The sequence below is a fragment of the Psychrobacter sp. JB385 genome, from assembly GCF_900163785.1.
Classification (GTDB): Bacteria; Pseudomonadota; Gammaproteobacteria; order Pseudomonadales; family Moraxellaceae; genus Psychrobacter.
Genome location: NZ_FUKN01000005.1, coordinates 1 through 57671, shown reverse-complemented (window position 1 = coordinate 57671; position 57671 = coordinate 1). Strand labels below are relative to the sequence as shown.

The window sequence follows — 57671 nt, the reverse complement described above, 5'->3', positions numbered from 1 at the left end:
TGCTGTTTTGCCATGGCCAAAGAGTCAGTCACTCGCACCCGCTCGGCAAAGTCATTGAGACCAACTTTGGCAAACTCCATATTTAAGAAGTTCATATCAAACGAGGCATTATGAGCGATGATTTCTGCCCCATCCATAAAGTCATATAGCGATTTTGCTACTTGATCAAAGGTTGGCTTATCCGCCAAAAATGCTTCAGAGATACCATGAATGCGAATGACTTCTTCATCCATGCCGCGCTGTGGATTGATATAGACATGCAGTTTTTCGCCAGTAAATTTACGACCAACCATCTCAACGATACCGACTTCGATGACACGATCGCCTTTTAGCGCATCAAGTCCTGTGGTCTCGGTATCCATAATCAATTGACGATCAAATTCATGACGGTGCTTTGGCTCAGGCAGTAGTGGCTTAAAGTGTGGATTGGCACGACTGGTATCACCATCGAATTTGACACCATCATCCGCTATCTCTGGCAGCTTGTCTTCATTCATTGTATCGGTCATTGGTACAGATGTTGTTACATTCATTGGTACATGGGCTTCTGGCATATCTATAGTACTCATTGGTTTGGTCGTATGAGACGGTGTATGAGTGTGTGCCTCATAACGATTTGTGTCTATTATAGCGTCTTTAGCCATCATGTTATTGTCATTGTTATGACTTTCTAGTGACTCATTATCAAGTTCGTCATCAAGCTCATCGTCGCTCATATCAAGACCTAGCGGGTCAAAACTTAGCCAATCGTGCCCAGAAGCCGTTGATGTCTCGTCAGTCGTTAAAGGCACTTTTTTTTTAGATAAATCTTGTGTGTGCAGGGCTGATGAATGGTCGCTACTGGAGGTAACGCCTAGGTTGGCTAACTCATCCGCTTTTTCGTTGCCAGCATGTCCAGCATGACCTTTCACCCAGTGCCAATCAACATCACGTTTTTGAGTCAACGCATCCAATTGTTGCCACAGGTCCTGATTGGCCACAGGCTTTTTGCCGGCTGTTTTCCAGCCTCTTTTTTTCCAGCCCTCAATCCATTCTGTAATCCCTTTTTGGACATAACTTGAGTCGGTCCAAATCTCAAGTCTGTGCTCAAGAGGACTGTGCATCAGTGCTTGTATGGCACCCATCAATTCCATACGATTATTGGTGGTCTCTTTATCACCACCGTATAGATCCTGCGTACGTCCATCACTAAAAATAAGATGGGCACCCCAGCCGCCAGCACCAGGGTTGCCTTTACAGGCGCCATCGGTATAGGCCACAGTGGTATTCGCTTTGGCAGCCAATGGGTTCATCGCGCTATGTGGGTTCAATGAAGGTGTGTTGCGATTGTCTGACATAAAAATATATTGACCTGATAAGTGCTGAATAAGGGAGAGAAAGAAAAGCGGTGCTACGGTGAGGATGACCATAACGACCCATCTAGATGCTGGGTTTGAGTATAACAAATCTATCGCTGATATGGGCAGTCGTCATGTACAAAATCGCGAACTCATAGATACCCTATTGTATGGCAATTTATCACCTAGCGCCGTAAAACCACGTCACGTCGATGGGCGTGGATATCAGGCGTCAGCAGCTGTCGCATAGCTGTTAATGGCTGTTGATTTTAATATAACACACAACCATACTTAGCTCATGAAAACACTCAAACTACGCATCAAAGACAAACACGCAGGTCAGCTAAATATATTGGCTGGTGCGGTTAATTTTGTCTGGAATTACGTCAATGAGTTGAGTTTTAAACACTTGCAGCGTACAGGTCACTTCTTCTCAGCCTACGATCTAGCTGCTTACATCAAAGGCGCAGGTGAATACCTGAACCTGCACAGCCAAACCTTACAAGCCATCACTGAAACCCACGCTAAGTCTCGTAAACAGTTTAAAAAAGACAAACTCAATTGGCGTACCAACAACCCAAAAGCCAAACGTAGAAACTTAGGGTGGATTCCTTTTAAAAAGACGGCTATCAAACACTTGGCAACCCGTCAATCAGGTAAGAAAAGCTTGAAAACCACCCTGCAACTCAGCTTAGCCAAAGGTCAAAAGCTGATCATTGATTTGTGGGACAGCTATAATCTAGCGCTCTACAGCATCAATACGTGTGAGCTAGTGCAAGATTCTCGTGGTAACTGGTACGCCTGTATCACCGTTAAAGAGTTTCCAAAAACCGTTTGTGGTACTGGTCAAGTTGGTATTGATTTGGGCTGTAAAGAGTCAGCAGTCACCAGTGATGGTGATGTTTTGACCACTAAGCTGACTCATAAGTACGCTGAAAAGCTAGCAATCGCCCAACGCGCTAAGCATAAAAAGCGAGTCAGAGCCATTCACGCCAAGATTAAAAACACCCGCCAAGACCTAATTCATAAATTTACCAATACATTAGTCAAAGCCAATAATTTAATCGTTGTTGGAAAGATAAAATCAAAATCATTCACGTCAACAAATCTAGCCAAATCCGTCTATGACGCTGGTTGGTTTGAAATTAAGCGGCAACTGGATTACAAATGCAAGAATGCAGGTTGTCACTATATTGAAGTAAATGAAGCGTACACAACCCAAACCTGCTCGTGTTGCGGCTCACGCCAAGACAGTCCGAAAGGTAGAGCAGATCTTGGTGTCAGAGTATGGTTTTGCAGTTCTTGTCAAACTGTCCATCAACGCGACGTTAATGGAGCTAAAAACATACTCGCGGTCGGGCTTGACCGTCTTTAGTAGGAATCCCCGTCCTTCGAGGGCGGGGAGGAAGTCAAAGGATAATAGTAACCTGCTGGTTTTCTGTTAAAATAGCGCCAGCTACTAAAATCTTCCTATGAAAATGGAAGTTTTGGACAAAAACAGTCACCATAAATGGCAGTATGTTTGTTTGTGCCACAATGCTTTAGTTACTGTACTGTTTAATAGCAATGCGCTTCAATAGTAATGCTCTCAACACACGCTCTTAACGCATGAATGCAGGATAATCCGATTATGTCCTTAGGCACAAACGTTGTTTCAAACAGATTGACGCACCTTATCGTTAGCTTGGCGGTGAGCAGCGCGTTATTTTTGACAGCTTGTAATGATAATAGTAAACAAACCGAGACACAGGTGGCTGAGGCAGTCGATTTGTCTATTTTTGAAGGCTGTTATACAGTAAGTAATGATGAGCCTGCCCAAATAAAAGTCAGCCAACAAGATGGGGCTTGGGTGATGCAAATGAAAGAGCCTGCCAGTGCCAAGCGTGTTTGGGACAATCCTGAGCCATTAGAAGTGATTGAAAACCGTGATGTCTCAAAATTCTTTTCTATTGACCCAAACAATGTCGATGCCGTGCTTGGGCGTCCTGATAGAGTACTGGTACTGGCTCATGTCAAATCTGCGTACGCCAACATCGACCCATTGTTAGACAGTGAGTATTTATCTTATATCTATCGCGGTGCCAATACGATCTATCGCGTTGAGTGTGATGAGGTTAATACCGATATTTTGGCCAATCCTCATGCCGATATTATCGTCGATAATGTGAATGAAAGTGTGTGAATAATTGGCAATTAAGCCTTGTTAAACATCAATCATCGTTTGTTATAAACCGTCATCAGAGTCAGGCAATATGAATTTTTTTAGTTATGTGGTGTTGGGCGGGTTTTCTTATGCAGCAGGTTGGGCAATAAGAACCTATGTTTTGGACAAAAAACCCAAACCCGACCAGCCTTACAATCTAAAACATCCGACGATTTTGGCGTGTTTGGGTCTGTTTTTTATCGTTATGCTGATTGTATCATGGCTCATCGGTCGCTATGCGCTGGGACACGCCACCATTGATCTGCCTTTCATTATTGTGAATAGTCTCGTTGCTACCTTTGTCTGCTCATTCGGTCTCAATCCCGAAAAAGCCAGTTATGATGTGCCTGATTGATATTTGTAGGCAGTTAATCGTAGGCAGTTAATAACGCACAATCAATTGAATATGATAAATAACCAATAAAAAGCCACGACCGATACTAGGTTATCGATCTTGGCTTTTTTGCTATTTAAGCGTTATGAAGTTTACGTCAAGAGCGGCCTTTTTTATGTTGGATATGACAATTCAAGCATCATTATCGGCACAGTAGCGAAAAAGTAAATACGGGCAAGGGTTGGGCAACCATATCTATGAGCAGGCACGTTATAATCTTGTCTTTTATAGCTGATGAAAATAACAACTCAGACAAAAGTAAGAAGGAAGTCGCAAGATATGGTCTCAAAGACACCGTGGACACAGGACGCTACCGCTGCCAATAGCCAAAAATCCGCTTCAGTGACGAATGCAAAAACTGGACTGAATCGCAGGCAGTTTTTGCGGCAATTGGGAGTAAGTGCGGGCACAGGATTGTTAGCCACTCAAAGCATCTCTCAAGTTCTGGCTGCCAATACAGCGGACAAAGATAACAGCACGTCACTGACCAAAGATGATCTGCCATTGGTGCAAAATGATGCGTCATCGCAGACATCTCTCACCATAAACTGTATTACGCCCACTATCGAAACGCAGCTTTTTGCCAGCTCCAATGTGGGCGGCAGTGATGAGCGCAATCAATTGGCGCTGGATCGTGTGGCTTGTGCGGGGTTTAAAATAAGTAATCCTACCATCACCAGTCGACAATATTTGCGCTTTGCAGGTACGGACGCGCAACGCGCCAGTGATCTTCAAAATATCGCGACTGGTGCCATAGCGGCCCCTAAATTGCTATTGGGCGTACGTGGTGGCTATGGCGCGATGCGTTTATTACCGATGGTTGATTGGTCAACGCTTGGGCGTATTATGAAAGAACGCGGCACGATACTCGCAGGGTTTAGTGATGTGACCGCTATTCAATGTGCACTATTGGCAAAAGGGGGGATGAGCTCACTTGCGGCTCCCATGCTTTATAGTGAGTTTGGCAAAATCAATACCGATCAAGTAACGTGCCAACAATTTGCCAATGCCTTGAGCAACCCTAATCTGACGATCAGCATCAAGGATGCGTCTTTAACCAGCCCGCAGTTACCCAGTATTCTGACAATAGGTGAACCGAAGGCAGTGCGCGGCACCATTTGGGGTGGCAACCTGAGTGTGGTCTCAGCGCTGGCTGGCAGTGAGTATTTGCCGCGCATTAAGGGCGGTATTGTGTTTTTGGAAGATGTGGGCGAGCAGGCTTATCGCATTGAGCGCATGTTATATGACTTGTACTTAGCGGGCATGTTTAAGGGTCAGCAAGCGATTGTATTTGGCGCATTGTCTGGTTCGGGCGAGGACAGCTACGATAAGCGTTATGATGTCGCTACTGTGGTCCGTCAGTTGCACAAATTGACAGGACTGCCCATTTATAGTGGGATGCGTTTTGGTCATATTGGCAAAAAACACAGCTTTCCGCTTGGAGCGACTTGTCAGCTGACTCCTAACACAGTGGGCGGCTATCAATTGTCATTTACTGATTATCCCACGATTGAAGCCGATACGATTCATGTCGAAGGGTTGTGGCAGAAGGCTTAAGAGCTAAACAATACTATAGTCGATTCAAAATAGAACAGAGACGCTACATTTCAACGCTGAACTGAAGTACATTTTGCTTGCTTGCTTGCTTGCTTGCTTGCTGTGCCTTCGCAGGCAGAGGCTAAGAAAAATTTGCTCCAGTCCCACTGACTCGTTTTTATACTACATTCACTATATTATTAAGTCATTAAATCGCTAACCGTGAAAACTTGTCTTGGTACTCCTTAGGCGTCAACTCGGTAGTACGTTTGAACAAGCGTGTGAATGACGAGATGTCCTCATAACCCACTTGATCCGCCAGCGATTTTATCGTCACATCGCCCGATTCTAATAAGCGCTTGGCTTGCTCAATTCTGACAGCCTGAATATATTCAACGGGTCGCATCGCCACGCTGGCTTGAAAGCGTCTGTTCAAGGTGCGTGGGGTAATATTGACCATAGCAGCCAAACTACTGACTTGTATTGGCTGCTGGAAGTTTTGTTCGATAAATTCTTGAACTTGTTTGACCAACTGATCGGAATGCGGCTTGTGCAAAGTCACGTTGGTATAGCTATTCTGATTACCTCGTTTGCTGTCAATAATCTGAGTTTTTGCTACTTGTGTCGAGATCTCCCGCCCGCAGTAGCGCTCTATTAATAACAATCCTAAGTCATAAAAAGCACTACCGCCTGCCGCACAAAATATATTGCCAGCATCGTTACTTGAATGAGTAACAAACTGGTTCTCTTGTAAGTCCACCAGTGGAAAGTCTGCCTTAAATTTATTGGCATAGCCCCAATGGGTGGTGGCGACTTTATGATCTAACAACCCTGCCTCCGCCAGAAAAAAAGCCCCGCTACAGTTGCTCGCAATATCAGCGTTGGTATTGGCCAGTCGCTTTAAATGCGGGAGCAGCTCACTGTTTTGCTTCAATACCTTATCAATAGAATCGCCAATGGTAGGTACTAGCAATAAGTCACACTCTGTCACGTCTTGAATATCACAATGGGCATGAACCATTAAGCGATTACTACATCTGATAGCACCGCCACCCAAGCTTGCGATCTGTACCTTAAATCGTGGCTCTACGTCCTCATCTAAAAATCGCTGCCAGCTGACCCCTGTAAATGAAAACAGATCTAAGGCGCCAGCGAGCACACTACCAAGCACACCATCGAAGCCAAGAATGATTACTTTAAACGGTTTGAAATAAGGCATAAGTCTTTCGTGTCTTTAGGTACGTTTGTCAAAAATAGGGTGTTTTTGATGAATTTTTCTTAAAATTTTGTCTCATTTGACCATGATTATGTCATAAATGACAATACGGCAAAGCGCTAAATTAGCTTAATATCAATTGATAAGCATTTATGCCCTTTATTTTGCCTTCTCAATGATGCAGTAAATAGAAGAGATAAAGCCATTACAGATGGCAGTAAGATAAACGGATTTTCATGATTGACGATATTTGAACTTTACTAAAAGAGACGACTATGGCAGCAGACACCCTTATCAACGACTTTGAATTACCGTTCCAGCTGTACGATGTATTGGGAACACAAACCCTCACTGAGCATTCGAAATTTTCAGAACACAGCCGTGAGACTTTCGATGCGGTATTAGATACGGCAAACAAGATCGCGACGGATTTATTTTTGCCGCACAATCACTTGGCAGATAAGAACGAACCGCAGTTCGATGGTAAAAAGGTCAGCATGATCAGCGATGTCAAAGTCGCTTTTGATGCGTTTCGCGAGTCGGGCTTTATTGCAGGTCGTTATAGTTTTGAAGATGGCGGCATGCAACTGCCCGAAACGGTTATGACAGCTGTGGCAGGCTATTTTATGGCTGCTAACCCATCAACGACGGCCTATCCATTTTTGACGACAGCAGCAATCAATGTCATCTCTCACTTTGCGAATGAGGATATCAAAGCGGCGTTTATGCCGCGCATGCTGACAGGTGGGTTTACTGGAACCATGGCGCTGACAGAGCCGCACGCTGGTTCATCACTTGCCGACATCAAAACCACCGCAGTTAAACAAGACGATGGCTCCTATCGTGTCAAAGGCAGCAAGATTTATATCTCAGCAGGGGATCATGAACTGTCTGACAATATTGTCCATCTGGTATTGGCCAAGATTCCCGGTGGCCCTAGTGGGGTAAAAGGCATCTCTTTATTTGCCGTACCTAAGTATCGCTTGAACGATGATATGTCTGTTGGCGAGCGTAACGATGTACATCTGACTGGTCTGATTCACAAACTTGGTTATAGAGGTGCGACTTCCACGGCATTGAGCTTCGGTGACGCGGGCGATTGTCATGGTTATTTGATCGGTGATGAGCATTTTGGTCTGCGTTATATGTTCAAAATGATGAATGAGGCACGCATTGCGGTTGGTTTTGGTGCGGCGATGATTGGCTATCGTGGCTATCAGTATTCGCTCGATTACGCAAAAGACAGAACACAAGGTCGCATTGCGCCAAACAACAAACCTGAAGATGATGCGACTGCCATTATTCAGCATGGTGACGTAAAGCGTATGCTATTGGCACAAAAAGCCTACTCTGAGGGCGGGATCTCCCTGTGCTTATACGGCTCAAACCTAATTGACCGTATCAATACCTGTGAAGACGAAACCCTAAAAAACGAGCTGACAGAGCTATTAGATTTGCTAACGCCAGTGCTAAAAGCATGGCCGTCTGAATATGGGCCAAAAGCCAATGATTTGGGTATTCAAGTATTGGGCGGTGCCGGTTATACGCGTGAATATCATGCTGAGCAGTTTTGGCGTGACAATCGTCTTAACCCCATTCATGAAGGCACAAATGGCGTACAGGCACTAGATTTGTCATTTCGTAAATTGTGGCAAAAGGGTGGTCTTGGTATTCAGATACTAAAACGTGAAATCACTCAAGATCTAGAAAATATTACTACGCCTGAGAGTGCGGCACTGGCGGGTAAATTAACACCTTATATGGGTCATTTGCATGAAGTATTGGTGCATCTAAGCAAAGTGTTGCAGAAAGAAGAAGCCATCACGCTCACGGGCAATGCGCAGGCGCTGATGAATATTTTTGCTTCAATTGTGCTGAGCTGGATTTGGATTCGCCAAGCAAGTAAAGCCGAACAACTACTAAGTACAACGCAAGATGTGGAACAGCAGAATTTCTATAAAGGCAAGATACAAGCGGCGAAGTACTTCATCGATTGGGAACTACCATTAATTAACCGTGATATTGCCATTTTAAACAATAACAATTCCGTTTGCACTGATATGCAAGCGGACTGGTTCTAAGAACAATTCTAAGGAAAGAATAATGACAACCATAAATAAGCAGTGGCGACTAAAAGCAAGACCAGTCGGCGAACCAAGTGCTGAAACTTGGGATTATACTGAGACAGAAATACCGACTATTACCGATGGTCAATTACTGATTAGAGTTGATTATATCTCTATCGATCCTGCGATGCGCGGCTGGCTAAACGATGCCAAATCTTATATCGCACCAGTAAAAATTGGTGACGTCATGCGCGCTGGTACGGTGGGTGAAGTGATTGAAAGTAAGCATGAGAAATTCGCCGTTGGGGATTATGTTGCAGGTCACGATGGCGTGCAATCACATGCGGTCAGTGATGGCACAGGATTGCATAAAGTTGATCCAAATCTTGCACCGCTACCTTACTATTTGGGCGTACTTGGGATGCCGGGCATGACAGGGTATTTTGGTCTGTTAAAAACAGGTCAGCCAAAAGCAGGCGAGACCGTCGTGGTATCAGGTGCTGCAGGTGCTGTTGGTAGCTTGGTCGGTCAGATTGCCAAAATCAAAGGCTGCCGCGTCGTTGGTATCGCAGGCGGTAGCGAGAAATGCAAATTCTTAGTCGATGAGCTTGGGTTTGATGCGACGATCGATTATAAAAACGAAGACGTGAAAAAAGCACTGAAGAAAACCTGTCCAAATGGCGTTGATGTCTATTTCGATAACGTTGGCGGTGATATTTTAAATGACGTGCTGACTCAAATTAATCTACGTGCACGCATCGTTATCTGCGGTGCTATTAGTCAGTATAACAACACGACAGCGGTAAAAGGCCCATCGAACTATTTATCGCTATTGGTCAATCGTGCTCGTATGGAAGGTATTGTGGTGTTCGATAATATTAAAGAATATCCAATCGCCATGAAAGAGATTGCTGGCTGGATTCAATCAGGTGACATCAAAGTAAAAGACCATATCGTTGAAGGTATTGAGACCTTTCCTGATACGCTTATGATGCTCTTTAAAGGTGAAAACTTCGGCAAACTGGTACTTAAGGTAGAGGAATAAATCATGACACTGAATACAAACGGAATTGCATCAGATGTAACGGGTAAACGTATTTTGATCACTGGCGGGGCATCAGGTATTGGTGCAGCAAGTGCATTACTACTAGCCAGTCGCGGCGCAAAAGTCGTCATTGGTGATATGGCCGAAGAAATAGGTGAAGCGGTTGCCAAACAAGGTCAAGATGCTGGCAATAGCATCACTTTTAGAAAGGTAAATGTGACCAGCGGTGATGAAGTGCGTGCATTGTTTGACTTCGCGATGGAGACATTAGGTGGCATAGATGTGGTGGTAAACAACGCAGGTATCGACCATAAACCTTCGCCTATGCATGAGCTAAGTGATGATGACTTTGACCGTAATATCGCTGTGAACCTAAAAGGGGTCTGGCACTGTATGCGTGCTGCTGTCAATTGTATGATACCGAATGGCGGTGGTCATGTGATTAACGTAGCGTCTATTGCCGGTCTGCGTTCTGCGCCCATGTTATCGGCTTACAGTGCCGCCAAACATGGCGTAATGGGATTGACCAAATCTGCGGCCCATGAATATGCACGTGCCAATATTCGTTTTAACGCGGTATGTCCAAGTTTTATTGATACACCAATGGTGCGTAATACCATGGCAACGATGAACGAACGCGCGCAGCAAGCAACCGTTAAGGCCAGCCCGTTACGCCGTTTGGGCGAGGTGGACGAGGTGTCTGCTGCGATTGCATGGTTGGCTAGTGATGAGAGCAGCTTTATGAATGGTCACGCATTTACCTTAGATGGTGGCATGTTGGCATAATATTGACTTTTACGCTTACGTATATAGTATTTAAAAACATAAGGAATAACGATGAAGGATTTATTTGATTTAACCGGTAAGGTTGCCCTAGTGACAGGTGCCAGTCGAGGTATTGGTGAGTCTATTGCCCGTTTATTGGCCTCAAGAGGGGCACACGTGATTGTCTCTAGCCGTAAAATTGATGCCTGCCAAGAAGTCGCAGATAGCATCAAAGCTGACGGTCATAAAGCCAGCGCCTTTGCTTGTCATGTGGGAGACATGGAGCAAATTGACGCGGTTTTTGAACACATCAAAAGTGAGTTTGGTCAAATTGATATCTTGGTCAATAATGCTGCAGCCAACCCATATTATGGCCATATTCTAGATACGGATTTAGCCGCTTTTGATAAAACGGTTGAGGTAAACATTCGTGGTTACTTCTTTATGTCGACAGCCGCTGGCAAAATGATGAAAGAACAAGGCGGCGGTGTGATTTTGAATACCGCATCGGTCAATGGATTAGTGGCAGGCGATAAGCAAGGTATTTACTCAATCACCAAAGCGGCGGTTATTAGCATGACTAAAGCCTTTGCCAAAGAATGTGGCCCACTCAATATCCGTGTGAATGCGTTATTGCCAGGTCTGACGGATACCAAGTTTGCCTCAGCTCTGACGACCAATGATAAAGTATTGAAAATGGCACTACACTCGATTCCGCTAGGGCGCGTAGCTGAGCCTGATGAAATGGCTGGTACGGTATTGTATCTCGTGTCGGATGCATCAAGCTATACCACAGGTGCGACTATCGTTGTCGACGGTGGTATGTTGGCTTGATCAGCCAAGAGACTGCGAGTTAAAAATAGCGTGATTATTAAGAACCGCATGAGAATCACTTTCATGCGGTTTTTTGGATTGTATTTTTAATGAAGTGCATAGCTATTCTGCGTACTTTGCCATTGAATTGGCTGCTAGTGGGAAGCAAGAACAGGCTGCACCGTGGCATAATAAGTCCAAATAATTAAAAGGAGTGAATCGTGGACTCATTGACTAATCATAAAATAAATAGCATTGCTCACAATAAGACATGGTTATTCGTGCCAGCGACTCGCATCGACAGAGTAGAGAAGGCCTTTGTTAGTGGCGCAGATGCCGTCATCGTAGATTTGGAAGATGCCGTTGCCAAGCAAGACAAAGCAGCGGCTCGAGACGCATTAAAAAACTACTACGATGAGCAAAATTCAAAGCAAACTTATCAGCCCATTTGGCTGCGTATCAATCAAGCAGGTAGCGAAGAGTTTTTTAAAGACACAGTGCTTTGTCAAGAAATGCCTAACTTGGCTGGAGTGCTATTGGCTAAGGCTGAGCGCGCCGAAGATATCGAAAGCGTATATCAGCTGACAGGTCTACCTGTAATTGCTTTGATAGAGAGTGCTGTTGGGTTATACCAAATCGATAGTATGGCAAAAGCAGTAGGCTTGGTCGCTTTTAGCTATGGGTTTTTGGATCTGTATAATGATCTGCAAGTACAAGTTGGCACGCCTTCAGCCGACCTTATTGCCAATCAAATTCGTTATCAGTTTATTGTAGTCTCAAAGGTACACAAGCTAGCGCCGCCTATCGATACCATTTATCCTGACTTTAATAATGAAGTAGGACTACGCGCCCGAGTACAATTGTGGTCACAAATGGGCATGTCAGGAATGTTATGTATCCATCCCAAGCAAGTGGCTAGTGTGCAGCAAGCCTTGCAGCCGACCGACAAGGCGCTTGAGTTTGCTAAGCGTGTGATTGAAGAATATGAGCGAAGCGGTCAGGCGGTATTTGAAATAGATGGCGAGATGGTCGATGCACCAGTCATTGAGCGCTGCCGTCAGTTATTGAACCAGTGGCAGATAAAAGAATAATGCTTTATCATCAGCCACCTACGATCAGTTCGAAGTTAAATTAGTACGTTGATAGTCACGTGAGACTGGTACAAATTTTCTTTGCGTGCTGCTAACACAGAGGCTGCAAAAAATTCATCCCAGTCTTACTGCATCGCTTTCAAAATGGATCGACTATAGATCTATCAAAAACCACATATATTACGATTTATAAAAGAACTCTATGATTTTTATCAGTAATACTATTAGCTTAAATGATAATGACGTGGACATAAGTGCCATGCGTGCGCAAGGCGCAGGCGGGCAAAATGTCAATAAAGTTTCGTCTGCGATTCATCTGCGCTTTGATATCCTTGGTTCAAGTTTGAGCGACGCTCAAAAACAGCGTTTGCTGGACAGTAAGGACAGCCGAATCACCAAAGACGGGGTTCTGATCATCAAAGCCCAGCAGTTTCGTACGCAAGAGCGCAATAAAATAGATGCGTTTGAGCGCTTGCAGAGCTTTATCATACAAGCCACTCATGTGAATAAAACCCGCAAACCCACCAAACCGAGCAGAAATGCCAAGCGCAAACGCGTGGATCAAAAGACCCAGCGCGGCAAGACCAAAGCCTTGCGCGGCAAAGTGGACTACTAAATGTAGTCTATTTATTCTACAGTGGATTAACTACGTGTGGCACTTAGCCAAGTCTTTTACTCAGCTCAGGGAAGCGCTTTATCATAAATAACATCAATAGTAGCGCGATGCTAGCAATCGCTGCCCCAACGTAGCCCACGCTGGATATAGAAATGTGCGTCACTGCATAACCACCGAATAATGCGCCCGCACCGATACCTAAATTGATAATACCTGAGAACATCGACATCAGCATGTCTTGCGCATTCACATCCACCATGATGACTTTGGCTTGCATGGTGATGATAAGCAACATCAGCGAAGCACCCCAAAGCAACGCAATCAAACTAAGCGCCCACACTGAGGTGACGGCAAGCAAGAGCACAAGCATCGAGCCGAGCATCAGTATCGTCGACATCAGCATTAACTGAGTATTTAAACGATCTCCCCAGCGACTAAATATCCAACTGCCTAAAATACCAGCAGCACCGAACAGTAGCAGGACAAAAGTGGCTAAATTCTCACTGATGGATCCGACCTGACGCATAAACGGTTCGATATAAGAGTAAGCGGTGTAGTGTGCCGTAAAAACGAGTAAGATAAGCAAATACAAGCAGACCAATAATGGGTTTTTGAGCAATTCTGGGATTTTTCTAAAAGATCCTTCAAACATACTTGGTAGGGTTGGTAAAAGCCTTGCTTGGAGAATAAAAACGATGAGCGCAATCACACCAATACCACCGAAGGTCGCGCGCCAGCCAAACCATTGACCAATCACTCGTCCTAAAGGCACACCCAGTACCATCGCCAATGAGGTACCAGTTGCCAGCACACTAAGCGCCATCGCTTTTTTGCCTTCGGGTGCCACACGTATGGCAATCGCTGCCGTGATTGACCAAAATATTGCATGAGATAGCGCGATACCAACGCGGCTGATTAGCAAGACATTAAAACTCCAAGCAAACACAGAGAGGACGTGACTGACAATGAACACCGCAAACAAGCCCAAAAGCAAACGCTTGCGCTCAAATCGACTGGTCATCAACATCAGTGGCAGTGACATCGCCGCGACAATCCAAGCGTAGAGTGTCAACATCCAGCCCGTTTCTGCCGTGGTGATCGAGAAATCTTGTGCAATGTCACTTAATAATGCGACAGGAACGAATTCTGTGGTATTCATGATAAATGCGCTAACGCCCATTAAAAATACTTGAAAATACTGAGTGCGGCGAGCGTTTGCGCTCGTCTCAATGTTATTTTTCATAAGATCCAATACAAAGAAGGGGCTAATACAGCAAAATAAGCCAAAAAGCGGTGTAAAAATATTAGGGAATATAAGAGTGGAGGGGAAGATACCAAGTCAAAAGCATAAGTTAAAGTAGTTTTTTGCTATTTCGGGTGGGTTTCTTTTATCTTAAATGGCCAATTGTATGAATTTTAAAAACAGCCCTTATCTCAGTATTTATTTTTTATTGGCTAATATGCTATCATCAGTGCAGCATCCATCGTGGGTTTAACAGTTTTGTATTGCCACTCATTATTATCATTTAATGAAAACGTACAAACCTTGCAACTTCCAGCACGATATAAAACAATTCTGGTAAAGCGCATGAGCCTGTACTCCGACACCTCATTTGTGCCAATTTATTTGCCTATTTGGGCTTATTTCATACTTTTTCGTCGGAGTTACAGGAGCCAAAGGTGTTTAATACTATGAATTACACTGTCAATCAATCCCCATATACTCGTCGTTATCAGCCACGTCATCTTCTTGCACACTATGCCATCGCTCAAATAGATACGCTGAAACTGCGCTCGCAAGATATTATCAAAGCCATGCATTATCCGTTGAAGCATACGATACCGGCATGTGATCGACTGCGTCATGTACTGTCTAGCAAATACTTGGGACTTGATGGTAGCTATAGTGATAAGTATTTTACAGCCGATGAGTTTTTGGCAACGCTGTTTTCGGTGCTTCAAATCCCTTATGAGCCGTTTGCAGAAGACATCGCTCAGATTAAATATGATTTGATACATTCTGCCAATCCTGTGCCCAAATATAGCTTACGAGCGCAGGTTGAGTTTGAATTCAATGATGCCAATTGGATGGCGCGTGGTAATGCTGCACGTTTGGCTCATATACGTCTCCCAGATGGATTTGCCGAATTAGAAGAAGCAGAGCGCCATGTGGTTGTGAAAGAAAGTATCTGTGAGCACTATCAGCGTTATGAAGGTAATTTGCCTTTTGACGGCATCATCAAAGGCTATGAGCTGATGACTGAGCAGAATAATAAAGTGGTGGATAGCTTAGAATATGGATTGCCAAAATCGAGTAGCGTTTAATGGTTTCAACAGTATGAAAGACTGATTCGGTTATGCTATAAATTTTGATAAAATCTTATAAATACAGATATGTTAAGTCAAAAAGGCCTCACTTTATCGTGGGGCCTTTTAGTTTTTGATATTAGATTTTTTGTCTTATGTTTCAGGTTTAGAAATAGCGCGCCATAAAATCACAAATAGCGCATCAAATTCTGCATTAATAGGCGTCTCTGTCTGGCGAATGGTATGCATTAAGCCAAGACGACTGATAAAGCCCATAAACACATCAAAAAGTATATGCAAGGGAACAGTGTCGTTGAGTACCCCACGATTTTGCCCGTCTTCTAATACCGCCAAAAACGCGCCAATTAACTCTTTGTTTTCATAGATTGCGATATTACGTATCCGCGAGGCTGAGACAGAAGACAGCACCATCACCGCATCTGGATGCGAGTCTACAAAATCAAAGCAGACCCACAGCGTCTTACGTAGACGATCTTGTACGCTATCAATCCCTTGCAAATGATCCATAATCCGAGCCGCTAATCTGCCGAGCACGATATCCATAATGGTATAAAACAGCGTTTGCTTGTCTCCGAAATACTTGTAGAGCGTTTGCAAAGAGACGTTTGCAGACTTTGCAATCTGCGCCATCGTCACCTCATTCGCATCAAGTCCTGCAAAGACTTTACGAACGGCCTGTTCAATTTTATCCAAAGTTGCGGGCCGCATATCGGATAGTGGGGCTAAAGATCGAATTTGCGTGAGGCTATCTGACTGAGTAAAGGTTTTCATATTCATTGCTTCTTAAAGTATTGGCTATTTGATACGTCCTACCAATTGAATAAATTGCTGACTAATTCTCATCATTAAATTAATGAGTAATTTGAATTACCATTTTTATTTAATGGATTGCGAAGTAGTTTTTCGTAGCCTAGTATAAGACTCATATATTAATAAGTACAAAGAATTTATAGTATATCTATAACGGTAATATAAATTACCGTAATTTTTTAAAATGACTTAGCTATAGTCAATTCAATATAATTTCGATACAAGGAAACCGAGTGCAAGTTATACATTAGTATGCTTAGCGAGGATGACGATGTAGCGGATTTATATAGACTTGTCTATATAGTTGTTATTCACTCCACCTTGTCAAGGATAGACATCATGAGTATCGAAAAATTCACCCCAAACTGGATGACCGAAGAACATCAGATGGTGCACGACAGCGCCTTGAAAATGTTTCAATCGTGGGAGCCAAAGGATGAGGAGTGGCGCAAAAACGGCATGATCGATCGTGCTGCGTGGGAAGAAGCAGGCGAGATGGGGTTTTTGTGTGCGGCAATACCAAGCGAGTATGGCGGCGGTGGTGGCGATTTTGGTCATGAAGCCGCGCTCATCTACGCTCAAACCGAGGCCAATCAGTCAGGATTTGGGGGTATGGTGCATTCAGGTATTGTCGCGCCTTATATTTTAGCCCATGGTACTGAAGAACAAAAACAAGCGTGGCTACCCAAAATGGCAACAGGTGAATATATCGGAGCTATCGCCATGACCGAGCCTGGCACTGGATCCGACCTACAAAACATCAAAACCTATGCAGTAAAAGACGGTGATGACTACATTATCAATGGTTCTAAGACTTTTATTACCAATGGTCAGCACGCCAATCTTATCCTATTAGCATGCAAAACAGACCGTGAACAAGGCGCACAAGGTGTCTCACTTATCATCGTAGAAACGGACAACGTAGAAGGGTTTGAGCGTGGACGCAATCTGGATAAAATTGGTTTAACATCGCAGGATACCTCAGAACTGTTCTTTAGCAATGTACGTGTGCCACAAAAAAATCTACTGGGTACGGTAGAAGGCATGGGGTTTATCCAAATGATGCAGGAGTTGCCGCGTGAGCGTTTAATTATTGCGTTATCTGGGGTTGGCTCGATGAAGCTTGCTATCAATCTAACACTAGATTATGTAAAGGGCCGTGAAGCCTTTGGCAAACCTATTTGGAAGTTTCAAAACACGCGTTTTAAAATGGCTGAATGCTATGCCGATTATCTTGCTGCCAGCACCATGTGTGATGTGGCAGTAGATGCAATGTTAGATGGCAAACTGTCTGTACCGCATGCCTCATTGATCAAATACTGGGTCACCGAAAAACAATGCGAAGTCATCGATGAATGCGTGCAGCTGTTTGGTGGCTATGGCTATATGACCGAGTATCCTATCGCCCGCTTATATGCTGATGCGCGCGTGCAAAAAATCTATGGCGGCACCAATGAGATTATGAAAGAGTTGGCTTCACGCTTTATGTAGACGCTTATATTATAAGACTACAATAATTATTGTTTATTCGAAAAATAAAAAAAGGATTTTTTATGACTGAGACTGCTTATATTTATGATGCGATCCGCACGCCACGTGGCAAAGGTAAAAAGGACGGCTCCTTGTATCAAGCGTCACCAATTTGGCTAACACGCACTTTGTTAAAAGAGATGGAGCAGCGTCACAACTTGGATACCAGTTTGGTCGATGATGTGGTGCTTGGCTGCGTGACCCCAGTGGGCGAGCAAGGCTCTGATATTGCCCGCATTGCCGTTATTGACGCTGGTTGGGCACAAAGTGTGGCAGGTCTTACCTTGTCTCGTTTTTGTGCCTCTGGTCTGGAATCTATCAATCTGGCGGCTGCCAAAGTCATGTCAGGAATGGAGGATATGGTCGTGGCGGGCGGCGTTGAGTCTATGAGCCGCGTGCCGATGGGCTCTGATGGCGGTGCTTGGTACATGGATCCGCGAGTCAATGAAGCGACGCATTTCGTACCGCAAGGTGTCGGTGCAGATACCATTGCAACGCTCAAAGGCTTTAGTCGTAGTGATGTCGATGCCTTTGCCACTGAGTCGCATCGCCGCGCTGCACAGGCTTGGGAGCACGGTTATTACGACAAATCTGTCGTCCCTGTCACCGATCTCAACGGTATGATGCTGTTGGATAAAGATGAAACTATCCGCCCTAATACCAATGTCGAGACTTTAGCGGGTCTTAAACCTTCTTTTATTATGCCAGGCAAAATGGGCTTCGATAGCGTTATTTTGGATAGATATACGACGATTGAAACCGTCAATCATGTACATCATGCAGGTAACTCTTCAGGCATCGTCGACGGCGCTGCTATTTGTTTGGTTGGTAGCGCGGTGGCTGGTCAAAAAGCAGGGCTAAAACCACGCGCCAAAATCACGATGGCCTCAGTCATTGGCTCAGAGCCTGCCATTATGCTGACAGGTCCGACACCCGCTTGCCAAAAGGCCCTTAATAAAGCAGGCATGCAAGCTTCTGATATAGACCTTTGGGAAATTAACGAAGCCTTCGCTGCTGTGCCGATGAATACCGCTGATGATTTTGGCATCTCGCTTGATATTGTCAATGTCAATGGTGGTGCAATCGCTATGGGTCATCCGCTTGGGGCAACTGGCGCGATGCTAATGACGACTGTCCTTGATGAGTTAGAACGACGTGATCTACAGACCGCAATGATTACGCTATGCGTGGGCGGTGGTATGGGAATTGCCACTATTATCGAGCGTGTTTAACTTTTTTCTAAAATAGACCTGAAAACCAATTAGACTAAAACGCAATATATAAAGAATCATTTAAGGGATAGAAATGATGACAAATAACCAGACAGCAGATTGCGTAACAGCAATTAACGCACTAGAAAATTTCTCTGCTCAGCGTGATGACGATGGTATCGTCACTGTCACGATTGACCAAAGTAAACGCAAAATGAATGTCATTGGTGATGGCTTTACGGAGGCATTCGCCACGATAGTCGATAGTTTTATCAATGATGATGCAGCCAAAGGCTTAATTCTCACATCGGCCAAAGAAACCTTTGTGGTTGGCGCAGATATCGATCAATTGAACCAGATAAAAACAGCCGAGCAAGCATTTGCACTGACTGAAGAATTAAAAGGTAGTTTGCGTAAGCTTGAAATGTCAGGTAAACCTGTGGTCGCTGCTATGACAGGAACCGCACTAGGCGGTGGTTTAGAGTTGGCACTGGCCTGTCATTGTCGTATTGCCATTGACATGCCTAAGACCAAGCTTGGTTTGCCTGAGGTGAAACTGGGCTTATTACCTGGCGGCGGCGGTACTCAGCGTTTGCCTCGATTGGTCGGTATTCAAGCAGCACTGGAGCTGATGACTCAAGGTAAAGAATTACGACCATCTGCGGCAAAAGATATTGGACTTATTGATGCAACGGCCACTGATAAAGCAGACATGCTGGTACAGGCTAAAGACTGGATTCGAAATAATCCAAGTGCTCAGCAGCCGTGGGATAAGAAAGGTTTTAAAATTCCTGGCGGCGATAGCAAGCATCCAAAGATAGTGCCTATATTCTCTATCGCCCCAGCCATGGCCAATCAAAAGTCACATGGCAACTATCCAGCGATTACTCATATTATGTCTTGTGTGTTTGAAGGGTGCCTCGTAGACATTGATACAGGGCTTGAGATTGAGTCGCGTTATTTTGCCGCTTGCGTGATGTCGACTGAATCAAAGAACATGATCAACACCTTATGGACTCAGCTAAATAGTATCAAAAAAGGTCAGTCTCGGCCTCAAGGATTTGAGCAGACCCAAACCAGAAAAGTTGGTATTTTGGGGGCTGGTATGATGGGCGCAGGAATTGCTTATGTCACTGCCAAAGCAGGTATAGACGTCGTGCTATTGGACACGGATATTGTCAATGCTGAAAAAGGCAAAGCGTATTCTGCCAATATTTTGGATAAAGCCATCAGCGGAAAGCGCGCTACCGAAGAGAAAAAGCAAGCTCTCCTAGAACGCATCACACCAACCGTCTCTTACGATGATTTAGCTGATAGTGCTCTCATCATCGAAGCGGTATTTGAAAACCGAGAAATCAAAGCCAAGTGTACCCAGCAAAGTGAAGCGGTGATTTCAAACACGGCCATCTATGCATCTAATACCTCAACGCTACCGATTACTGGGCTAGCAAAAGTCAGCACGCGACCAAACCAGTTTATCGGTCTGCATTTCTTCTCGCCAGTAGATAAGATGCCGCTCGTTGAGATTATCATGGGCGAGCAAACCGACGATGCGACATTGGCCAAAGCTTTCGACTATGTTGTGCAAATAGGTAAAACGCCTATCGTCGTCAATGATAGTCATGGATTTTATACCTCGCGGGTATTTGGCACCTATGTATCAGAGGGTATCGCAATGCTAGGAGAGGGTGTGCATCCGCGTAGCATCGAAGTCGCTGGACTAAAAACAGGCATGCCGATGCCGCCCTTAGCATTACAAGATGAAGTGTCATTGAGCTTGGCGTTGCATGTCAGCGAGCAACAACAGGTAGATATGGCAGCCGAAGGCAAGTCCGTTGCTGTGCGCCCTTCTTACGAGATACTAAAGACGCTGGTCAATGACCATGGGCGCGAGGGCAAGAAAAATGGCAAAGGGTTTTATGATTATCCAGAAGACGGTGATAAGCATCTATGGCCTGAGCTGATAAATCTATATCCACCAAAGTCAGAGCAAACCTCGCAGCAAGATTTGGTGGATCGTTTGATGTTTATTCAAGCCAATGAATCTGCCAAATGCTATGAAGAAAATGTTGTGCGCTCAGTTGCCGATACCAATATAGGGTCTATCTTTGGTTGGGGATTCGCACCGCAGCACGGGGGCACGCTACAGTTTATCAATGCGATGGGCGTCAATGAATTCATCAAACGTAGTCGCGAGCTTGCGGCAAAATACGGCGAACGGTTTGAGCCAGCTCAAATTTTGTTAGATATGGCAGCCAAAGACGAGGCGTTCTCTGATGACTGATGCGCATTTATCAAATCATGATCAAATGGCGGACTGTCTACAAGGGTTGCGAGTGATCGATCTGACTCGTAATCTACCGGGACCGTTTGCCACACGTCTATTGGCAGATTTGGGTGCAGATATTATCAAGATTGAACCCAAAAGTGGTGATCCGGCTAGGGCTTTTGGTAAAATGTTTGAGGCTTTAAATCATGGCAAAACCATTAAACAATATGACTTTCGTGACGCTAAAGACATTGATCTTATTAAGGCACACTTGAAACAAGCAGATGTCATGTTGGATAGTTTTCGACCTGAGGTGCTAAAAGGTATGGGACTAGACGCCTCAACGCTTCACGCGATTAATCCTAAATTGGTGATTGTATCGATTACAGGGTACGGCGTAACATATGGGACTGCAAACACTAAGAACAGCATCAATCATAACTGGGCACATAATGCGGGTCATGATATTAACTTTATGGCCATGAGCGGTGTCCTTGACCAGTTAAAGACGGCGCAAGGCGAGCAGGCGATGCCGAATGTTCAGTTTGCGGACTTGGCAGGTGGCAGCGATACTGCCGTTATTGCCATACTTGCTGCTGTATTTGCCGCGCAGCGTACTGGCAAAGGTCGCCATATTGCCATCAGTATGACTCACAGCTTATACCAGCATTTGGTCATGACAAAGGCAACTGGCGCATTTATCCAAAGCATTTCAGGTAAGTGGCCCATGCCGCAACACGACCTTGTAGGCGGGGTACTACCTTGCTATCGTTTGTACCAAACAGCCGATCATCGTTATATGGCAGTGGGGTCGCTGGAGCTAAAGTTTTGGCAAGGGCTGTGCGAGGTGCTGGAATTAACCGAACTCAAAAACAGCCACTGGCAACTTGGTGTTATGCCAAATACTGACAAGAGTCAATCAGCCATCAAGATAATGGCAGAAACATTTGCCAGTCAAACGTTTGCTCATTGGCAACGCGTATTTGCAAATACTGATGTGTGCGTCACTCCTGTGCTCAGCTTAAGCGAAGCCAAAAAGCATCCGTTGTTTGCCCATCAAGATGAGTATGAAGCGACCTTGGGATGGCAACAAGTTCAATAGTGTCAATGGCCATTGAATCTAATACCTACTTTTGTCATCAGCTTTGCTTTTATTATCAGCTCTGTGCTTATTATTGGTTTTGCTCACTCTCATTGAGATTCATGGTTGCGATCAAATCTGTGAATTTATGTCCCTGCACTGAGACGTGGGCTTTTAATATGGTTTCAGCCAACTCTTCATCATGATTGATGATAGCATCCAAGATGTCTTGATGTTCTTTAAAAGAATGTCGCATCCGATTGCTCACCCGCAATTGTAGCCGTCTATAAGGGTGGAGTCGATTGTGCAAGTTAATCGCTTGCTCTATCAAAAATCCGTTATGACTGAGCCGATAGAGAAAAAAATGAAACTTACGATTGGCTTCATAGTAATCCTCGGAATTGTCTTCTAACAAGTACTCTTCGCAAAGATTGTGCAACGCTAAAAGCTCTGCTTTTTCTGATTCACTGATTCTTCTTGCAGCCAATCTGCCACACATGCCCTCAAGCTGCGCCATGACCTCAAACATCTCACAAAGCGTCACGACATCTAGAGTAGGGACAATGGCGCCTCTGCGCGGACGAATCTCTACCAATCCTTCAGAAGACAACAGCTTCAATGCCTCGCGAATCGGGGTTCTTGATACCCCATATCTCTCACACAAATCTGCTTCATTCAGTTTTGTACCAGGCGGAAAATGCCCGTAAATAATATCATCTTCTATTTTTTTACTGATTTGCAAAAATAGAGGCAGATCATCGATTAAACTCATAAAAACCCTTTTTGTATACAAAATACATAGATAATAAATACAATTTCGTTGCGCTTTTCAATAAATTGTTTTAGATTATAGCAAGTCAGCGGAAATAAGCAGTCTTTTAAACGGACAAGTTTTATCACGATTTGTGACGTTACAGGAATAAAAGACCGTTTTTACCTCTGCTTGCCGCTCGCTCTTATCTAATGCGACCTCTATCTCAAACGGATTGTTGATAGAGACTCTGTAACTATAATCAAGGACGATTATTATGATCATATATGGCACTGCTTTATTAGCAGTTAGTTATCTTCTCGGCGTTTTTCTTGGTGGACTGTTAGGAAAATTATTAGGCGTTGATGCCAATATTGGTGGTGTCGCTATCGCAATGATTCTACTCATTGTTGGTAAAGAGATGCTTGCCAAAAGAGGCTACCTTCCTAAGGCGACTCAATTCGGTGTTCTATATTGGGCAGGGATGTATATCCCTATCGTTGTTGCTATGGCGGCGGGTCAAAACGTGGTCGCTGCATTGTCTGGTGGCATGGTAGCAGCAGTTGTCTCTGTTATTGCGCTTATTGCAACTATCTTGGTCGTACGCTTACTCAATAACATCGGAAATGATTACGATACCTTTACTTGGGATGAGACTGAAGAACCTCGTGAACAATTATGAGTGTTTCATCAGTATTATTATCATGTCATAAGAGAACTAAAACCACTAATTTAATAGCGCAATGGAGTAATTAAATGGACTTAATTATAGAGACGCTCACTAAAAATGCCTTTGTCACGGCACTTGCAATCACAGGTCTTGTGATGCTTTTCTCCCAATTATTATCAAAGTACCTCACTAACAATAAACTGCAAGCCTCTGCTATTGCCATTACGCTTGGGTTAGTTGCCGCCTATTTTGCTGGTTTATATACTGGCGGTGAAAAGGGTATCTCTGACATAGCAATTTTTTCTGGTTTTGCTCTGTTAGGGGGATCGATGCTTCGTGATCTTGCTATCTCATCAACCGCTTTTGAAGTCGATGTAAAAGAGATAAAAAATGCTGGAAAGATTGGTATTGTTGCCTTGATATTAGGTTGCGTCATACCATTTGTGGTAGGGGCTGGTGTCGCCTGGTCGTTAGGGTATAAAGATGCTGTCTCTATGACCACCATTGGTGCAGGCGCGATGACTTATATTGTAGGACCTATTACAGGGACGGCAATTGGAGCAAGCTCTGATGTGATCGCTTTATCTATTGCCATTGGTTTGATCAAGGCCGTATTTTTTATGATTGCAACCCCTCTGCTTGCTCGATTCATGTATCTCAAAAGCCCTCGCTCAGCCATGATTTTTGGTGGTTTGGTAGGAACGACTAGTGGCGTGGCAGCTGGATTGGCAGGTACAGATGTACGATTGGTACCATATGGTGCTTTGGTCGCTACTTTTTACACAGGACTCGGTGCTTTATTAGGACCGTCTATATTCTTTTTAACGCTAAATGCCTTCTTTTAATAAATAGTCTTTTAATAACCAAATTTTTAATAGCTCGACTTTTGATAACCAGTTTTTGATAAATAGAAAAAGGGAATCTTATGAACACGACCATAAACGAAACCACATGGGACACACAAAAAACCAAACGGCTGGCAAAGATTCATGCGGCGGCCGAAAAGGGATTAAAAAAACTGGTCCCAAATGATAGAGTGGTTGAGCTGCTCGAAACCGTCATTGCTCGTGAAGACAAAGTCTGTATAGAAGGTAACAATCAAAAACAAGCTGACTTTTTGTCCGAATGTCTCTCTCAATGTAATCCTGATGTCCTGAACAACTTGCATATTTTGCAATCGGTATTGGCCTTACCCAGTCACATCGACATATTTGAAAAAGGGATTGCCAGCAAAGTCGATTTTTCTTTTGCAGGCCCGCAAGCCTTACGATTGGCAAAATTGGTTCAAAAACAGCAGATTCACATTGGCTCAATTCATACGTATCTTGAATTATACGGCAGATATTTTATTGATTTGACGCCAAACGTCTGCCTAATCACAGCCCATTCAGCAGATGCCAATGGCAATCTGTACACTGGCTCAAATACCGAAGATACGCCTGCTATTGTAGAGTCCACCGCATTCAAAAGCGGTATCGTCATCGCACAGGTCAATGAGTTGGTAGATGACGTGCCGCGCGTTGATATTCCCGCAGATTGGGTGGATTTTGTCATTGTAGCGCCTAGACCCAACTACATTGAGCCGCTGTTTACGCGTGATCCTGCTCAGATTACTGATGTACAGATTTTAATGGCCATGATGGTGATTAAAGGCATTTATGCACCGTATCAGATTAAGCGTCTTAATCACGGTATTGGTTTTAATACCGCTGCTATCGAGCTGTTGCTGCCCACTTATGCTGAAGAGTTAAACTTAAAAGGCAAAATATGCACGAACTGGGCGCTCAATCCGCATCCAACGATGATTCCTGCGATTGAGAGTGGCTTTGTTGAAAGTATTCATAGCTTTGGCTCAGAAGTGGGTATGGATGACTATATTCAGCAGCGTCCAGATGTCTTTTTTACAGGCAGTGATGGCAGTATGCGCTCTAACCGAGCCTTTAGCCAAACAGCAGGCTTATACGCTTGTGATTTATTCATTGGTTCTACCCTGCAAATTGACTTGCAAGGCAATAGCTCGACGGCGACTGTTGACCGCATTGCTGGGTTTGGTGGTGCGCCAAACATGGGCTCAGACCCGCACGGACGTAGACATTCGAGCTACGGCTATCTAAAAGCGGGACAAGAAGCGACTGACGGACGCGTGATTAAAGGTCGTAAGCTTGTGGTACAGCTGGTCGAAACCTTCCGTGAAAACATGAATCCTGTCTTTGTCGAAGAGCTTGATGCGTGGCAATTACAAGAAAAAATGGGCAGTGATTTTCCGCCTATCATGATTTATGGCGATGATGTGACCCACATTGTGACCGAAGAAGGTATCGCCAACTTATTGCTGTGCCGCACACCAGAGGAGCGAGAGCAAGCGATTCGGGGGGTTGCAGGCTATACCGCGATCGGTATGGAGCGCGATCATGAAAAAGTAAAAGAATTACGCGCGCGCGGCATCATCCAGCGTCCAGAAGACTTTGGCATCGATATCTCAAAAGCAAATAGAGACTTGTTGGCAGCAAAATCGGTCAAGGATTTGGTCAGATGGTCTAACGGCACTTATGCGCCGCCAAGTCGTTTTAGAAACTGGTAATCAGGTTTTAAAAAAGGCGAACAAAACTGCTAAGGATACAACTATGAACTTAATTAATTATACATTTAAATCAGAACCCTTTGATGTGACCACAAAAGACGTTATTTGCGGTGTGGTTGGCTCAGGCAATCTAGAGATATTGGTCTCAGCATTGGACGACAATGAGCAAAGCAAGTTTATGATCAACACTTCAGTCGCAGGTTTTGATCATATTTGGGAAGCCGTTATCCAAGAATTTGTCAATCGTTATGCGGTGGGCGGCTTACAGTTTGAAATCAACGATATGGGTGCAACGCCTGCGGTCGTGAGCCTGCGCCTGAGCCAAGCGATTAACATTTTAGAGGGGGAAGCACATGAGTAATTCCAATAATAAAGACTCACACCAAGAAAATTCACACATTCAAAAAAGTTTCTATGAAAAGACTGCTCGTAATCGCATTGCCAGTATCGTCGATAACGGCAGTTTTGTAGAAATTCTCAAACCCGGCAGCGTGCCGACCAGTCCCAATCTTGCTTCATTAGATATTACGGGCAGTTTTGATGATGGGGTCATCATCGGTAAGGCAACCATCAAAGAAGATGCCGTTTATGTCATCGCTCAAGAAGGTCGCTTTATGGGCGGCGCTGTGGGCGAGATGCATGGCGCAAAAATCGTTGGCATGCTACTCAAAGCGCTTGAAGAGCAGCCAAAAGCGGTGGTGTTTTTGGTAGATTCTGGTGGCGTGCGTTTGCATGAAGCCAATGCAGGCTTGATTACCATCTCTGAGATTATGCGCGCGATGCTTAAGGTTCGTAATGCAGGCATACCTATTATTACTGTTATCGGCGGTACGAATGGCGCATTTGGTGGGATGGGTATTTGTTCTTGCTTGAGTACGCACATTATCATGACGGAAGAGGGACGCTTGGCACTGTCAGGGCCTGAAGTGATTGAAACCCTAAAAGGCGTGGAAGAGTTTGACTCTAAAGACCGCGCGCTAGTGTGGCGAGTGACGGGCGGTAAGACTCGTTATCTGCTTGACCATGTGCAAGTGTTGGTCGAAGACGATATCGATGAGATTACGCAAGCCGTGGCGGATAGTATTGGTCTACCAGTTGCCACTATAGATTTGGCCTATTTGCAGCAACAACAGGATGGCTTGCAACAACAATATGATCAATGGTTTGGTGAAAAAGACAGTATCGCCATTTGGGAAGCCATGAATATAAAAAATCCTGAATCTATTTCTATGCTGAGCGCCAAGCAAATTAGAGCCATTAAACAAGGATAATATGATGCAAACACAAACTATTTTAGCCGAATTGTTTCCCAATGAGCTTGAGTATCAAATCGATAATTGGGTCATACGCGGCAGTGCCAAAACCAAAATAGGTAAGGTCGAGATTATCGGGACGGTGGATTCAGCAGCCATTAACCAAGCCATCGCCATCAGACTCGCCAATGAGGTCTTGGACGTCATTGCTCAAGGCAAAAAAACACCGATTGTCTTTATTGTTGATACCCAAGGGCAGGATTCTTCTCGCGCCGATGAGCTGCTGTGTCTAAACAGAACGTTTGCGCATTTGGCGGCGTGTGTCGATTTGCTCAGACGCAGTGAGCATCCTAACTTGGCCATTATTTTGGGCGAGGCGGTCAGTGGTGGCTTCTTATCTTATGGTCTGATGGCGAACCAAATCTTTGCTCTTCAGTCGAGCCAAGTCAAAGTCATGGATCTCAACGCCATGTCAAGAGTGACCAAGATACCACTAGACAAGCTTCAGTCTTTGTCCAAGACCTCGGCAATCTTTGCCCCTGGTGTAGAAAATTTCTATAAAATGGGCGCAGTGGATGAGATATGGGTCAATCTTGATGAGCAGTTGGTAGAAAATGCCATTGAATCGCAACAGACGCATATTCAGGATTTTTTGACGGACAATCGTCGTCAGGTCGCCAAAGAAAGAGAGGGTCGTCTACTGTGCAATGAAGTGGTTGATAAGGTTTTAAGTGCTTAAATTAATCCGTCTATTGGATATATTTAATCCAATTTAAAAAGAGTAAAGTTCTACTGGAGTAAATTTTACGAAGCCTCTGTCACGCTTGCGAACAGCCAGCAAGGAAAATTTATACCAGTAGAACATGATTGCTTTCTATACCATTTTTATGTTGGATTAACTGTAGGCCAATAAATAGATAGCTAAAGAAATGGCTGAATAAATAGACAAATAGGTGGTTTGCATGCATCGTCATGACTTAGTCTACTTACAACCAAAAGAAGCATTTACCTTGTTAAATGCTTCTGTGCCTTTATCTGTCATTCAAGCCATTAACCACATGATTGAAGCCAAACAGCCTTTCACAGTCTGTCGGCAAAACACACCGCACGTCTCAAAAGTCGCCACCAGCCACATAGAAAACCACTGCAAATATAGACTTGCGCTTGAGTTGTCTGCGCCGCCTCAAATCACTACTTTACCATTAGCACTTGAGACGACGATATCCAGCCTTCCTAAAAACCTTCAAGAACAGACGCGGTCTTTTGTCAGACAGTGTTGTGATTTGAAAGCCAATGCTTATGTGTACGGCTCTTTTGCCAATCAATACTTTACCAATCTGCCTTTTGTCACGCCCACATCAGATCTTGATATTTTAATCATTGTTCATGAGATGGATAGGCTAGCAGAACTATTAATAAAAATTGAAACCTTTAAGCAATTTGCCTTATCCGTAGCGAACTTGCGAGTCGATGGGGAAGTCAGATTGCATGGACAGAAAGACGTGTCATTTAATGAGCTTAGTCAAGCCTTGGTGTCTGATATACCGACCGTGGTTATCAAAACGCTTCATGAGGTTGAGCTACAAACAATAGACGTATTACTAGGATGGAATACAGATGAGTGTGAACGTTTTATCGACGCCCACAAGCGACGTCTTATTTTCTAAACAGGTCATTTGGCAGCAAATCGATGATTTTGCGCTTGATGCGTTATATGAAGAGATCAACCTTGAAAACAAACCGGGATTGGTTTGCCCTTCAGGCAATGGTAGCCATGCAGATATGGATTATGGTACGTTTATCGCCAGTATCCAATCGCTGCGCGGGTATTTTGCGACCCTCAGCGCCTATGGTCATGACAACAAAGATTTTGACGATATAAAAAAAGCAGGCATCGAGCAAGAAATAAAGATGCGCCAAGCGACCAACAATATAAATACGCACAAAGGCGCTATCTTTAATTTGGGCTTTGCTAGCGCCGCGATTGGTAAATGTCTACAAGACAACCAAACACTGACCACGCAAAATATTTGTGCACAAATCGTCGAAAGCTGGCAGTATGACTTGACGCATCGGCTAGAGCGCAAAGCTGACAGCCATGGGCAGCAAATGTATAAAAAATATGGCGTGACAGGCGCGATAGAAATGGTCGCAACGGGTTTTCAAATCATTCAAAACACAGCATTGCCTTGTTTTTATGAGACGCTTTATCGTACTCAAGACTTTGAAAAAGCCGCCATGCAAACCTTAATGACATTAATAGCGTCTTTATCGGACACCAATCTGGTCTGGCGCGGCGGCATGGCTGACTTGACCAATGCCCAGACCATGGCAACACAGTTCTTACAAGCAGGGGGCGTCCATCAACCTAAATGGCGTCAAGCAGTCAGTACGATCAATGACTATTTCATTCACCGTAACCTTAGCCCAGGCGGCAGTGCAGATTTGTTGGCGGTTACGATTTTCTTTTATAAGGTCGAAAATGAGTTTAATCCTTCTGTTTAGTGGGCAAGGTCTACAAGGTCAGCGGCACATAGAAGAGGTGTTAAATGACACCAGCGAACACGAGCAAGCATTGCTAAAAGATATGATGCCAGATCTATTCGCAAACGAGATTGATAGTGCTTTTGCTGGCGAGACAATATTCAACAACGAGATTGCGCAGCCCTTTATTTATACCTTGCAGTATCATCGTTGGCAGAAGCTGCGCCAGATGATTGAAAAACCCATTGCTTTTGCTGGCTATTCCTTGGGCGAAATCAATGCGTTCTGCTGTAGTGCAGAGCTGGATTTTGAGGCAGGATTGACACTGGTTCAGCAAAGGGCCAAGCTCATGGAAGAAGACGTCTCGGCGTCTAGTGGTTTATTATCGGTACAAGGGCTACACAGTAGCGAACTTGAAAAATTACTTTTAGAAACCCATACCTACTTGTCTATTAAAATTGGTGAAGACCAATTCATCATTGCTGGGCACAATGAAAATCTGAGTCAGGCGGAACAACTGGCGCAAACGCTCGGCGCACGAAATACCAAGTTACTTAACGTCTCTGTTCCTTCTCATACCAAAATGATGCAAGCCGCTGCCGAGAAATTCCGAGCATATACTGACGCAATGACCATGCCAGTGATGCAAACCCCTATTATTAGCGCGACTGAGGGTATAAAATACTACACTGCCAAGCAAGGTCTACAGATTCTTTCAAGTCAAATTGATCATTCGTTGGACTGGTATACGTGTATGGAAACCATTCAAGAGTATCAGCCCAGTATGATTATCGAGATGGGTCCTGGCAATGCATTGTCTAAGATGATAAATAATTTGATGCCGCATCTGCCTTGTCGAAGCTGGGATGACTTTCGCCATGTTGATGGCTTGTTAGAATGGGTAGCAAAAAATAAATAGACGCAAGCAAATTGATGTAAGCGAAGTCAAAAATAAGCACCACCAAAGATGGGTAAATAAAAGGCAGGTTCGATGTTGTTATATGTATGGTTTGTTATTGCAGGAGCATTTGCTGGTCTTTGTGCAGGTTTGTTCGGAGTGGGCGGGGGCATGGTTATCGTGCCCGTCTTGGTATGGATTTTTACCTCTTACCAGTTTTCGCCTGAAGTGGTGACTCATCTAGCCGTTGGGACGTCTCTTGCCACCATTGTTGTGACCTCGATCAGCTCCTTGACAGCCCATAATAAACGCGGCGGTGTACGCTGGGATATCTGGCGCAATATGGCATTGGGCTTGGTTATCGGTAGTCTTGTGGGTGCGGGCGTCGCTGATGCGATTGATGGCGACTCTTTACAAGCCATCATTGGGGTTGGTGCCTTAACGATTGCCCTAAAAATGCTCTTCTTTTCGAATAAGGAGCAGCCAAAAAAACCTTTAACGCCGCCAAGCGTTCAGTTTGGTGCAGGTACAGGTATTGGTTTGGCTTCGTCTATCTTTGGTATTGGCGGTGGTAGCTTAACGGTTCCGTTCTTGAATTGGGCAGGTTTGTCCATGAAGCAGTCGGTAGGGACAGCCGCCGCATGTGGTTTGCCGATAGCCTTGGCAGGCGCAGCAGGTTTTGCGTGGTTTGGTAAAGACATGACCAATCTGCCTGAGGGTACGATAGGATTCGTGCATATCACTGGTTTTTTCTGTATTTCGGTTGCCAGCTTTATCACAGCAAAAATTGGTGCGAAACTTGCCCATCAACTGCCTGCATTGATGCTAAAACGTGCTTTTGGCATTTTGCTCGTATTCGCGGGTAGTCAATTGTTATTAAGTGGTTTGGGCGTCATCTAACACTATTTTTTGTCAACATTGATGCAGCTTTCGACAGTATTTGTCTGATTGGCTGCATTCTCCTATCGGCTTGGATATATAACCAAGCTCAGAATAATATCTCATAATCACTAGCACCAATGACTTTGGGTGCTCATCTAACTGCGTAAAATATCTATGACATTATCCCTTCATCGCCTATACTCATTCCGCCGTTGTCCTTATGCCATGCGTGCGCGTCTTGGTCTTTTATTTGCCGAGCTGTCTGTCGAGCTGCGAGAGATAACGCTAAAAAACAAACCGACGCAGATGCTAGCAATCAGTCCAAAAGGTACGGTTCCTGTCTTACAGCTAATAGATGGTACTGTCATCGAAGAAAGCCGAGAGATCATGATGTGGGCGCTTGAGCAAAATGATCCGCAGGGACTATTGGACACAGCTGTCTTGTCGCAAGCTGAGGCTCTGATCGCGCAAAATGACAATGAGTTCAAATATTGGCTGGATCGCTACAAGTATGCCGATCGCCACACTGAAATGACCCAAACTGAGTATCGGCAGCGCGGAGAAGTGTTTTTACAGGTATTAGAAGCGCGGCTGACTAAAAGTCGCTACTTATTAGGCGATAGTGTGACCGTTGCCGATATCGGTATCATGCCCTTTGTGCGCCAATTCGCCCATGTGGATCGCGATACTTTTTATGATTTGCCGTATCCAAAATTGCAACAATGGCTACAAGATTGGTTAGCGCATCCCTTATTTTTGCAAGCCATGGTCAAGTTTCAACCATGGCAAGAGGAAGATGAGGTTGTTATTTTTCCCTCCAACCCTGAGTGATAGGGTTGAGATAATGGGAGTATTGAATATAAACATGGGTAGGAAAAAACGTTATTCGATGGCGTTATTCAGAAATATACAGTAGCATTCACCAGCATCTCATAAGGGCAGTGGCAATAGAGCATTGCATTATAAAGATGCAAAATACAGTGAAGCAAACCTGTTAAAAAAAGAACATTTATGCAAGATTATTGATATAAGGCACATCGCTATGGAACAAAGACGGAACCCTACGCAACCAACATCAGATGCTGTAGAACACAGACCGGTATTCATGCCTCGCGTCAACAGTGACAACTTGGTAAAAACGGACATGGTGAGGTTTGAGCGGCATGTGGGATTCGCGAGTAGACAAAAGAAAAAATCTATCAATGATATGCATCAAGTTATCCGCAAAAAATACGGCTTCAGTCATGTTTTAGAGCTGTCCAGTAAGTCTGGCAACAAGTTAAGTTTTCTGCTAAGTCCTTTGAGCTTGAAGCTTACAAATGAGGATGGTAGTCAGTACAGTGTTGAAAATGCCTTTCAAAGCAGTATGATTTTTGAGGACGGTGGCCCTTATACTGACTTGCTCAGTGCTCCACCAAGACAGGCCAGAAAGGACGAGCGCTTAATGACCTCGGGTGAACTGATTGGCTATAATTATCTTGGTATGGAATGGAGTGTCGAGCCATTAACCACGTTTTATGATTGGCTGTATGTAAATGCTCTAAAACAAAATCCTCAGCTGCATGAAGAAGTGATGCAGTATCAGGCTTTTACGGATCTTGAGTTCAATCCTAAAAAAAGAATTCACTGCGCCGCTTATGCGCTAGCCATGTTTGTGGCGCTTAACAAACGCGAATTGCTTGATAATGTTGAAGACCCAATGACATTTTTTAACTTATATCATGAATTTAAAATCAGTAATACCGAGAACCTTTTAGAAGCAGGTTGGGTCTGATTATTAGACCCTTGATAAAAATTGAATCTATCAAAAGCGGCGATACAAAAGCTTATGTACCGTCGCTTTTTTTTGTGCATTATTATTTCGCTTAATACTAATTAAATACGGTTAGTACTGATATTTATTGCGGTTGGCCTTGAGAAATAATAAAAACACAATGACAGCCAGCATCTCTGCAATCACTACTGACAGCCAAATACCATCCACGCCCCACAATATAGGAAACGTCAATACTGCCCCCACCTCAAACACCAAGGTACGCAAAAATGAAATAGTACCTGAGACTAAACCATCATTGAGTGCGGTGAAAAACGCTGAGCCAAAGATGGCAAATCCTGCAAATAAAAAGGAGAATGAGTAAAGCTCAAACGCACGTTCTGTCATTGCCATCAGCTCAGGATCGTAGCCGACGAACAGTTTCGACAATAAAGGCGCAAACAACTGCGCTGTGCCAAACATAACGATCGCAAAAACCGTCACAATGGTTAGCCCTTTTCTGAGCAGACTTTTTAACTCCGTATGGTTTTTGGCACCAAAGTGGTAGCTAATAATGGGTGCCGTCCCCATTGAATAACCGATAAAAATAGTGAGAAATATCATAGAGACGTACATCAGTACACCATAAGCTGCGACGCCATTTTCGCCTGAGATTTTGAGTAGCTGCATGTTGTAGAGCATACTCACGATAGACATCGACAAGGTCGTCACCAGCTCAGAGACGCCATTACTGCACGTTTTGAGTAACGCTTGTATATCAAAACTGGTTTTGGTGAGTCGTAACAGACTGTTGTTTTGACGGCCAAAATAAATGAGCGGAACGATAGCGGCGACCAATTGACTGATGGCTGTGGCAGCAGCAGCGCCCTCAAGCCCCAGTGAGAACTCAATGATCAATACCCAATCAAGAGCGATATTCGTAATGCCAGCCGCAATAATGACGAACATACCCACCATAGGCTTGCCTGCCGCTGCAAACAGCATATTGAACTCAAACTGCAAAATAGTAGCGGGTAGAACCATCAAAATGATGCGCCCATAAGTCACGCAGTCTTCGAGCATCTGTCCTTCAGCCCCCAGTGCTGAGGCAATGTGGCGAATAAATATGACCCCAAAAATACTTAAAACTACGCCCATACCGATTGAGGTATAAACCAATAATGAGAATATTTGGTTGGCTTTTTCAGGTGCTCCTTCTCCCATGGTTTTGCCAATTAAGGCACTGCCACCACTGCCAAACATAAAACCGACAAACCCAAAAATCATGATCACTGGCATGATGAAATTGACCGCGGCAAAAGCAGTTTTTCCCACATAATTGGACACAAAAAATCCATCTACCACCATATAGATAGAGGTAAAAACCAACATGACAATCGCAGGGAGCGCATATTTCAAAAGCTGTTTATAAGTAAAATGATCAGAAAGTTGCATGGTATTGCTCATTTGGCAAAAGGTGATGTATCAAAATTATGGTTTGTGTGAGATTTTTTTGAGGTGGTATTCTATCTGATGTGCTTTAATATAAAAGTTACTAAGTATAGGATTTTCCGATAGATGAATCTTTCATTAGATCAAATTCAAGCGTTTGTCGTCACCGTAGAGACAGGATCGTTTTCTGGTGCTGGTCGTCGTCTTGGCAAAGCCCAATCATCAATCAGCGCAGCCGTGGCAAATTTAGAAGTCGATTTAGACAATACGCTATTTGTACGTAGTGGCCGTTATCCTGTTTTGACGCCAGAGGGAGAGAGGTTATATGCTGAAGCAAGATTGATCCTTGAGCGCTGTGAGTATTTTCGCGGCGTAGCAAAGAACTTGGGAGAAGGGATTGAAGCCCGATTGGTTTTGGCTGTTGATGAGCTTTATCCATCTGAGTGGCTGACTGATATACTGGATAGATTCTCAAAGACTTTTCCTACTGTGGAGCTTGAGGTTTTATTTCCGCTTATGGAAGACATCAGTCGTTTGGTATTAGAGCAAAAAGTGGATTTGGGCATTACTTTGAGCCAAGATGACATACTGTCTGCATTGAACTTTCATACGCTTAGATCAATACCGTTCAAGGTTGTCTGTGCACCGACTCATGAATTGACCCGCGGGCAAGTCAGTTGGGAAGACCTCAAACGCTATAGACAAATCGTGGTTGCAAGCTGCCATGATAACAATGAAAAAATACGATTCCGTATGGCAGCTGATGTTTGGTGGATTCAGACCCAATCTGTGGCGATCGATCTGTTACAGCGTAATTTGGGTTGGGCTTTGCTGCCAAAAAGTGCGGTTGCTAGTGCATTAAACAGAGGCTCACTGGTTGCACCTGCTTTGGCGTTTGATAACCATGACTTTTTAGTCCCCTTAGATGTGATATGGCATAAAGATCGTCCTTTAGGTAAGGCGACTACTTGGTTAAAGCAGGCAGCGATAACTTTTTCAGGGTAGCGTTTTATCATCAATAAAACACTGATTAATCATAAAACATCTCGCAAAAGCGCTGACGAAAATTTTTGTCATTTATCTTTAGGTTTCGTCCTACTTCTTAAACGTCATACTCCAAATGTAAATATACTCAGCGACTAGTCATTAAATGAGAGATATTATCCTTGTGTTTTGATAACGGTATATCCAAAAGTGTCTGAATAAGAGACAATACGCTCATAAGCTCATCATATAAAAAGGCAGTATCAAATGACCGATAGCAATCCATATAATTTTTTACCACTACAGCCGACAGGCAGAAACGAGACTAATACGGCCAACACTTACGCACCTGAGGATATGGTCAAAATATATGAGCAGCAATTTCTGATTGAAGTTCCTGAAGATAGGCTGACTGAGTTTTTGCCAGCGCTAAAAGCCTTTTATGATATTGACAATCATACCTTGGATGTTAGCGCTGTGATTTTTGATGCGATCGCAGATGCGAGTATCATTTATAATCACAAAATCAAAGTAGGTGGTTATCAGCTATTTGGCGGGTTGATAGAAGAGTCGATTGAATATGATGAAGATCATGCAGAGGGCGAAGAGGCTCAGAATGAAGAGCTTCAAGCCTATACGTTAGAATGTCAGCGTACCTTTTTTATTAATGAGGTAGAAATACCTTATCATTTTAATTTGTTCATTTATGGCGATGGTTATTCTACGTTGACCAAAAAAGAAACAGTATTAGAAAAAATGTATTGGTTCGTCAGAGCCAGATTCGAAGAGAATCTATTAGAGAGTTCTGAAGATAATGACAGCTTAACGTCTATTAATGCGCAGCTCACGAGCTTAGGTATTCGTGAAATGGATCTAACGACCATGGATGAGATCGTAAGCTATGTAGAAAACAACATCATAGATGATGCCATGGTGGAAGCGCTGAACAAGTTATTAGATGATGCGGAATAGTGCCAAATCCAAACTGGTGAAGATTTTTGAGTTGAAATGCGTTTTTTGAATCTTTGACGTCATAAATAATGGCTTTTGACGCCATACTAATTCATGCAATTGTGAGTATATTTTTAATTTGATGCGCATTTCTTTCAAAAATAGGGGCTAAACTTCCCATCTAGTGTGAGCCATTTTGTTGCTAATAATCCATTTAATTCAGGCTTTTTTTTAGCAAAACAAGCTTTTTATAAGGTAAAAACGGTGTTTTATGTTTAACAATTCCTCGACTCGTTTAAATAAATACATCAGCGAGAGCGGTATTTGTTCTCGCCGCGATGCTGATCGCTTTATCGAACAAGGCAATGTGTACATCAATGGCAAGCGTGCTCAAGTAGGCGCGCAAGTGGTGGCTGGAGATGCGGTAAAAGTGAATGGACAGCTTATTGAGCCACGCGAGGCCGATGATTTTGTTTTTATTGCACTAAATAAACCCGTGGGTATTGTGAGCACGACAGAAAGCTCTGAGAGAAACAACATCGTTGATTTTGTGAGACATGGCGTACGTATCTTTCCGATTGGTCGCTTGGATAAAGACTCCCAAGGTTTGATTTTTTTGACCAACAATGGCGACTTGGTAAATAAGGTACTGCGTGCTGGCAATAATCATGAAAAAGAATACTTGGTGACGGTGAATAAGCCGATCACGGATAGTTTTATTGAAGGTTTGGCAGGCGGCGTGCCCATGCTTGGCAAGATGACAAAAAAGTGCCCAGTGACTAAGGTGGCGCCCACCGTATTTAACATCACGCTAGTGCAAGGTTTGAACCGTCAAATCAGGCGTATGTGTGAGCACTTTGGTTACGAAGTTGTCAAGCTTGAGCGTACGCGGATTATGAATGTCAGCCTTAAAGGTCTCCCAGTTGGAGATTGGCGTGACCTGACGCCAAAAGAGTTGTCTGTCCTGCTAAAAGCTGTGGAAGATTCTTCTTCTGATGTCGGCAATCCAGGGAAGAAATCTCGTCATGCTCCCCGAAAAAATACTCACAATGACAACTCTTCAAAATCAAAAGGCTCGGCAAAATCTAAGGGAGCAGCAAAGACAGGTGGCAAACGTCCCAATGACGGTGCTAAAAAACCAGCAGGGTCTAAAGGGAGTGCTGGTCGTCCTTTTGGTAATGGTAAAAAGACTGGTGGCAATGGTAGGCCTACTACAAATGGCAAGCGTCCTGCAAAAGGCCGAGGGACGAAGCGGTCTTCAAAACCATAGGTTAGTATATGCTCGTCAAATGTGTAAGCTCTATTTTTAGAGATGCTACAAAAAATCCAAACAAGTTACGTTGTTTGGATTTTTTTTGCAATTTGATGGTGTTGGTCAAGTAATTTAATACTTTCGAAGGTGGGTGTGGGAGGGATTTTGCAACTGTAGATACTTGAGTAATAACTCTCAAAATCAGCGCTTAGGGTTTAAAATAGTAGGACAATAAGCTTCCTTGACTGGTTTTATTTTCCCAATCAGATCACGTTTGCGCCGTTACGCAGCGCTAATTTACAGTGGCAAAAATAGTACCGTTTTGGTTCGCTATCTTTGTCTTTTTAATGGTTGCTAATTTAAATGCAAGATAGAAGCTATACACGTTTTCTGTACATAATAACCTCACCATCGAGCTATTAGCTTACCAAGTTTAACTTTACAGGGTCTTCAGAAGCGCTCACTATATTTGGTACCTATCTAGGAACTAATAACTGGCCTAAAAACCAATGACAGACCTAAGAGCTAATAAATGACTGATTTTCAGGAAGCAGTTTGAAAAAAGGCTAAAGAGTGCTATTGGCTTGGATAAGTTTTAAGGTACGTTTTTATTTCGTAGAATTTATATTCCCTCAAGCGTGGTTCGAACCGATAAAGCAATTGTGGTCAATCGATCCTCGTTTATAAGAAATAAGGAAACTGCCATGATTCGTGCTGATGCCCGCCACTCCGGCACAACGCTGCACCCGTTGTATGCGTTTTTTTTGGCTGGAATGGTGCCTCTGTTTATTGGAGTCTTACTCAACGATTATGCCTATTGGTCAAGCTATGAGCTGCAATGGAAGAACTTCGCTTCTTGGATGCTGATAGGTGCGTTAGTGTTCAATGGCTTAGCTTGGCTAGGCTCAATTTTTTCTCTGGTTCGCGCTGATGATCGTATGGGTAAACCAATTATCTATTTTCTGTTGCTGCTGGCGACCTTCGTGCTGGGTATCATCAACTCGTTCATTCATGCAAAGGATGTCTGGGCCAGCATGCCGACCGGGCTGATTCTATCTGTTATCACTGTTGTCTTAGCCTGTATTGCCACTTGGATTGGCCTTGCTAGCTGGCGTGTTGGAGGTGCAAGATGAAACCACTCAATCTTTTATCGATCGCTTTAGTCGCTGCTCTTTTAAGTGCATGTGGCGAAAATAATGTAAGCGATGCAGAACAGTTGGGTGCCAATCCGACTTTGCCTGAAGCGCAACGTGGCCTAGTACCCACCTTGAAAATTGCTAAGCCCGCAGGTTGGGGTGATCATAGACCTGTCGTACCGTCAGGCTACAAAATCGAAGCCATTGCCACTGATTTGCAGATTCCGCGGCAGACGCTGATCTTGCCTAATGGTGACATTCTAGTAGCTGAGGGCAAGGGCGGTAACGCGCCCAAGCTGCGTCCCAAGGACTTCATTGCAGGTTATCTTAAAGGAAAGGGGACGACTTCGGTCAAAAGCGGTAATCGTCTGACTCTGCTGCGTGACAAGGATGGTGATGGTACTTACGAGACACGTTCTGTATTTGCTGAGAATTTAAACGCGCCTTATGGTCTTGCGCTAATCGGTAATCAACTGTACGTCGCCAATCAGGATGCGGTGGTACAGTTCGATTATCAGACGGGTCAGACGACTGCTAGTGGGGCGCCACGCAAACTCACCGACCTGCCTAGCATGGTCAATCATCACTGGACTAAGGCAATGACGGCCAGCCCAGATGGTAGATTCCTGTACGTGGGCATTGGTTCCAATAGTAACATTACTGAAAACGGATTGGATGTAGAGGCGGATCGCGCTAGAGTTTGGGAGATTGATGCCAAGACTGGCGCTCACAGGCCATACGCAACAGGACTGCGTAATCCAACGGCGTTGGCTATCCTGCCTGGCACTGACCAGTTATGGGCGGTCATCAACGAGCGTGATGAGCTTGGCCCACGACTGGTACCCGATTACTTGACCTCGGTTCAGGAAGGTAAGTTTTATGGTTGGCCTTACAGCTATTGGGGACAAAATGTCGATACGCGAGTTAAACCGCAGCAACCTGATATGGTCGCTGCTGCAATTGCTCCAGACTATAGCCTTGGATCGCACAAAGCGCCTTTAGGCCTAGCGTTCTCAACGGCAACCATGGGTGGCAAATTCACAGAAGGGGCATTCATTGGTCAGCATGGTAGTTGGAACCGTTCAGACCCAGCGGGTTACAATGTTGTCTTTGTGCCATTTAGTAATGGCAAACCCGCTGGAGATCCGATTGACTTTGTTACGGGCTTTCAGGGTGAAAATGACAAGACTTTTGGTCGACCAGTGGGGGTGACTGTTGATCCGAAAGGAGCACTCATTGTCGCTGATGATCTGTCTAATACCATCTGGCGAGTAACACCAACACGATAAGTGGTATATGAAAAAACTTCCTGCGTGAGTTGCCCTAACTCATGCAGGAAACTGAACACCCCTTAAAAATTAGATAAAAAAAAGCCTCGCTACTTGATAAGTAGTGAGGCTTTTAGTGCTTTTTCAAGCCATATTTGGAGCGGGAAAAGAGATTCGAACTCTCGACCCCAACCTTGGCAAGGTTATGCTCTACCACTGAGCTATTCCCGCTAAATCATCTGATAAACAATCTATCGTCTAGATGATGACGAGGTATTATACGCAGTTTTTTTTATGTGTCAACACTTATGACGAAAAAAAATAAACTTAGTAAAACAAGCATGTCATCCAAGGCTTGATATATGTTATAACAGTTTATTATATTATGTATTCCAAAAGCTTTGATGGAAATAAATAAGCTGGAATGCCTTTTATAATTCACTTCAATTATATAAACAATATCGACCCCTATAATAATGAGTCATAAGGATAAAGGAATGAGCCAACAATATACCATCGCTGATTATCTGTTTGATCGTATCGCGGAAGCGGGTGCGACTGAAATATTCGGTGTCCCTGGTGATTTTAACCTAACTTTTTTAGATAACATTGTCGCCTCTGACAAGCTGCGCTGGGTGGGTAACACCAATGAGCTCAATGCAGGTTATGCGGCTGATGGCTACGCACGTGAGCGCGGGTTTGCTGCGATGGTAACCACTTTTGGGGTAGGGGAGCTGTCCGCTATCAATGCCACCGCTGGTTCCTTTGCTGAGTATGCTCCTGTATTGCACGTGGTAGGTGCACCCAATACAGCATTGCAAGATTCAAAAAGCCGCATCCATCATACCTTGGGTGACGGCATATTTAACCATTTTATCAAAATGGTGGAGCCTGTGACGGTCGCGCGGGCGCATATTACACCAGAAAACGCGGCCTCAGAGATTGACCGCGTGATTCGTGTGATACTCAAAAAGCATCGTCCAGGTTATTTATTACTATCGCCTGATGTGGCGCGTCAGCCCATTTATCCACCAACGACCAAACTTGATGACAGCCAAGAAGACATCACCAGTCAAGCGGCTTTATCAGATTTTAAAAAAGCGCTGATAGAATTTTTACCAAACAAAACCACGACACTCATGGCAGATTTGATGGTGCATCGTTTGGGATTGCAAAACCAGCTAAAAGCACTGATTGCGGATACTGATATTCCTTATACAACGCTGTCGTGGGGCAAGACGCTATTGGATGAAAACAGCGATCGTTGGGCAGGAACATATGCTGGGGTGGCATCCCGTCCCATCGTTAAGGACGCTGTAGAAAACTGTGAGTGTTTGATCAAAATTGGTGTGCAATATACCGATACGACCACGGCAGGATTTAGCCAAGACATTGATGAAAATGTGGTGGTGGATCTGCATTATGAGCGCGCCTCTATCAGTGGTCAAAATTTTGCACCCATTGCTTTAAAAGACGCCTTGCAAGCTGTGCATGAAGTGATGACCTCTGGCATCAATATCGTACCAAAATCCTTCTGTGAGCCAGTCAAACCGCATGAGCAGAATGGCAAAGACGATGAACCTATTCGCCAAGATGATCTTTGGCATATTATTGCTGAGCGTTTAGATCATAATAACTTGGTATTCTCTGAGCAAGGCACAGCGTATTTTGGTATTAGCGATGTGCGCTTGCCAGAAGGCGTAACCTCTTATGGTCAGCCAATGTGGGGCTCAATTGGTTACACGTTGCCTGCCAGCTTGGGTGCTGCTATTGCCTCACCAGATAAACGTAGCGTTCTACTGATTGGTGATGGCTCAGCCCTATTAACTGTGCAAGAAATCGCTGTGATGATTCAAGAGCGTATCAATCCAGTTATTGTACTGGTAAATAATGACGGCTATACCGTTGAACGAGCGATCCATGGTGAAAACCAGCACTACAATGACATTCCAAAATGTAATTGGCAGCTAATCCCACAAGCCTTTGGTGCCACAGAAGACAACAGCTTGATGCTAAAGGTAGAAACGGCTGGCGAGTTAAAATCTGCTCTCATAAAAGCCTCTGAAACCACGGACAAACTGGTTATGATAGAAGTGATGGCAGATAAGCACGATATCCCGCCACTGCTGGCTGATATCAGCGCAGCGCTAAAACCAAAAGCCGATTAAACACTGATAATCGCTTTAATTGTAAAACAAAACCCCCATTTGGCTAGAAGACCAGATGGGGGTTTTTGATTATTTTTACAATGCGGGTCAACTAAGTCGATATGCCTCTTATGTCAGTTTGCATACTTTAGTATCATGGCAGTTCGGATATTTTAGCCTTTGGCATTTAACAGGAGATGACCCATTATGATTTGGCTAAAAATGCTTATTGGTGCTGTGATGGTATTGGTGATTCAACTATTTGCACAAACCCGCTTTTTTTATTTGGCAGCACTTGCGCCGCTTTTCCCCACCTTTGCTTTGATCAGTCACTTTATCGTTGGTACTGAGCGTAGCCAAGCTGATTTAAAGGTTGCGTTGATCTTTAGTATATTGGGAGTCATACCGCATCTTGTTTATACGCTTGTGGTCTTTGTGGGGATTAACTACATCAGCTTATACAAAGCATTAATGCTAGGGGTTATTGCTTGGATCATCGCTGCCGCGATTTTGGTAATGACGTGGCAATATATTCAATCTTAACTTGATGGCAATCAATACCATGCTATTAAACAGTGGCATTAATTTGTATTTTGATTAGCGCAGAGTCAGTGCTGAATCACAGCGCACCAAACAGAGCAAAAGAAAGTATGAATCTGAGATAGATAATTTCTCAAAATCTGGTTGCAAGTGTTATTCTTAAGGACACTCCAAAATAATAATAAAATTTTTGATAGTGGGATACAAACCCTACTGTCATCTTGGTATTAAGACGCGAAAATGATCAGTCGTAAAATAAAGCAGACCTGATTGTAATAATTCAACGCAATATAATGTATAAAAATAGGGCTTAAAAAAATGGATACCTTAAATATCCTATATCTCGTAGGGGCATTGTTGATTTTTGCCAGTATCATGGCAAGCACTTTATCAGCAAGGTTGGGCGTACCCCTATTACTGTTATTTTTAATAGTAGGGATGTTGGCGGGCGAGCAAGGCATCTTGGGTATAGAGTTTTCCCAGTATGGACTTGCCAATTTTGTTGGACAAGCGGCTTTAGCATGTATTTTGCTAGATGGTGGTTTGCGTACTTCTTTTAAATCGTTTCGCGTCGGTCTCAAGCCTGCGATTACCCTAGCAACGTGGGGCGTACTGGTAACGGTCGTAGTATTGGGGGTATTTGTCACTTGGCTGCTCGATGTTGATTGGCGATTTGGTCTTTTGATGGCAGCCATCGTAGGCTCAACCGATGCGGCAGCAGTTTTTTCTTTGTTACGTAATGGCGGTGTTAAGCTCAATGACCGTGTTCAAGCCACGCTTGAATTAGAATCTGGTGCCAACGATCCGTTGGCGATTCTGTTAGTCACAGGTTTAATTGCTCTAAATGTCGATCCTGCAGGTCAGACGGCTGTCGGCTTTTTAATACTGTTGTTACAACAATTAGGTTTCGGTTTAGCGATGGGTTTGCTATTCGGTTATCTGTTGGCGCGCTTATTGCCCAAACTGCATTTGGCAGAAGGAATGTATGCCATCTTGATACTGTCTGCAGGTTTGGCGGTCTTTGCCGCAACCAATCTGCTTGGCGGTAGTGGGTTTTTGGCGGTTTATTTGACAGGCGTGCTGATTGGCAATCACAAAGTACGCTCAACAGAGCATGTCATGCGAGTGATGGACAGCTTTGCATGGTTGTCGCAAGCAGTGCTTTTTGTGGTGTTAGGTCTGTTGGCGACGCCGTCCAATGTCCTGAATGTCTGGCATTATTCAGTGGCAATTGCCGCCTTTATGATTTTGGTTGCGCGTCCGATTGCTGTTTATACAAGTGTCAAACCTTTTAAGTTTAAAGACAGAGAAATTGGTTTTATCTCTTGGGTTGGTTTGCGCGGTGCGGTGCCTATTACCCTTGCTATTTTGCCTGTCATGGCAGGAATAGATAATGCCTTTATGCTGTTTGATATTGCCTTTGGGGTGGTAGTGTTGTCCTTGATTTTACAAGGCATGACCATTCCTTTTATGGCCAATCTCTTCAGAGTGCGTATTCCAACCAATAAGGATCCAAAAGAAGAGCTTGAGGTGTGGGTATCAGATAAGGCAAGTATTACGCTTTATGAGTTTGAGGTTCAATCAGGAGCATTTGCGATTGGTCGTCATCCAATGGATGTCTCGCGTCGAATCAGCCCTGACGAGATCAGCGTGTTTGCCTTGTTGCGTAAACAAGAAATCGTTGTCGTCAATGAAGACACGAAGTTGAAGTTTGGTGATAGCGTGTGGTATGCGATGCGCGGTAATCATGCCAGTAAAATTGCCAATATTTTTAATGACACAACGCTTGATCGAAAAGTCATTGATGATTTTTATGGCGATTGGTTGTTATCACCCAGTGTCAAACTTGGCGATTTGCCATTCTTCACTGACATCATGGAGTCTGAGACGCTTGTAGAAAGCTTAAAATCGCAGGCGAATCATGCCGAGCAAGAGGATGAAACGTTTCAAAAAAGTATGTGGGATCAAACCGTCGCTGAGTATGTCAAAGGGAGTTTGGGTACCGCGCCAGTCTCAGGTGATACCGTGGCAATCAGTGAAGAGTGGGCGTTGGTCATCAAGGAGGTCGATGATAAAGGCAAGCTAAGAACCATTGGTCTTAAGCATACGGAATTACCAGCAACGGTATAACAACTGTTTATAATAGATGTATCATTTTACTCAAAAAATCTGCGACTTGTTTGTGCAGGTTTTCTCGATAGGCCCAGTGATGCTTGACATCATAACTTGCTTCACTGGGCAGCAAGATTTTCATCAAGCCCATCTCTTCATAACGCGTTGCCAAATCATGCGGTAGGTAGCCAACATGGTGACCTGCAAGAATCAGCTGCGCGGTTGCCTCCATATGGTAAGTGGTGGCACTCAACGTCTTAGGGCGAATGTGATTGATACTGTGATCAGTCACATAGCCTCTTTTGATCCATGGATAGTCTTGTTCCAACTCGTGAAAGGTTAGCGTATCTGACTCATAAAATAAGCGATGCGTGTGACCGCAGCAAACGACTTGTTTTTCGATAAAAGCTGGCTGAAAAGTCAGTAACGGCGGAAAACTGCCAAAATATCCTACCCCAATATCACTCTCATTGCCCAACAGCTTATCCAGCATGTTTTCTGGGCTTTGCACATCAATAGAAAAATGTATCAATGGATTGGTGCGATAGCTACCAGCAAGGCATTGCCTGAGTGCATCATAAAAAAACGTGGGCATTTGATCCGTCAAACACAGTCGAATGTGACCGCCACGGACAGAATCTAATTGCCGAATATAGTGTAATTGATGCTGAAAGCTGGCAACCGCTTCAGTGAAGCTCAAGCAAGCTTCGTAGACGGCCGCGCCATCTTCTGTCAGCTTGAATCCTCCTCGACCACGATGACAGAGTGTCATACCTAAACGATCTTCTAGGTGTGTTAAATGACCACTAATCACTGAGGGCGTCACATTCAAACGCGTTTGAGCGGCCGTTACTCCTTGACATTCTACGATGGCCATAAAGCTACGCAGGGTTTTGATGTCTATTTTTATGAGTTCATCTAGCATTGATAATAGCGCCTTATCACAGCTTATTTGGTTGCATAAACTTCTAATAATAACGGTTAAATCCGATTTACTACGAAAAATCAGAAGTTTACTTCTGAATTTTACCATGGTCTACCTTCTATTATTTAGGTATTGTCGAGACATACAACAAATTGTCTATCTCGAAAGATCGTCTATTTCGAAAACCTGAACAAGGATGTGATTTATGAAATTTAATCAACCACTGAGCGGCAATGATATGCCAAGATTTGGCGGCTTCGCCTCCATGATGCGCCTGCCAACGCAAGCGGATGCAGAAGGACTAGATGTTGCTTTTGTGGGTGTCCCTCTAGATATCGGCGCGTCAAATCGTAGCGGGGCTAGATTGGGCCCAAGACAGATTCGCGATGAATCACGCATGATTCGTCCTTATAACGTAGCCACGCGTGCTGCGCCCTTTGAATCCTTACAAGTCGCTGATATCGGCGATGTGCCTATCAATACGTTTAACCTCCTAAAAAGCGTCGATATCATCGAAAAATTCTATTCTGAAAAAATCGTCAAGCATGGTGCTGTCCCGCTGACACTAGGCGGCGATCATACCATTGCACTGCCTATCTTGCGGGCGCTTGCAAAAAAGCATGGCCCAGTTGGCATGGTACATATCGATGCCCATGCTGATATCAACGATGATATGTTTGGTGAAAAAATTGCCCACGGCACACCGTTTCGCCGCGCTGTTGAAGAAAATCTCATTGACGGCAATCGCGTAGTACAGATTGGCTTACGCGGTACAGGTTATAGTGCCGAAGAGTTTGATTGGTCAACGCAGCAAGGGTTCCGAGTTGTACCGGCTGAAGAGTGCTGGTACAAATCGCTTGCGCCCTTGATGGCAGAAGTACGCGAAAAACTAGGTGACGGTCCTGTTTATTTAAGTTTCGATATCGATGGTATTGATCCCGCGTTTGCCCCTGGTACTGGAACTGCCGAAATCGGTGGCCTTACCTCCACTCAAGGCATCGAAATCATTCGCGGTATGCGTGGTCTTGATGTGGTGGGCGGCGATTTGGTGGAAGTATCACCGCCTTATGATCCTTTTGGAAACACCTCGGTGCTGGCAGCAAATTTACTGTTTGAGATGCTATGTATATTACCGGGCGTGCGCTATGACGATAAGGTTAAAGCCGTTTATTAATCGTACCTTGTGATAAAGGCAGTAAATGACCTTTTATAAGTAGATAAATTGTCGTTCAGCTATGACGCTAAACAAGTTATTTGAACACTATTAAAATTTTTAGGATGACTGACTCATGACGCACTCTATAAAATCGCCTTCGCTATCATCTACGCGCTCGTCTTTGACCTGCGGTGAGCTGCTCGTCCAGTGGTTAGAATACTACGGAGTCGAGACTGTATTTGGCATACCAGGTGTGCACACAGTCGAGCTGTATCGCGGTCTACCTAATACTAAGATTCGCCACATAACACCGCGTCATGAGCAAGGGGCTGGGTTTATGGCGGATGGTTATTACCGCGCCTCTGGCAAGATCGGCGTGTGTTTTATCATCACAGGCCCTGGTATGACCAATATCATGACGGCAATGGCACAAGCCTTGGCGGATTCAATACCGATGCTCATCATCTCTAGTGTGAATAAAGTAAAAGACACAGGCAGTGGTGAAGGGCATTTGCATGAGCTGCACGATCAGCAAGGTATGGTGAGTAAGGTCGCGCTCACAAGCAAAACCATCTGGCAGCCTGAATCATTACCCAAAGTCATAGCCGAAGCCTTTGCATTATTTAACGGCGCACGTCCAGGGCCAGTCCATATCCAGCTACCCATCGATGTCATCACTGCTGATGCCAGTCACGTCGAAAAACCGCCACGCTCGAATACGTCAGCAGACCACGTATCCTTACCACAGATCATGAGACCACTGCCAAATCCTGCGCAATTAGATCTGATTATCGAATCATTAAAAACAGCGAAAAACCCAGTGTTGCTCTACGGTGGTGGCTGCGTCGATGTCGATCAGGACGCACAAAAACTGGCCGAGCTGATAGACGCGCCCACGTTTTTAACCATCAATGCCAAAGGTTTGTTGCCACCCCGTCATCGATTAAGTCTGGGCAGCAATCAGTCATTAGCAGCAGGTCGTGCTGTGATTACTGAGGCTGATTGGGTATTGGCAATCGGCACTGAGCTTGGCGAAACCGATTACGACGTGTTTTTTAATGGTGGGTTTCGTATCAATGGCACACTGATACGTATCGACTGTGACGCTGCCCAGTTACAGCGTCCATTTAGAGCAGATATCGCCGTATTGGGCGATGCACAATTGGCCATCAGTGGTTTGTGTGCGCGTCTAAAAGGACAGGCATTCGATCATCAAGCACTGGATCATAAGGCATTGTCACGAGTAAACAACGCAAAACAAGCACTTTTGAAAGAGATAACCCCAGACTTCGCTGGTCAAAATGCACTGCTTCAGCTGATTCGAGATGAAGTAGAAGACGTCATCTTCGTCGGCGACTCAACCCAGCCTGTTTATAGTGGCAATCTTGGCTTTGAGGCGCTCTCGACTCGTAGATGGTTCAACTCATCGACAGGGTTTGGCACCTTAGGTTATGGCTTGCCAGCTGCCATTGGGGCAATGATTGGATCAAAGGTGCCCGTTGTCAGCCTGATTGGTGATGGCGGTATTCAATTTACCATTGCTGAGCTCATCTGTGCGGCAGAGCTTGAGCTGCCATTGATTGTCTTATTATGGAATAACCAAGGTTATGGCGAGATTCGACGATATATGGAAGAGGGCGGATTGCCACTGATCGGGGTCAATATTAAGACGCCAAACTTTGAGTCATTAGCCGCAGGGTTTGGGGCAGGATATCGCAGAATCACAGATAAGCAGCAATTACTGGATGCGCTGAAGACAGACACCAAAGGTAAGCAGCCGATTATTTATGAGATTGATGAATCGGATGCGTTCCTGACGGAAATGGGCAAGGATTTTGCGTGTTTTACCTAATGAGATGATAGGTTTTGGGAGCAATCTTTAAGTAGTAGTAACGTTAGATAGTGGTCAGGCAGCAAGATGGATAAATTGGCGATGGTCGCCTATCAAGGAGGAATTGAATGACAAACTATATGGATAAGTCGCAACAGTCGATTTTAGAGAAAGATGCTGTCGATTCAGAGTCGCTAAGTGAAAAGCAATGGCGTGCATCACTATGGAAGTTTTTACTGTTTTCTGCATTCGGTATTGCTTTATTTATTATACCGTTTCAGTGGGATGGCAAAGTCACGATTTTATTGGGCGTATTAACAGATACTCTGCAAGCATTGCTGGGTGGCTATGTCGTTTATGTGGTCATGGCGCTTGTGACGACCTCTTGTATAGGGGCGTTGGCAGTAAAGGTATTAAAGCCCAATTTACGTGAAGGCAGTTTGGTCAAAAACCTTTTTGATGTGAATTGGTTTTGGTTGGTGACGCGGATTTTGGGGATGGCTTTTGTTTGGATGATTTTTTTACAAGTCGGCCCTGAATTTATCATTAGCCGTAATACTGGCGGTGTGATTTTTGAAGATTTGATTCCTATTTTGATTCCTTTGTTCTTTTTTGCCATTTTGTTATTGCCGTTTTTGACTGACTTTGGTTTGATGGAGTTTTTGGGTACGCTATCGAGTAAGCTTTTTGTTAAGCTCTTTAATCTGCCCGGGCGTTCGGCAGTGGATGCCATGTCCTCTTGGTTTGGTGCCGCGTCCATTGGCTTGCTAGTGACGATGCAGCAGTATGATAAAAGCTATTATAGTCAACGCGAAGCGGCAATTATCGCAACGACATTCTCCGTCACCTCGATCGCGTTTACTTATGTGGTGGCAAAGACCATCGGCGTGGACAATAACTTCGTCTATTTTTATTTGACCATTGCACTCACTGGGTTTATCGCTGCCATTATTATGCCGCGTATACCACCACTATCATCGAAGCCTGATACGTACCATTCTGGCAAAAGTATGCTGGACGAAGAGACACCAGCGCATTACACCACGTATCAATGGGCGGTCAATCGTGCTGTGACTCGTGCGCAGTCTATGCCAAGGCTTGGTCAAGTATTCAAAAGTAGCACCAAAAACTTATTTGATATTTATTTTGGGCTGATTCCAGTGGTTTTCGCTATCGGTACGATTGGTCTTGGGTTAGCAGAATACACTCCTGTCTTTAATTGGTTAGCCACGCCGCTTGTGCCTTTGCTTGAATGGTTGCAAATTCCAGAGGCCACAAAAGCGGCGCCTGCGATGATTATGGGTTTTGCTGATATGTATCTGCCAGCACTGGTGGGCAAAAGTATCGAGAGTGAAATGACAAGGTTTATCGTTGGTGCTGCTTCTATCACTCAGATTATCTATATGTCTGAAGTGGGCGCGCTTATTTTAAAATCAAATATCAAGCTTAATATATTGGAGCTGTTTGGGATTTTTATGCTGCGGACGCTTATCAGTTTGGTCGTGATTACCTCAGTTGCGCATCTGTTGTATTAGGGCATGTCATCAATTAGCACATTTAATGATTTAGCGGCCTTAAAATGGCTAAATTTTGCCAAACATCGTCAAAAACTCCGTGAATATACCTATATTCTCTGTCATTTTTTCCTTGTTTTGCTTCAATTTTTCTCATTTTAATACTCGCCATCTAAATGATGACACGCTCTAGGTCAATCAACGCTTTGAACATGAGCAGCACAAGTATAAATAGTCTACACAACCCAGCTGGTTGAATATGACATAACATAAGGCAATCGATGATATGAAAACAACAGACACAAACGCTCTAACAAGAGAAATGGCAACGCAAACCGTTCGTGACGATGTTGTCCTAAATGCAGCATATATAGACGGTGCTTGGGTGACTATTGAAGCATCTGATACAGATTTTGATAGCGAACATGCATTGTATGATCCCAATTCAGGAGAGGTGATTGCCACCACTCGTTTGTGTAGCGAAGAACATGTAGAGTCTGCTGCCAACGCTGCTGCTACCGCCTATGCCAGTTGGTCACAGACAAGCGTAAGTGAGCGTGCGCATTACCTAAAGGCCATTGCAGACACGATGACAGAGCAGTTTGATACCTTGGTGGGTTTGTCCGTGTTAAATAACGGTAAGCCGATTGAAGAGGCAAAGATAGACGTCAGCGATGCCATTGCTTGTTATCGCTATTATGCTCAGCTCATTATCAAGCAAGAGACTTGGGCTGAGGTCGAGACCAATGAAACAGGTATTCGCTTATTAAAAACGTATGCCCCTGTTGGGGTTTGTGCCTTGATTGTGCCTTGGAATTTCCCTATGGTCACTACCGCTTGGAAACTGGCACCTGCACTGGCGGCAGGCTGCACCTTGGTATTAAAACCATCTGAGGTGACACTATTACCAGAGCTGATGCTGGGCAACATACTGTCTGCTATTAATCTGCCAAAAGGCGTGGTGAATATTTTACCGGGAGCGGCAGCGGTGGGCGCTGGCATGACCAGTCATCCCATGATTGACAAAGTGTCTTTTACAGGCAGTAATGCGGTGGGTGAAAAGGTCATGAGCCAAGCAGCAAAAGGTATCAAAGATATCAGCTTAGAGCTGGGCGGTAAGTCTGCCATCATTGTCTGCGCGGATGCGGACATTGAGTATGCTTGCGATTTAATCATCAGTGGTATCTTTACCAACGCAGGTCAGATCTGTTCGGCGACGTCTAGATTGCTTGTTCATCAAGATATTGCCGACGCGTTATTTAAAACGTTAAAGATAAAAACAGAAGCCTTGTCCATCGGTGATGGTTTTGATACAGACACGCAAATGGGGCCGCTGGTCAGTGAACAGCAGCTCAATCAAGTAAAAAGATACTTCGATATTGCCATGACTGAAAATTTAGAGTGCCTAACGGGTGGCAAAGTATTGGCGCGAGCAGGGTATTTTGTCACGCCAACCATCTATCACAATGTGCCCGTGACCAGTCAGCTGTGGACAGAAGAGATCTTTGGTCCCGTCTTAGTCAGTAAAACGTTTACAGAGGATCTGGATGCGATTCACTTAGCCAATGACAGTAAATTTGCCTTGGCTGCAACCATTGTCAGCGCTGATGAGACGGCTGCTCTCAAGATGGCGCTACAAATTCAAGCAGGTCATATTTGGATTAATGAGCAACAAATTGTATTACCACAAGCAGGATGGGGCGGGTTTAAGCAAAGCGGGATTGGTCGTGAGCTTGGTAATGATGGCTTATCTGCCTATCAAAAAAGCAAACACGTATTGCTCACACATTAACACATTAAAAATATCGATTAGTAGTCAATGCTGTAGATATAGAAAAACCCTTTATCGATTATTCAATAAAGGGTTTTTTTGATGTTGTATATCGGAGGAGACTTTTACCACATCAAATCATCTGGAATCACATAAGCGGCATAAGGATCATCGTCTGCCAACGCTTCTTCTGAAGTATCGTTAGAGACCACAATAAAGCCTTCCATCTTTGTATTTATGCGATCTGCCAGTGGACGAGGCAGTAGTGCATAGCTGTCTTCTAATCGTGCAATGACCACATGACCAGCCACAATTTGGTCATAGAGCTTTTGAGTGATTGCAATTTTCTTCACCTTAGCATGATCTACAAACTGATAGCTGACCTCACCGCTTGTGTCGGTGATTTGATGCTGCTTAATCATTTGTACGATATTGGCTTTGAGCATCTTCTCTTCTAAAACCCGCTGCTTTTCTTGATTGAGCTTTTGATCTTTTTCTAGCTTTTTTGCCTGTGCGTCTGCCAACGCTTTTTTTGTCTCGATGCTTTCTGAGTCGCCAGTACGCTTGGCATGCTCAGTTTGCTTGCTGATTTTTTTGGCTTTTTTGCTGTCCACCAATCCTGCTTTTAATAACTGAGCTTGTAGGGCATTTTTTGCCATCTCTTTATCCCCTAAATAACGATGCTTCAATCTTGATGATCGAATGATAAATATTAAAAAACACATTGTAGCAAACTTTGTTATGGCATGTTGTTAGGGGAAGACAAAATGGGATTGATAAATCAAACTTAAATGGTCAATAGACAAGTTTAGCTGTCATAGAGACAAGCCAAATAGGGTGCCACAATCACACATACATGACTGGATGAAGTAGCCTAAATTGGTTATTATCAAATAAGATATCAAGTTAACAAACAAATGTATTTTATAGAGCGTATGAGGGAGGCGCTTTGATCGTACGAAATAAATTGGTCATAAACTAAAACAACCTAAAAAGTGACATAGGATTAACCAACCATATTTAAGGATGAATTATGACAACCTCACAGCACATTTTGGCTTGTATTGACGGCTCCGCAGTGACTGAATCGGTTTGTGACTATGCAGCATGGTATGCAAGCAAACTGAATTTACCCGTTGGGTTGATGCATGTTAGCAATGTTCCTGTCTCTACCAGACGAGACTTATCAGGGGCAATCGGCATCAATAGCCGCCAGTTTTTATTAGAAGAGTTGACCCAACTGGATGAGCAAAGAGCAAAAATAGAAAACAGTTATAGCAATGCGTTGGTAGAAGACGCAAGAAGTCATATTCAAGAGAAGTTTGCACACGTTGATGTTCGTCTTTATCAGCGACATGGCAAATTACTGCCTGCCATCGAGCACTTCAAAGCTGAAAACCGCGCCATCGTCATGGGCCGACGCGGCGAAGACCATAAGAACAGCCGTATTAATATCGGTAGTCAAATAGAGACGGTTGCTCGTGCTTCAGAGGTGCCTATCTTAATTTGTTCAGAAGCGTTTAAAGAGCCACGCTCTTATATGATTGCCTTTGATGGTAGCAAAACCGCCATCAAAGCCGTTTGGATGGTTGCAAGAAGCCCTGTATTAAAGGGAATGCAAGGTCATATCGTCATGGTGGGCAATCACAATGATGCTGCCAAACAGAGTCTAAGTGCGGCAGGCGCGCAACTAGAAGCCGCTGGCTATGCCGTAGGGGCTCACCATGTCACCGCTTCTGATGCTGTGAATGGCTTGTTAGAATTTCAGATGGATAATGACATTGATATGATGGTGTTGGGTGCTTATGGGCACTCAAAGTTACAGCAGTTATTTTTGGGCAGCACCACAACAGAAATTATTGCTAGCACCTTGTCTCCTATCATTTTAGTGCGCTAATATTGGCATGATGTAAATCAATAGGATCGACAATAAGTATAGATATATTCTTATAAAAAATTATGTTCTTATAAAAAGGCTACTGTATCTTTCATCGTTTTTTGGTGGTAGATATGCAGTAGCCTTTTTTAATGGCTAACACTAAATAACCAACTATTTATGATCGTTGATTTTAGTTAAATAGGGCAGTTACTTGCTTAGTATTATATAGACAAAATATTACGATTTTTGAAATCTGTATCTGAGTAGTTAGTCAGAGCTTCTTATTTTTTTAAATGTAACTATTATTAGAAAAAGCGGTCAATGACTGGCTTTCGGTAACTTTAAATCCATATTTTTTCCTACCATAAGTCTAAGAGGAAAGACGTTATAGAAATAAGAAATATCGATATAATTTTTTTATTTGCTACGAGATAAACCCTATAAATTAAGGCGCTCAAGACAGTTATTCTAACTACGCTATAGCTTTTGCAAATCTAAGAAAAGATATAGTTTTCGCGCATATACCTCAAGCCCTATCGTTTCCATTGTGATAAATACATCTATTTTAAACATGACTAGTAACTTACATTAGCTTCAAGGTCATTAATTTAGGGGCGTCCTAATATTTGGATAGATAATTTTTTCGATGATAGATTTTTTAATCTCGTTGAGATGATAATCAGTTTAATCACCAATATTCTTTTTCTCTATCTTTGTTTTACATAGATTAATACGCAATTGGATGGTCAATCTACTCAACAAGTTGGAAGCATTCAGAACTTTTATCAATGACTGAATGAGCAGATCGTGCTTCTAGGTGTATCAGAAAGGTAAGGCATAAGTATAGACATTATAGTAGACGACTGCTTTAGCTATAGGATTAAGCTTCTTTATTGTAAAAAATTATTCGTAATGTATTAATATTCCTACATAATTAAGTTTATCTAATAAAAGCAAGTTTATTATGATTATTTACTTATTATAATTTAAAGACTTCAGTATATGAAATGTAGTCTTAATGTTTCTTTACAATTTACCTTACATAAGTTCTTTTGTTCCTTAGGCCTTAATAATCCTAGTATCTACTCAATTTATATATAAGAACTAAGCATTTATTTTTAATATTTTAAAATTGCATTATTTATTGATGTGAATATAATAAAATTTAATCAGTTTATATTTATAAAAAATAGGATACAAAAATATTACAATATTTTTTATAAGTATTATCTGAAAATATTTTTTTAAAATACATTGGATGAGATAAGAATAAATGCCCATAAACTAGACTTTTATTAGGATGAGAAGCCATGGATGGTAAATATGCACTATTAATGACGACATTTTTTACATTGGTAAGTTTGGTAGGCTGTCAAACTGTACCAAATGATAAAATGCAATTCTCCTCTGCGAATACCCAGCGAGTCAATCAAGTTGGGTGGGAAAAAAGTGGTGGATTATTTCGTGTGCCTAATGATAATGATCTAAAAGAAAATGAGCGTAGAGTTGTTTTTTTTCGTGATATCCATGATAAGAGTAAAAAGAATATCAATATAGGTATTGGGCGGGGCAATGTTTTTCAAACCAGTCTAAACAACGCTCATTACTCAGAAAAAATAATTTGTGATAACGTACAAATCATCAATGCGTCGGTCTTAAAAGAAAATGGCGACATTGTTTCTTATTCAGAAAGTTTTCAATTCCTTCCTCAAAAAACAACTTATATAAAAGTTAGCCTAGCAGCAATGGGAAAACCTGTTCTGCAGCAAGTATCAGTCAATGACGCTTTATTATCATTGAGCCAAGCGAATCGTCAGACACATCAAATCAGTCGTATGCCATCAGACTGTAGCATGACAAGTCAAACGATACCCAGTCAGCCTTTATCAAATAAAAATCTACCAACAGAGCCAATTAAGAAACCTACAGTAAATACTCCAGTAGATACGAGTGAATTAAAACAGTTCAGTGTGTTATTTGATTTTGATAGTGCGAACTTGAAAAACGACAATAGTGCTGTGCTAGGTGGCATGGCCAGTTTTATCCAGTCTTATCCAAGAACCAATATTACTGTGGAAGGTCATACAGATAATCGTGGTTCTGAAAGCTATAACTTACAGCTTTCTCAGAAGCGTGCAGATACAGTGAAAAACATTTTAGTAGATAAATATGGTATGCCGCCTTCACGTTTACGTGCCGTAGGGTACGGAGAGGCGATGCCAATTGATACCAATAGTACTGAAGAAGGACGTCAAAACAACCGTCGAGTTGTCGCCACTGTTAGTGAAAAAGGCAACTGAATTAACGCTTTATTCTAAGTCGATATTTATTTTATTTAGAATTAATTAAGGATGATGTTATGAGCACTATAAATATTAAGGTAAACGGCCAAACCGCAACCGTTGCTGAACATACAGTCGTGACACAAGACGGTACTCCTACGGTGATCCAAGCTACCGATAAAATTAACTACGAGTTTCTTGATGAGTCGACGGGTTACGCCCCAAATAACATTATCACTAAACGTATCGGTCAAGATCTTCAGATCTCTTTTGAAAGTGATAGTGTTGATCCTGACCTGATTATTGAGGGATTCTACGACGCTACTGAGAGTGCGCTTATCGGGGTCGCAGAAGATGGTAGTTATTACTACTATGTTCCTGATACTGGTGAAGTTACTGATTATGTTACTGAATTGGAAGCAGGTGAAATACAAGGACAATCATTGGGCGGAGATGCGCAGGTTTCGCCTTGGTGGATAGGGGCTGCAGAATCTGGCGCTTTTAATGCGTTGCCTTGGTTAGCAGGTCTTGCAGGCATAGGCCTTGCTGCCGCTGCCTTCTCTAATGACGATAATGATAACGATGACAGCGATGCAGATGCCGATGCAGACGCTGATGCTGATGCTGATGCTGACGCCGATGCTGATGCTGATGCAGACGCTGATGCTGATGCCGATGCAGATGCTGACGCCGATGCAGACGCTGATGCCGATGCAGACGCTGATGCCGATGCCGATGCTGATGCTGATGCTGATGCTGATGCCGACGCTGATGCAGACGCTGATGCAGACGCAGACGCAGATGCCGATGCTGACGCCGATGCCGATGCTGATGCTGATGCTGATGCTGATGCTGATGCCGATGCTGATGCTGATGCAGACGCTGATG

Annotated in this window: 50 protein-coding genes, 1 tRNA gene and 1 pseudogene (1 of these 52 running past the window's edge); 43 read left to right on the top strand and 9 right to left on the bottom strand. The window is 43.7% G+C overall.

The annotated features are described in order from the left end of the window. A protein-coding gene (gene dnaQ, locus CZ794_RS02405; protein WP_087040043.1) for a DNA polymerase III subunit epsilon crosses the window boundary here: on the bottom strand, positions 1 to 1337 show its 5' portion. It extends 307 nt beyond the left edge of the window; the window shows 1337 of its 1644 coding nt (coding positions 1-1337); its start codon is at positions 1335 to 1337; the stop codon falls past the left edge of the window. A gap of 64 nt (positions 1338 to 1401) precedes the next feature. Here dnaQ and CZ794_RS02400 point away from each other — a divergent pair, with 64 nt between their 5' ends. The 5 genes and pseudogenes from CZ794_RS02400 to CZ794_RS02380 all read left to right on the top strand — a co-directional run bounded on the left by CZ794_RS02400 (position 1402) and on the right by CZ794_RS02380 (position 5491). Then, entirely contained in the window at positions 1402 to 1587 is a 186-nt protein-coding gene (locus CZ794_RS02400) for a hypothetical protein (protein WP_087040042.1), read from the top strand. Between the two features lie 48 nt (positions 1588 to 1635). Continuing rightward, positions 1636 to 2813 (top strand): annotated as a pseudogene (locus CZ794_RS02395) (RNA-guided endonuclease InsQ/TnpB family protein). 154 nt (positions 2814 to 2967) lie between these two features. Beyond that, positions 2968 to 3519, top strand: a complete 552-nt coding sequence (locus tag CZ794_RS02390) for a hypothetical protein (protein WP_179207225.1) — start codon at positions 2968 to 2970, stop codon at positions 3517 to 3519. 70 nt (positions 3520 to 3589) lie between these two features. After that, complete coding sequence (locus CZ794_RS02385) at positions 3590 to 3895, top strand: hypothetical protein (protein ID WP_087040040.1); 306 nt, start codon at positions 3590 to 3592, stop codon at positions 3893 to 3895. Positions 3896 to 4213: 318 nt separating this feature from the next. Continuing rightward, positions 4214 to 5491, top strand: a complete 1278-nt coding sequence (locus CZ794_RS02380; protein WP_373407882.1) for an LD-carboxypeptidase — start codon at positions 4214 to 4216, stop codon at positions 5489 to 5491. 187 nt (positions 5492 to 5678) lie between these two features. On the opposite strand, the gene CZ794_RS02375 is transcribed toward CZ794_RS02380, so the two are convergent. Beyond that, positions 5679 to 6689 (bottom strand): GlxA family transcriptional regulator, encoded by a 1011-nt coding sequence (locus CZ794_RS02375; RefSeq protein ID WP_087040039.1) that lies wholly within the window; start codon positions 6687 to 6689, stop codon positions 5679 to 5681. A gap of 272 nt (positions 6690 to 6961) precedes the next feature. Between CZ794_RS02375 and CZ794_RS02370 the strand changes: the two genes are divergently transcribed. From CZ794_RS02370 to arfB, 6 genes are all read left to right on the top strand, one after another. After that, positions 6962 to 8767 carry an acyl-CoA dehydrogenase gene (locus CZ794_RS02370; RefSeq protein ID WP_087040038.1) on the top strand — a complete coding sequence of 602 codons (1806 nt, stop codon included), beginning with the start codon at positions 6962 to 6964 and terminating at the stop codon, positions 8765 to 8767. 22 nt (positions 8768 to 8789) lie between these two features. Further along, on the top strand, positions 8790 to 9797 hold the full coding sequence (locus tag CZ794_RS02365; protein WP_087040037.1) for an NADP-dependent oxidoreductase: 1008 nt from the start codon (positions 8790 to 8792) through the stop codon (positions 9795 to 9797). A gap of 3 nt (positions 9798 to 9800) precedes the next feature. After that, positions 9801 to 10583 (top strand): SDR family NAD(P)-dependent oxidoreductase, encoded by a 783-nt coding sequence (locus CZ794_RS02360; RefSeq protein ID WP_087040036.1) that lies wholly within the window; start codon positions 9801 to 9803, stop codon positions 10581 to 10583. A 51-nt stretch (positions 10584 to 10634) separates the two neighbouring features. Continuing rightward, complete coding sequence (locus CZ794_RS02355; RefSeq protein ID WP_087040035.1) at positions 10635 to 11396, top strand: SDR family oxidoreductase; 762 nt, start codon at positions 10635 to 10637, stop codon at positions 11394 to 11396. A 200-nt stretch (positions 11397 to 11596) separates the two neighbouring features. Beyond that, complete coding sequence (locus CZ794_RS02350; RefSeq protein ID WP_256958839.1) at positions 11597 to 12466, top strand: CoA ester lyase; 870 nt, start codon at positions 11597 to 11599, stop codon at positions 12464 to 12466. Between the two features lie 202 nt (positions 12467 to 12668). Next, positions 12669 to 13082 carry an alternative ribosome rescue aminoacyl-tRNA hydrolase ArfB gene (gene arfB / locus CZ794_RS02345; protein ID WP_087040034.1) on the top strand — a complete coding sequence of 138 codons (414 nt, stop codon included), beginning with the start codon at positions 12669 to 12671 and terminating at the stop codon, positions 13080 to 13082. A gap of 43 nt (positions 13083 to 13125) precedes the next feature. Here arfB and CZ794_RS02340 read toward each other — a convergent pair whose 3' ends face one another. Beyond that, the gene (locus CZ794_RS02340) at positions 13126 to 14325 is read right to left on the bottom strand and encodes a sugar transporter (RefSeq protein WP_087040033.1); all 1200 of its coding nucleotides are present in this window, start codon (positions 14323 to 14325) and stop codon (positions 13126 to 13128) included. 449 nt (positions 14326 to 14774) lie between these two features. Between CZ794_RS02340 and CZ794_RS02335 the strand changes: the two genes are divergently transcribed. Further along, positions 14775 to 15407 (top strand): hypothetical protein, encoded by a 633-nt coding sequence (locus tag CZ794_RS02335; RefSeq protein WP_087040032.1) that lies wholly within the window; start codon positions 14775 to 14777, stop codon positions 15405 to 15407. 135 nt (positions 15408 to 15542) lie between these two features. On the opposite strand, the gene CZ794_RS02330 is transcribed toward CZ794_RS02335, so the two are convergent. Next, complete coding sequence (locus CZ794_RS02330; protein WP_373407881.1) at positions 15543 to 16187, bottom strand: TetR/AcrR family transcriptional regulator; 645 nt, start codon at positions 16185 to 16187, stop codon at positions 15543 to 15545. Between the two features lie 372 nt (positions 16188 to 16559). On the opposite strand from CZ794_RS02330, the gene CZ794_RS02325 reads away from it, so the two are divergent. The 4 genes from CZ794_RS02325 (at position 16560) to CZ794_RS02310 (ending at position 22332) form a co-directional block, all read left to right on the top strand. Next, entirely contained in the window at positions 16560 to 17711 is a 1152-nt protein-coding gene (locus CZ794_RS02325) for an acyl-CoA dehydrogenase family protein (RefSeq protein ID WP_087040031.1), read from the top strand. A gap of 62 nt (positions 17712 to 17773) precedes the next feature. Next, positions 17774 to 18982, top strand: a complete 1209-nt coding sequence (locus CZ794_RS02320) for an acetyl-CoA C-acetyltransferase (RefSeq protein ID WP_087040030.1) — start codon at positions 17774 to 17776, stop codon at positions 18980 to 18982. 73 nt (positions 18983 to 19055) lie between these two features. Continuing rightward, on the top strand, positions 19056 to 21245 hold the full coding sequence (locus CZ794_RS02315) for a 3-hydroxyacyl-CoA dehydrogenase NAD-binding domain-containing protein (RefSeq protein ID WP_256958838.1): 2190 nt from the start codon (positions 19056 to 19058) through the stop codon (positions 21243 to 21245). After that, positions 21238 to 22332: a CaiB/BaiF CoA-transferase family protein gene (locus CZ794_RS02310; RefSeq protein WP_087040028.1), complete on the top strand. Its 1095-nt coding sequence runs from the start codon at positions 21238 to 21240 to the stop codon at positions 22330 to 22332. Before CZ794_RS02315 ends, CZ794_RS02310 begins: the two co-directional genes overlap by 8 nt. Positions 22333 to 22402: 70 nt before the next feature. On the opposite strand, the gene CZ794_RS02305 is transcribed toward CZ794_RS02310, so the two are convergent. After that, complete coding sequence (locus CZ794_RS02305; RefSeq protein WP_087040027.1) at positions 22403 to 23083, bottom strand: GntR family transcriptional regulator; 681 nt, start codon at positions 23081 to 23083, stop codon at positions 22403 to 22405. A 256-nt stretch (positions 23084 to 23339) separates the two neighbouring features. Between CZ794_RS02305 and madL the strand changes: the two genes are divergently transcribed. The 12 genes from madL to CZ794_RS02245 all read left to right on the top strand — a co-directional run bounded on the left by madL (position 23340) and on the right by CZ794_RS02245 (position 33604). After that, complete coding sequence (gene madL / locus CZ794_RS02300; RefSeq protein ID WP_087040026.1) at positions 23340 to 23744, top strand: malonate transporter subunit MadL; 405 nt, start codon at positions 23340 to 23342, stop codon at positions 23742 to 23744. A 74-nt stretch (positions 23745 to 23818) separates the two neighbouring features. Then, positions 23819 to 24577, top strand: coding sequence for a malonate transporter subunit MadM (madM, locus tag CZ794_RS02295; RefSeq protein WP_087040025.1), 759 nt, complete (start codon positions 23819 to 23821; stop codon positions 24575 to 24577). Positions 24578 to 24657: 80 nt separating this feature from the next. Then, entirely contained in the window at positions 24658 to 26313 is a 1656-nt protein-coding gene (gene mdcA, locus CZ794_RS02290) for a malonate decarboxylase subunit alpha (protein ID WP_087040024.1), read from the top strand. A 43-nt stretch (positions 26314 to 26356) separates the two neighbouring features. Continuing rightward, positions 26357 to 26674 carry a malonate decarboxylase acyl carrier protein gene (gene mdcC, locus CZ794_RS02285; protein ID WP_087040023.1) on the top strand — a complete coding sequence of 106 codons (318 nt, stop codon included), beginning with the start codon at positions 26357 to 26359 and terminating at the stop codon, positions 26672 to 26674. After that, a complete protein-coding gene (locus CZ794_RS02280; RefSeq protein WP_087040022.1) occupies positions 26667 to 27584 on the top strand; it encodes a biotin-independent malonate decarboxylase subunit beta in 918 nt (305 codons plus the stop codon). The genes mdcC and CZ794_RS02280 overlap by 8 nt, the downstream gene beginning before the upstream one ends. A 1-nt stretch (position 27585) precedes the next feature. Beyond that, positions 27586 to 28305 (top strand): biotin-independent malonate decarboxylase subunit gamma, encoded by a 720-nt coding sequence (mdcE, locus tag CZ794_RS02275; protein WP_256958837.1) that lies wholly within the window; start codon positions 27586 to 27588, stop codon positions 28303 to 28305. A 223-nt stretch (positions 28306 to 28528) separates the two neighbouring features. Next, positions 28529 to 29233, top strand: a complete 705-nt coding sequence (mdcG, locus tag CZ794_RS02270) for a malonate decarboxylase holo-[acyl-carrier-protein] synthase (protein WP_087040020.1) — start codon at positions 28529 to 28531, stop codon at positions 29231 to 29233. After that, entirely contained in the window at positions 29184 to 30071 is an 888-nt protein-coding gene (gene mdcB, locus CZ794_RS02265) for a triphosphoribosyl-dephospho-CoA synthase MdcB (RefSeq protein WP_087040019.1), read from the top strand. Before mdcG ends, mdcB begins: the two co-directional genes overlap by 50 nt. After that, positions 30049 to 30969 (top strand): malonate decarboxylase subunit epsilon, encoded by a 921-nt coding sequence (gene mdcH, locus CZ794_RS02260; RefSeq protein ID WP_087040018.1) that lies wholly within the window; start codon positions 30049 to 30051, stop codon positions 30967 to 30969. The genes mdcB and mdcH overlap by 23 nt, the downstream gene beginning before the upstream one ends. Positions 30970 to 31041: 72 nt before the next feature. Then, positions 31042 to 31848, top strand: coding sequence for a sulfite exporter TauE/SafE family protein (locus CZ794_RS02255; protein WP_087040017.1), 807 nt, complete (start codon positions 31042 to 31044; stop codon positions 31846 to 31848). Between the two features lie 156 nt (positions 31849 to 32004). Further along, positions 32005 to 32661: a glutathione S-transferase gene (locus tag CZ794_RS02250; RefSeq protein ID WP_087040016.1), complete on the top strand. Its 657-nt coding sequence runs from the start codon at positions 32005 to 32007 to the stop codon at positions 32659 to 32661. A gap of 211 nt (positions 32662 to 32872) precedes the next feature. Next, entirely contained in the window at positions 32873 to 33604 is a 732-nt protein-coding gene (locus CZ794_RS02245) for a hypothetical protein (protein WP_087040015.1), read from the top strand. Between the two features lie 111 nt (positions 33605 to 33715). On the opposite strand, the gene CZ794_RS02240 is transcribed toward CZ794_RS02245, so the two are convergent. Beyond that, positions 33716 to 35038, bottom strand: a complete 1323-nt coding sequence (locus CZ794_RS02240) for an MATE family efflux transporter (RefSeq protein WP_218778296.1) — start codon at positions 35036 to 35038, stop codon at positions 33716 to 33718. A gap of 123 nt (positions 35039 to 35161) precedes the next feature. On the opposite strand from CZ794_RS02240, the gene CZ794_RS02235 reads away from it, so the two are divergent. The 5 genes from CZ794_RS02235 to CZ794_RS02215 all read left to right on the top strand — a co-directional run bounded on the left by CZ794_RS02235 (position 35162) and on the right by CZ794_RS02215 (position 40647). Further along, positions 35162 to 36040: a LysR family transcriptional regulator gene (locus CZ794_RS02235; protein WP_087040013.1), complete on the top strand. Its 879-nt coding sequence runs from the start codon at positions 35162 to 35164 to the stop codon at positions 36038 to 36040. Positions 36041 to 36286: 246 nt separating this feature from the next. Further along, entirely contained in the window at positions 36287 to 36991 is a 705-nt protein-coding gene (locus CZ794_RS02230; protein ID WP_087040012.1) for a hypothetical protein, read from the top strand. 250 nt (positions 36992 to 37241) lie between these two features. Then, positions 37242 to 38240 carry a 23S rRNA pseudouridine(2604) synthase RluF gene (gene rluF / locus CZ794_RS02225; protein WP_087040011.1) on the top strand — a complete coding sequence of 333 codons (999 nt, stop codon included), beginning with the start codon at positions 37242 to 37244 and terminating at the stop codon, positions 38238 to 38240. Positions 38241 to 38926: 686 nt separating this feature from the next. Beyond that, the gene (locus tag CZ794_RS02220; protein WP_087040010.1) at positions 38927 to 39355 is read left to right on the top strand and encodes a DUF2231 domain-containing protein; all 429 of its coding nucleotides are present in this window, start codon (positions 38927 to 38929) and stop codon (positions 39353 to 39355) included. Then, positions 39352 to 40647 carry a sorbosone dehydrogenase family protein gene (locus tag CZ794_RS02215; RefSeq protein ID WP_087040009.1) on the top strand — a complete coding sequence of 432 codons (1296 nt, stop codon included), beginning with the start codon at positions 39352 to 39354 and terminating at the stop codon, positions 40645 to 40647. The genes CZ794_RS02220 and CZ794_RS02215 overlap by 4 nt, the downstream gene beginning before the upstream one ends. Before the next feature lie 135 nt (positions 40648 to 40782). Here CZ794_RS02215 and CZ794_RS02210 read toward each other — a convergent pair. Next, positions 40783 to 40857: transfer RNA gene (locus tag CZ794_RS02210), tRNA-Gly, on the bottom strand. A 266-nt stretch (positions 40858 to 41123) separates the two neighbouring features. On the opposite strand from CZ794_RS02210, the gene CZ794_RS02205 reads away from it, so the two are divergent. From CZ794_RS02205 to CZ794_RS02195, 3 genes are all read left to right on the top strand, one after another. After that, the gene (locus tag CZ794_RS02205) at positions 41124 to 42794 is read left to right on the top strand and encodes an alpha-keto acid decarboxylase family protein (protein WP_087040008.1); all 1671 of its coding nucleotides are present in this window, start codon (positions 41124 to 41126) and stop codon (positions 42792 to 42794) included. Between the two features lie 186 nt (positions 42795 to 42980). Beyond that, the gene (locus CZ794_RS02200) at positions 42981 to 43316 is read left to right on the top strand and encodes a GlpM family protein (RefSeq protein ID WP_087040007.1); all 336 of its coding nucleotides are present in this window, start codon (positions 42981 to 42983) and stop codon (positions 43314 to 43316) included. A gap of 315 nt (positions 43317 to 43631) precedes the next feature. Further along, positions 43632 to 45443 (top strand): potassium/proton antiporter, encoded by a 1812-nt coding sequence (locus CZ794_RS02195; protein ID WP_087040006.1) that lies wholly within the window; start codon positions 43632 to 43634, stop codon positions 45441 to 45443. Positions 45444 to 45450: 7 nt separating this feature from the next. On the opposite strand, the gene CZ794_RS02190 is transcribed toward CZ794_RS02195, so the two are convergent. Next, entirely contained in the window at positions 45451 to 46350 is a 900-nt protein-coding gene (locus CZ794_RS02190) for a LysR family transcriptional regulator (protein ID WP_087040005.1), read from the bottom strand. A gap of 205 nt (positions 46351 to 46555) precedes the next feature. Between CZ794_RS02190 and speB the strand changes: the two genes are divergently transcribed. The 4 genes from speB to CZ794_RS02170 all read left to right on the top strand — a co-directional run bounded on the left by speB (position 46556) and on the right by CZ794_RS02170 (position 52643). After that, positions 46556 to 47524 carry an agmatinase gene (speB, locus tag CZ794_RS02185; RefSeq protein ID WP_087040004.1) on the top strand — a complete coding sequence of 323 codons (969 nt, stop codon included), beginning with the start codon at positions 46556 to 46558 and terminating at the stop codon, positions 47522 to 47524. 115 nt (positions 47525 to 47639) lie between these two features. Continuing rightward, the gene (locus CZ794_RS02180) at positions 47640 to 49358 is read left to right on the top strand and encodes a 5-guanidino-2-oxopentanoate decarboxylase (RefSeq protein WP_087040003.1); all 1719 of its coding nucleotides are present in this window, start codon (positions 47640 to 47642) and stop codon (positions 49356 to 49358) included. 107 nt (positions 49359 to 49465) lie between these two features. Beyond that, positions 49466 to 50872, top strand: a complete 1407-nt coding sequence (locus CZ794_RS02175; RefSeq protein ID WP_087040002.1) for a YjiH family protein — start codon at positions 49466 to 49468, stop codon at positions 50870 to 50872. A gap of 265 nt (positions 50873 to 51137) precedes the next feature. After that, positions 51138 to 52643, top strand: a complete 1506-nt coding sequence (locus tag CZ794_RS02170) for an aldehyde dehydrogenase family protein (RefSeq protein WP_218778295.1) — start codon at positions 51138 to 51140, stop codon at positions 52641 to 52643. A 104-nt stretch (positions 52644 to 52747) separates the two neighbouring features. Here the strand turns inward: CZ794_RS02170 and CZ794_RS02165 are convergent, their stop codons facing one another. Beyond that, on the bottom strand, positions 52748 to 53281 hold the full coding sequence (locus CZ794_RS02165) for a DUF2058 domain-containing protein (RefSeq protein WP_087040001.1): 534 nt from the start codon (positions 53279 to 53281) through the stop codon (positions 52748 to 52750). A 374-nt stretch (positions 53282 to 53655) separates the two neighbouring features. Here CZ794_RS02165 and CZ794_RS02160 point away from each other — a divergent pair, with 374 nt between their 5' ends. The 3 genes from CZ794_RS02160 to CZ794_RS14050 all read left to right on the top strand — a co-directional run. Continuing rightward, a complete protein-coding gene (locus CZ794_RS02160; RefSeq protein WP_087040000.1) occupies positions 53656 to 54519 on the top strand; it encodes a universal stress protein in 864 nt (287 codons plus the stop codon). 1292 nt (positions 54520 to 55811) lie between these two features. Further along, entirely contained in the window at positions 55812 to 56801 is a 990-nt protein-coding gene (locus tag CZ794_RS02155) for an OmpA family protein (RefSeq protein ID WP_087039999.1), read from the top strand. Positions 56802 to 56860: 59 nt separating this feature from the next. Further along, positions 56861 to 57671 (top strand): hypothetical protein (locus tag CZ794_RS14050; RefSeq protein ID WP_218778294.1); only part of this gene is annotated, 811 nt, incomplete at its 3' end.

Excerpts from the sequence above, each read along its gene's own strand:
- CZ794_RS02170 (WP_218778295.1), top strand. The coding sequence starts at position 51,138 with ATGAAAACAACAGACACAAACGCTCTAACAAGAGAAATGGCAACGCAA.
- CZ794_RS02200 (WP_087040007.1), top strand. The coding sequence starts at position 42,981 with ATGATTTGGCTAAAAATGCTTATTGGTGCTGTGATGGTATTGGTGATT.
- CZ794_RS02385 (WP_087040040.1), top strand. The coding sequence starts at position 3,590 with ATGAATTTTTTTAGTTATGTGGTGTTGGGCGGGTTTTCTTATGCAGCA.
- CZ794_RS02160 (WP_087040000.1), top strand. The coding sequence starts at position 53,656 with ATGACAACCTCACAGCACATTTTGGCTTGTATTGACGGCTCCGCAGTG.
- CZ794_RS02165 (WP_087040001.1), bottom strand. The coding sequence starts at position 53,281 with ATGGCAAAAAATGCCCTACAAGCTCAGTTATTAAAAGCAGGATTGGTG.
- CZ794_RS02325 (WP_087040031.1), top strand. The coding sequence starts at position 16,560 with ATGAGTATCGAAAAATTCACCCCAAACTGGATGACCGAAGAACATCAG.
- mdcB (WP_087040019.1), top strand. The coding sequence starts at position 29,184 with ATGAGTGTGAACGTTTTATCGACGCCCACAAGCGACGTCTTATTTTCT.
- CZ794_RS02215 (WP_087040009.1), top strand. The coding sequence starts at position 39,352 with ATGAAACCACTCAATCTTTTATCGATCGCTTTAGTCGCTGCTCTTTTA.
- CZ794_RS02240 (WP_218778296.1), bottom strand. The coding sequence starts at position 35,038 with ATGCAACTTTCTGATCATTTTACTTATAAACAGCTTTTGAAATATGCG.
- CZ794_RS02180 (WP_087040003.1), top strand. The coding sequence starts at position 47,640 with ATGACGCACTCTATAAAATCGCCTTCGCTATCATCTACGCGCTCGTCT.
- CZ794_RS02230 (WP_087040012.1), top strand. The coding sequence starts at position 36,287 with ATGACCGATAGCAATCCATATAATTTTTTACCACTACAGCCGACAGGC.
- madL (WP_087040026.1), top strand. The coding sequence starts at position 23,340 with ATGATCATATATGGCACTGCTTTATTAGCAGTTAGTTATCTTCTCGGC.
- CZ794_RS02175 (WP_087040002.1), top strand. The coding sequence starts at position 49,466 with ATGACAAACTATATGGATAAGTCGCAACAGTCGATTTTAGAGAAAGAT.
- madM (WP_087040025.1), top strand. The coding sequence starts at position 23,819 with ATGGACTTAATTATAGAGACGCTCACTAAAAATGCCTTTGTCACGGCA.
- CZ794_RS02390 (WP_179207225.1), top strand. The coding sequence starts at position 2,968 with ATGTCCTTAGGCACAAACGTTGTTTCAAACAGATTGACGCACCTTATC.
- CZ794_RS02365 (WP_087040037.1), top strand. The coding sequence starts at position 8,790 with ATGACAACCATAAATAAGCAGTGGCGACTAAAAGCAAGACCAGTCGGC.
- mdcC (WP_087040023.1), top strand. The coding sequence starts at position 26,357 with ATGAACTTAATTAATTATACATTTAAATCAGAACCCTTTGATGTGACC.
- CZ794_RS02255 (WP_087040017.1), top strand. The coding sequence starts at position 31,042 with ATGTTGTTATATGTATGGTTTGTTATTGCAGGAGCATTTGCTGGTCTT.
- mdcG (WP_087040020.1), top strand. The coding sequence starts at position 28,529 with ATGCATCGTCATGACTTAGTCTACTTACAACCAAAAGAAGCATTTACC.
- CZ794_RS02305 (WP_087040027.1), bottom strand. The coding sequence starts at position 23,083 with ATGAGTTTAATCGATGATCTGCCTCTATTTTTGCAAATCAGTAAAAAA.
- CZ794_RS02380 (WP_373407882.1), top strand. The coding sequence starts at position 4,214 with ATGGTCTCAAAGACACCGTGGACACAGGACGCTACCGCTGCCAATAGC.
- CZ794_RS02375 (WP_087040039.1), bottom strand. The coding sequence starts at position 6,689 with ATGCCTTATTTCAAACCGTTTAAAGTAATCATTCTTGGCTTCGATGGT.
- rluF (WP_087040011.1), top strand. The coding sequence starts at position 37,242 with ATGTTTAACAATTCCTCGACTCGTTTAAATAAATACATCAGCGAGAGC.
- CZ794_RS02340 (WP_087040033.1), bottom strand. The coding sequence starts at position 14,325 with ATGAAAAATAACATTGAGACGAGCGCAAACGCTCGCCGCACTCAGTAT.
- CZ794_RS02250 (WP_087040016.1), top strand. The coding sequence starts at position 32,005 with ATGACATTATCCCTTCATCGCCTATACTCATTCCGCCGTTGTCCTTAT.
- CZ794_RS02195 (WP_087040006.1), top strand. The coding sequence starts at position 43,632 with ATGGATACCTTAAATATCCTATATCTCGTAGGGGCATTGTTGATTTTT.
- mdcH (WP_087040018.1), top strand. The coding sequence starts at position 30,049 with ATGAGTTTAATCCTTCTGTTTAGTGGGCAAGGTCTACAAGGTCAGCGG.
- CZ794_RS02190 (WP_087040005.1), bottom strand. The coding sequence starts at position 46,350 with ATGCTAGATGAACTCATAAAAATAGACATCAAAACCCTGCGTAGCTTT.
- CZ794_RS02330 (WP_373407881.1), bottom strand. The coding sequence starts at position 16,187 with ATGAATATGAAAACCTTTACTCAGTCAGATAGCCTCACGCAAATTCGA.
- CZ794_RS02205 (WP_087040008.1), top strand. The coding sequence starts at position 41,124 with ATGAGCCAACAATATACCATCGCTGATTATCTGTTTGATCGTATCGCG.
- speB (WP_087040004.1), top strand. The coding sequence starts at position 46,556 with ATGAAATTTAATCAACCACTGAGCGGCAATGATATGCCAAGATTTGGC.
- CZ794_RS02315 (WP_256958838.1), top strand. The coding sequence starts at position 19,056 with ATGATGACAAATAACCAGACAGCAGATTGCGTAACAGCAATTAACGCA.
- arfB (WP_087040034.1), top strand. The coding sequence starts at position 12,669 with ATGATTTTTATCAGTAATACTATTAGCTTAAATGATAATGACGTGGAC.
- CZ794_RS02155 (WP_087039999.1), top strand. The coding sequence starts at position 55,812 with ATGGATGGTAAATATGCACTATTAATGACGACATTTTTTACATTGGTA.
- CZ794_RS02310 (WP_087040028.1), top strand. The coding sequence starts at position 21,238 with ATGACTGATGCGCATTTATCAAATCATGATCAAATGGCGGACTGTCTA.
- CZ794_RS02320 (WP_087040030.1), top strand. The coding sequence starts at position 17,774 with ATGACTGAGACTGCTTATATTTATGATGCGATCCGCACGCCACGTGGC.
- mdcE (WP_256958837.1), top strand. The coding sequence starts at position 27,586 with ATGATGCAAACACAAACTATTTTAGCCGAATTGTTTCCCAATGAGCTT.
- CZ794_RS02360 (WP_087040036.1), top strand. The coding sequence starts at position 9,801 with ATGACACTGAATACAAACGGAATTGCATCAGATGTAACGGGTAAACGT.
- CZ794_RS02235 (WP_087040013.1), top strand. The coding sequence starts at position 35,162 with ATGAATCTTTCATTAGATCAAATTCAAGCGTTTGTCGTCACCGTAGAG.
- CZ794_RS02335 (WP_087040032.1), top strand. The coding sequence starts at position 14,775 with ATGAATTACACTGTCAATCAATCCCCATATACTCGTCGTTATCAGCCA.
- CZ794_RS02220 (WP_087040010.1), top strand. The coding sequence starts at position 38,927 with ATGATTCGTGCTGATGCCCGCCACTCCGGCACAACGCTGCACCCGTTG.
- CZ794_RS02355 (WP_087040035.1), top strand. The coding sequence starts at position 10,635 with ATGAAGGATTTATTTGATTTAACCGGTAAGGTTGCCCTAGTGACAGGT.
- CZ794_RS02280 (WP_087040022.1), top strand. The coding sequence starts at position 26,667 with ATGAGTAATTCCAATAATAAAGACTCACACCAAGAAAATTCACACATT.
- CZ794_RS02370 (WP_087040038.1), top strand. The coding sequence starts at position 6,962 with ATGGCAGCAGACACCCTTATCAACGACTTTGAATTACCGTTCCAGCTG.
- mdcA (WP_087040024.1), top strand. The coding sequence starts at position 24,658 with ATGAACACGACCATAAACGAAACCACATGGGACACACAAAAAACCAAA.
- CZ794_RS02400 (WP_087040042.1), top strand. The coding sequence starts at position 1,402 with ATGACCATAACGACCCATCTAGATGCTGGGTTTGAGTATAACAAATCT.
- CZ794_RS02245 (WP_087040015.1), top strand. The coding sequence starts at position 32,873 with ATGGAACAAAGACGGAACCCTACGCAACCAACATCAGATGCTGTAGAA.